Below are 57671 nucleotides of genomic sequence, written 5' to 3'. Positions count from 1 at the left end.
TAAGAAATTGTTTTACTTGTCGGTTTACGTCCCTGGGACAACATAATATCTGTAAAGCTTTCAATCCCACTCATTTTTTCTTGCACTTTTTTGCGAGCTACAAACGTTCCGGACCCAATTTTACGTTCTAAAATCCCTTCATCTACTAATGTTTGAACAGCTTGACGTAGTGTCATTCTACTAACATTAAATTGAGTAGCTAATTCACGTTCAGACGGAATTTTGGCTCCGATTTCCCACTTCCCAGCTTCAATCTCTTTTCTTATCTGGTTGTGAATTTGAATATAAACAGGTGTATTTGCTCCCATTTTTTCCACTCCTATTTTTGAATCAATTTAGCAGCTTCTTCATCAACAATCAAAACTACATTGTCATGTTTTTGTAAAATGCTTGAAGGAACGTCTTCTGTAATTTCACCATCAACTGTTGCTTTAATAGCTTCTGCCTTACTTTCGCCATAAGCCATCAAAATGATTTCTTTTGCTTCCATAATTGATTTAATTCCCATAGAATAAGCAAAACGTGGTACATCTTCGGCTTTATCAAAGAAACGTTTATTCGCTTCTATTGTTTCTTCTGTTAAAGCTACTTTATGCGTTGTCACATCAAAAGGCGTACCAGGTTCGTTAAAACCGATATGTGCATTCCCACCGATTCCTAAAATTTGGATATCAACTGGATGTTCTGCAATTATTTTATCATAACGTGCACATTCTACATCTGCATCTGCTAAACCATTTGGAACAAAGGTTTCTTTGAATGGTTTTTTATTAAATAATTTTTCATTCATAAAATAACGATAGCTTTGTGAATCATCGCCACTTAAGCCTACATATTCATCTAAATTAATTGATGTCATATCAGAAAAATCTAATTCACTTGAAACCATTTCTTGATATAAAGTCACTGGTGTACTTCCTGTAGCTAAGCCTAATACTTTAGCCCCTTTTTCCATCCCAGATTTAATTAATTCGAAAGCTTTTTTTCCGCCTTCTTCTTGATTCTTAACAACAATAATTTTCATGATAAAATTCCCCTTACTATAGTTAGTATATTCTTACACTCTTTATTTTAGCTTATTGATTAAGTTACCTTTTTATTTAATTAATTTACCTAAACTAATTGTATTTTCTAATTGTAATTCTTGATCAAATATAACCATATCTGCGTCTTTTCCGACTTCAATGGCACCTTTTTTAGTTAATCCAAACTCACGAGCTTGATTGACTGATGTCATTTTGACTACATCTGCAATTGAACAACCTGTAAAGGCCATCATATTGCGGAAAGCATCTTGATATTCAAGAACGCTACCAGCTAAATTGCCGGTTTCTAAACGTGCTTGTTTGTCTTTGACAATAACTTTTTGTCCACCTAGTTCACTTTCACCTTCAGGCATTCCTTTAGCGCGCATTGAATCTGTAATTAATTCAATTCGTTCTGGACCTTTCAACATAAAGGCTAATTTCACCATATCTGGATGGATATGATAGCCGTCAACAATCATCTCAGTATAGATATTTTCTTCTAAAAAGGCATGTCCGGTAACCCCTGGTTCACGATGATGTAAGCCTCTTTGTGCATTATATAAATGCGTAATATGAGAAGCTTTTGAATCCATTAATTGAGCTCTAGTTGCATTACTGTGGCCAATGGATGGCACAATGTTATGTTCAACACAGTATTCTTCAAAAGCTGAAGCATCACTATTTTCAGGTGCATAGGTAACTAAACGAATTCGATTTCCACTTAGTTTATTCCATTCGTCAAATACTTCAACATCCGGTACTTCAATGTATTCCTCAGGTTGAGCCCCCTTAAATACTTTTGAAACAAATGGACCTTCTAAATGGATACCTTGAATAACTGGATTACGCTCAGCAGCTTCTTTAATTGCTACCATCGCTTTTGCAATATTTTCATGAGATTGTGTCATAGTTGTCGCAAAATAAGAGGTAATCCCTTCTTTTTGCATGTCTTTAACCATTGCATCAATTTCATCTGCATTTCCATCCATTGCATCCCAGCCGTAGCCACCGTGGCTATGAATATCAATAAAACCTGGAACAATAATTTTACCATGAGCATCAATGATTTCTTCATGTGGCGCATCAATGAAATCCTTCATTTCTCCAACCGCAAGAACTTCCTTGTCAAATCGTACAAATCCGTCTTCAATCTTTTCTTCTCCTGTGTAAATTGTTGCGTGTTTTAATACTTTTGTACTCATTTTCTTCACCTCGTATTTGGTATAGTCCAATTATAACTGGTATAGACCACACAAGTCAATTCCTTTCTCTTAAAATAGAAAAAAGAAGTTTGTTGTTTACAAACAACAAACTTCTTCTCTTTTAATAAATCATTCGTTTATCTTAATTTTATCCGTTTCTTTCTGGATTCTGGATCTTGCGCCAGATTTTTATTTGCGGTTGAAAGCATTAATCGAATCCGATTTAATTGATTGACCACAGAAACACCAGGATCATAGTCAATTGCAGTGATATTCGCATTATTATATTGACGACGCAATTCTTTGATTGCACCTTTTCCTACAACATGGTTAGGTAAACAGCCAAAAGGTTGCATACACACAATATTATTGAGGCCTGCCTTTAATAACTCAATCATTTCACCAGTCAAAAACCATCCTTCTCCAGTCTGATTTCCAATTGAAAGAACTTTTTCTGCTCCTTCTGCTATGTCGTAAATGGAGTCAATTCCGTTAAATCGATCAGAAGCACGTAATAGTTTATCCATCGGTTTCTCACATAATTCAATTAGCTTAATCGCAACTTCTGAAACTAGCTTTGTTTTATATGGAACTCCCATATTTTCATACTTCCAAATTTGGTTATACAAACTGTAATTCATAAATCCAATAATATCCGGTACTACAACTTCTGCTCCTTCAGCTTCTAACAAGCGAACTAAATCATTATTTGCTGTCGGTGAATATTTAACTAATATTTCTCCAACAACCCCTACACGTGGTTTGATTTCATTTGTTAACGGTATTGTATCGAAATCTTTAATAATCCCTTTTATAGTTCGATTAAATTCCGTCATGGATCCATTTTTAACATTTCGTTTTACGGCAGATAACCATTTCTGGTGTAAATCATCAACGCTACCAGATTTCATTTCGTAAGGTCTAGTTCGGTAAACAACCCTTTCAAATAAATCTCCGTAAAGTGCAGCAACTAAAATTCGCTTTAACATTTTTAAATTATAAGTAAATCCTGGATTGCTTTCCACACCTTGATTTCCCATTGAAATAGAGACAACAGGTATTTTAGAAAATCCTGCATCTTTCAATGCTTTTCTTAGTAATGGAATGTAGTTTGTCGCACGACATCCACCACCCGTTTGCGTCATCATAACACTTACATTATCTAAATCGTAGTTGCCACTTTGCAAAGCCTTAATTAATTGTCCAATAGTAATAATCGCAGGATAGCAAGCATCATTATGAACAAATTTTAAACCTTCATCGATAGCTTTTTTATCTAATTCTGGTAACACAGCAACATTGTAACCTGATGCTTGTAATGCTATATCAAATAATCCATTCTGATGAATAGGACTCATCATTGGCATTAGTAAAGTATGCTTCTTTTTCATTTCTTTTGTAAAAATGATTCTTTCTTCACTAGAAATAGAACTTGTATCAATTGTTTTAAATTGCATTTTACTACGTTCTTTAACAGCTGCTTTAAGCGAGCGAATACGAATACGAATTGCTCCTAAGTTAGACCCTTCATCAATTTTCAAAACAGTATATATTTTACCAGCTTGTTCAAGTATTTCGGCAACTTGATCTGTTGTAACAGCATCTAATCCACAACCAAAAGAATTTAACTGAATCATTTCAAGTTGAGGAGATTTTTTCACAACGTTAGCTGCCGCATATAGTCTAGCATGATACACCCATTGATTTACGACCCGTAAATTCGCAACATCACCTAAATGGGAAATACTATCTTCTGTCAAAATATGAAATCCTTCTTGAGTAATAACATCTGCAACACCATGATTAATTTCAGGATCTATTTGATAGGGACGCCCTGCTAAAACAATCCCTTTTTCATTTTTTAGATTCAACATCAAAAGTGTTTCTTCGCCTTTATTACGGATATCTAATTTGAATTTTTCTAATTCTTGATAACCTAATTCAAGAGCTTCTGTCACTTCAGCTAGTGTTATGTCAGTTGATTCAAATGTTTTAAATAATACTTTTATCATTGATTCTTTATTAGCCAAGTTTAAATAAGGGTTATAATAATTTACTTTTCCTTCTCTAATTTCATCAACATTATTGCGGATTACATCTGGATAAGACTGTACAATGGGACAATTAAAATTATTTTCCGCTTGACTAAATTCCTTTTGTTCAAAAACAACTGCTGGATAAAAAATAGCTGATATATCTTTTTTAATTAAAGCCTCAATATGTCCGTGAGCCAATTTAGCTGGATAGCAAACGGTATCACTAGGAATAGTTTCCATTCCCTGCTCATACAATTTTTTATTTGAGCGTGGCGACAACTCCACACGAAAGCCTAGTTTAGTAAAAAAAGTATGCCATAAAGGATAGTTTTCATACATATTTAAAACACGAGGAATGCCTATCACACCACGCGTTGCTTCTTTTTTCCGCAATGATTTATAGCTAAATAAGCGTTTGTATTTATAATCAATTAAATTCACTTTCTTATCAGATTTATTCAGCTTAACTCTAGCCCCACGCTCACAGCGATTCCCTGTTGTAAATTGACGACCATCAGAAAAAAAAGTCACCGTCATCAAACAATTATTTTCGCATAATCCACAATGAGTAAATTCTTTTTTAGAATTAAATAGGTCTAATTCTTTCACGCCTAAAATTGTCGAGTTATTTCCTTCCTCATATGCTTCTAAGGCTAAAATAGCACAACCATAGGCTCCCATTAAACCAGCTATATTCGGACGAATAACTTCGCAACCACTGATAAGTTCAAACGAACGTAATACAGCTTCATTATAGAAAGTCCCACCTTGACAAACAATTCGTTTGCCTAAGTCTTCTGGACGCTTGATTTTAATTACTTTATATAAAGCATTTTTAATGACCGAATAGGATAATCCAGCTGAAATATCCCCCACAGTTGCCCCTTCTTTTTGAACTTGCTTAACTTTAGAATTCATAAAAACCGTACAGCGAGAACCTAAATCTACTGGTTGCTTAGCATGAACGGCTGCTTCAGCAAACTCAGCAACTGGAACATTTAATGATTTAGCAAAAGTCTCAATAAAAGAACCACATCCAGATGAACAAGCTTCATTTAGTTGAATTGAAGAAAGAACACCTTGCTTAATTGTCATAGCTTTCATATCTTGTCCACCAATATCTAAAATAAAGTCAACATCTGATTGAAAACGATTGGCAGCTTTGTAGTGAGCAACTGTCTCTACTTCACCAATGTCTATTTTCAACGCATGTTTAATTAGATGCTCACCATATCCGGTAATTGCTGTTTTACCAATAAAAACATCATCCGGCATTTGTTTATAGAGTGTTTTTAATATCTCTATTGTTTTTTCTAAAGGCTGTCCTTCATTATTACCATAAAATTTAAATAAAAGATCCCCAGCTAAATTTATTAAAGTAATTTTAGTTGTAGTGTAACCTGCATCAATACCTAAAAAAGCTACTCCCTTATGATCTGATAATTTTTTCTCATTAATATTAGCTTGGCTATGACGTGTTCTAAATTGCTCCAATTCAGCTTCATTTTTAAATAATGGAGGTAGGCTATCTGTTGGTTTTAAATTTTCAGGTTTAGCTGATTCAATTTTTTCAATTAGACAATTTAATGTTGTTAATTTTTTATCTTCCGAAAAATATGCAGCACCTCTGGCTACAAATAACTGTGGATCATCAGGAAAGATAACGTCTTCTTCTTTTAAATTTAAAGTTTCTATAAATCGATTTCTTAATTCGCTCATAAAAAATAATGGACCACCTAAAAAAGCCACTTTTCCACGAATTTTCCGGCCAGAAGCTAGCCCAGCAATCGTTTGATTGACAACTGCTTGGAAAATACTCGCAGAAATATCTTCTACTCTAGCTCCTTCATTAATTAACGGCTGAATATCTGTCTTAGCAAAAACACCACAGCGAGACGCAATTGGGTATATTGTTTGATAATTTTTAGCTAGTTCATTTACTCCTGCTGCATCAGTTTTTAGCAGGCTTGCCATTTGGTCAATAAAAGCACCTGTTCCCCCCGCACAACTTCCATTCATCCGTTGTTCCAAAGCACCATCAAAAAAAGTAATTTTTGCATCTTCTCCACCTAATTCAATGACGACATCTGTTTCTGGAATCAATTCTTCAACAGTTCTAGTGCAAGCAATTACTTCTTGAACAAATTCAATTTCAAGTAATTCGGCCAGTCCCATTCCACCTGAACCAGTAATCATTAGCCTTAATTGGCAATCCCCTAAGACTTGATAAGCATCTTTTAAAATACGGCAACTTGCTTCTTTAATCGCCGAGTAATGTCGCTCATATTTGGAAAATAAAACAGTATTTAGTTCATCGATAATTACCAATTTCACTGTAGTTGAACCAACATCAATTCCTCCACGAATTTCTTTTTTCATTATTTTCCCCTCCAAAATTTCTTAGTTATTCTCAATTGATTCTCAATGTTCATACTTTGTTCAAAAATTCACTATTATATTTTTACTAATCCATCAGATTGTTGAATAACCAACAACTTGTCTGATATCCTATATAATGTAGATAATATAAGTTTAATGGAAACAAGGTAATAAAATCAATCAGCAATTATAAACATTATGTGTGATAAACAACACAATCATTTATTTGTTGCTTATTTTCTAAAATTTTTAGAAAGAAGGAAAAAATATGCACTATTCAGCTAAAAAAACAGATTTACGCATCTTACGTAGCAAAAAAATGATTTTCGAGGCTTTTGTTAAATTGGTTAAATTAAAAGGTTATGAAGCCGTTACAATTCAAGACATTGCTACAGAAGCCATGATTAATCGAGCAACTTTTTATGCTCATTTTAAAGACAAAAATGATTTGTATGATGAAGTTTTTTCCTATGCTTTAGATACCTTTACTAAAATATTAGATTCTGAACTTTTAGAAAATGGCAACCAAATTCAAATAAACAAATTAGAACATATGATTACTGAAATTTTTTATGTAATTAGAGAAAATCGAACTTTTTATCTTATTTTAACTGAAGGTAATTCGGCTAACTCATTAAAAAAGAAAGTCCATACTCTGATAGAACAGCGATATGCTGAAATTTTTAATCAATTAAAAATTACTGAAAATGATGTCGAAGTTCCAATTGATTTTATCATTGACTATATGAGTTCTATTTTTATTAGTATGGTTCACTGGTGGCTAACTAGCGAAAGTGATTTTCCACCAGAACAAATGGCGCATCTCTTAATAAAATTAGTTGGGAATGGACATTTGACAGTTCTTGGGATTGAAGTTATAAAATGAATAAAAAAACTAGAAATAGAAACAACTTTTTGTTGCTCTATCTCTAGTCTTTTTTTATTTACTTGTTATGTGCAAACAAATTCGTTTGCAGGCTATATTTTTTTCCTGTCGTAATATCATATTGAATCATGTAATAATCAGCTAAAAGGGCTTGCGTTTCTTGACTTAATTCATTAACTGATTTTTTCATTTTTTCAGCATTTTTTTCAAGATACATTTCTTTTTCAAACGCAGGCAGGTTACTTTGAAGTTGGTTTAATAAAGCATAAAATCCAGTTATATCTGCGTTTGCTACTTCTAATAACTCAGGCGCAAAATAAATAGGACTAATCATTCCTAGCTCTTTATCCTTTTTATTTACATTTGAATAAATGAGCAATGGTGTTTCATGCATTTTATCCAACGAATTTTGATTGAAGATTACATCACCATAAACACTTGGCAAATGATCCCCCCAAAAAATGACAATAGTAGGTTCAGCTAACTGATCAATTTGCTTAATAAAATTATCCAACGCTTGATCACTATAAGATAAATCTTTCAAATAATTACTTGTTATTTGATCATTTTCTGTTCCACTTACCTCATATTCGGAACTTACATATTTTGATCCATAAGGCATATGATTTTGCATGGTCACTAAGTGAATAAAATTAGAATCTTTACTGGCTTCCAATGTCTCCAAAACCTCTTGATAAGCTGCTTTGTCACTAATATAAGGATTGCTTTCCATTTTCTCTGTATTCTTCATGGTATCTTCATTTATAAAATTTTGAAAACCTAAACTCTGATACACATTTTGACGTTTATACATACTCGTGTTATAAGGATGAATTGCCGTTGTTTGGTAATTTTGTTCATTTAAATAACTAACAATAGAAGGAAAATTTGGAACTTTAGCTAACAACTGAGTATAAGGAGTTGTTAATTGAGGATTCATCGGTTCCATGGAAAAACCTGTTAAAGCCTCAAATTCAATATTTGCAGTCCCACCTCCATAGCCTTGCGATAAAATACTACCACTACGATTATTCTCCATCAAATGGCGTGTTAACGGAATTGGATCTTTTGCTATTTCCATTCCATTAAGCGCTAAGGGATCAGAAAAACTTTCATTCATAATATAAATAATATTCGTGTTTTTTATTGGTCCACTACGATTTTGATTTATTTCTTCAGCAATTTCTTGATATTTCTGAGTTAATTCTGCAATTTTTTCTTTTGAATATCCTTTTGGTTCTGCCATTGCTTCCACTTTTAGGTTAAACAAAAAACCACCTATAAAGCCATTATTATAATAATTCATTTGTTGGCTATAAGGAATCCAATAAGCATTTGGGTCATATGCTTTTTTCAAAAGATTCCCTGGCTGATTAAAATTAGCAATATAAACAAGTAAAAAACTTGTAGTGATAAATAAAATAAATCGAATCAAATAGCTTTTGTGACGATTATATTTAATTATGAATCTAGTTTGTAGGCAAGTAAAAACGTAAGCCAAAGCCATGACAACTAAGACAATTAATAGGAAGCCTAGCACCACTTTGCTCTCAATCATACTCACCATAAAACTTAGTTCTTTAATCATACTCAATTCTGATGGGTACAAAGGTTCGCTTCGATTAATCATTTTTTGCCACGTGGCGACACCTAGTCCTAAACTAATTAAAAACGTTAACCCTACCGTTAAATAACGATTACCTAAAATAGCATATAACCATAAAGTGAAAATGAAAATAACACTACTTCCCAATAGAAATAAGATTGTGTGCCATTCGAAGATAAATTTATTAACTAAGTCCCAATCTAGGTTATTTTGAAAAAGCTGTAAAATAGCATTATTTATTAAAGCCGAACCGAGGAATAATAAAATCAGAATTGTCGCATCTACTTTGCTGGATAATAATTTCTTCTCTTTTTTTAATTCATGTACTTTAATTTTTTTAAAATAGATTTTTTTTGGTTTCATAAACACTCTTCTAACAATATCTAAGATAATTAAAAGAAAACACTAAAGTTTCTTATCTTATTCATTATACAGACTCGTATTTTGAATTGATAGATTTCTTTAGTGTTTTTAATTATTTTTTATCTTTTTCAGTTTCTTTGACAATGTAAATTGGTCTTTTTTTTGTTTCTAAATATGTTTTTCCTAAATATTTCCCTAAAATTCCTAAACAAAATAATTGCAATCCTCCAATGGCCAAAATAAAACAAACTAACGAAGGCCAACCTGATGTGGGATCATTTAAAAGTAATGTTCGAATAACAATGACAACCATTGCAATCATGGCTGCCAGAAAAGAAAAGAAGCCAACAAATGAAGCGAAAGCAAGTGGTAATTCAGAAAAAGCCACTATGCCATCTAAAGAATATTTAAATAAACTCCAAAAAGACCATGAGGTTTCACCTGCAACTCGCTCTTGATTTTTATATTCTAAATACTTAGTATCAAATCCTACCCAACTAAATATCCCCTTAGAAAAACGATTATATTCTTCCATAGATAAAATAGCATTGACCATCTGTCTTGTCATTAAACGATAATCTCGCGCTCCATCGACAATTTCTGTTTCAGAAATATTGTTAATAATACGATAAAATTGACGTGCAAAGAAAGAACGAATTGGAGGCTCACCGTCACGACTAACTCTTCTCGTACCAACGCAATCGTATTCTTCTTCACGAATAATTTGTAGCATTTCCGGCAACATTTCTGGTGGATCTTGCAAATCAACATCCATTACTGCGACATAATCCCCAGTGGCTTGTTGTAAACCTGCATACAATCCGGCTTCTTTACCAAAGTTGCGTGAAAATGAGATGAATTTAACGCGCTCTTTATCCTCTTTGGCTAAACTTCTTAAGACATTTAACGTATTATCATTGGACCCATCATTTACAAATATATATTCAATATCTGCATTTACTAAAAATTCACGTTCTTTTTCTAATGCTGCATAAAACAACGGTATCGATTCTTCTTCATTGAAACAAGGAACAACAATCGAAATTAATTCAGTTTTCATAGTTTCTTAAAACCTTCTTTCATATAGAGAGCTTTTCATGCCTGTTTATCATTAAAAATTAACAACTTGCTAAATACATAATTTATAACCACGATAACTACTTGTGTGATTAATTTAGCTATTAGTGCATCTATTCCTAACCCTGAAACCATAACGATCATCATAATCATATCAATAACTAATGACAACAACCTATACCAAAAAAACAATCCCATTTCTTTAAAAAAAGCTTGTTTATTTTTACCACTTGAAGCAAAAACAAAATATTTATTCGTCAGAAAAGCGAATAAAACAGAAAGAAACCAAGCAATTACATTACTCGTTCGATAATCTATTGTTAAGGTATCTTTAAAGATATAAAACACAAAAATATTAATTATAGTTGTTAATACACCAAAAATTAAATACATTAATACTTCACGATATTTAGTCGCTAACTCAATTATTTTTTTCATAAAACTCCTTCACCTGAAAAATTTAACATTATTTCCAAAAATCATCAAAAATAGTAATTGGTAAATGACGTTTATGCTGCGTTTTTAGGTACCATCCTTCAATCTTATCAGCTACTTCTGTTGGTACATCTTTTCCTTCTAGATAGTCATCTAAATCATCATACGTTACGCCTAAGGCCACTTCATCTGCCAAACCAGGTTTATTATCTTCTAAATCTGCAGTTGGCGTTTTTTCATATAAATGTGTAGGAGCTTGTAGAGCTTTCAAGAGTGCTCTACCTTGGCGTTTGTTTAATCTAAAGATTGGATTAATATCTGTTCCGCCATCTCCATATTTTGTATAAAATCCAGTAACTGACTCTGCAGAATGATCCGTTCCTAGAACAGTGCCTTGATACGCTCCTGCAATAGCATATTGAGCAATCATTCTTTCACGAGCTTTAATATTGCCTTTATCAAAATCACTAATCGGTACACCAATTTCTTCCAACGTCTGGCTATTTGCATCTGTTGCAGGTTTAATATTTACTCTTAGTACCTTATCTGCACCTATAAAGTTTATAGCATCCATCGCATCTTCTTCGTCAGCCTGTTCGCCATAAGGTAAACGTACAGCAATAAATTGATAGTCTGAATTGCTAGTTTCATTTCTTAGCTCGGTGATCGCTAATTGGGCTAATTTACCAGTTAAAGTTGAATCTTGTCCCCCACTAATGCCTAATACAACAGACTTTAAGAACGGATGCTTCAACATATAATTTTTTATAAAATCGATACTTTTTCTAATTTCATTATCCACATCTAATTCAGGTTGTACGTGCATTTCTGAAATGATTTTTTTTTGTAAACTTGACATGGGCTTCGCTCCTTTTTTATCATCAAAATCAATTATAACACAGAATTCCAGTTGTGTTTACTCTTAGATAATTGAAAAGGGAAACAAATAAAATTTGCTTCCCCTTATCTTACTTATTAAAATATGCTTCTTGTTCTTTTACTTGTTTCCTAGCCAATTCAATATTGGCCATTTTATGATCGTAACAAATTTTTGATAAATCAACTGGGTAAGGTTCTGGATTTAAATTACGTTTATACTCATCCCAAAGAGACTCTAAATTAGTCGTCGCATATTTCTTTACTTCAGCTAAATTTGGTAAGGCATAAACTAATTTCCCATTAATAAAAATATCTTTTAATAAAGGACGAGCATTGAAGTTAGTAACAGTTTTATTAATATACGTATGGACAGGATGGAACATATAAAGTTCTTCAGCCTTATCTGGTTCTTCATCCCATAAGGTAATATAATCGCCTTCTGACTTCCCATCTTCATTTGCCGTAATACGCCAAACTTGTTTTTTACCTGGTGTTGAAACTTTTTCAGCATTGCCAGATAATTTGATTGTATCAACCATTTTTCCATTCTCATCTTCAATTGAAACTAATTTATAAACGGCTCCCAATGCTGGTTGATCATAGGCAGTAATTAGTTTCGTTCCTACACCCCAAACATCAATTTTAGCACCTTGCATTTTTAAATTTAAAATTGTTTTTTCATCTAAATTATTTGATGCATATATTTTAACATCTTCGTAACCCGCAGCATCTAACTGTTGACGAACTCTTTTCGAAATATAAGCCATATCCCCACTATCTAAACGAACGCCTAAAAAATTGATTTTATTGCCAAATTCCTTGGCAACTCGAATAGCATTTGGAACACCTGATTTTAATGTATCGTACGTATCCACTAAAAATACACAATCTTTATGGGTTGTTGCATAAGCTTTAAAAGCATCATAATCATTGCGATACGTTTGAACTAAAGAATGTGCATGCGTTCCGCTTGCTGGAATACCAAAAATCTTCCCCGCTCGCACATTACTAGTTGCATCACATCCACCAATATAAGCTGCTCGTGTTCCCCATATCGCTGCATCCATTTCTTGAGCTCTTCTTGTACCGAATTCCAACAATGGATCTGTTCCAACAACTGATTTAATTCGAGCAGCTTTCGTCGCTATTAAAGTTTGATAATTAACAATATTTAATAAAGCCGTTTCAATTAATTGACAGTCTGCTAAAGGTCCCTCAACTTGGACTAATGGTTCATTACTAAATACGAGTTCGCCTTCTTCAACTGAACGAATAGTTGCTTTAAATTTAAAATTGGCTAAATAAGTCAAAAATGCTTCTGGGTATTCTTCTGCTTCTCTTAAGTAATCAATGTCAGATTCACTAAAAGTTAAGCGTTCTAAATAACCCACAATCCGTTCTAAACCAGCAAATATAGCATAGCCATTCTCAAATGGATTTACTCTAAAATAACATTCAAAAACTGCATGTTTATCAGCTTTTCCTAATTCCCAATAAGTTTTCATCATATTTATTTGATATAAGTCTGTGTGTAAAGACCAACTATCATCCGGATATATTTTGTTCATTCCCTTAGTTCTCCTAACTTGTAACTACATTTAATACTATCATACCTTATGTGCATGCTAAAAACTAGAAAAAAAGCACATTATTAAGAGTTATATTCTCATAATTTTGCGCTTTTTATTTCATAATTTATTTTTATATTTGTTTTTTCCGGTTAATCCATCATAAAAATAACTTGCGAAACGCCAGCCGTTTTCTTTAAAAAAACCACTTTTCAAAGAAAATAAAAAGAGATACGGATAAAATATGATCTTATTCTTAAACGTTGCATTACGTTGCATAAAAACAACTAAATTTCGATACATAAAATATTCAGAAAGACCAGATACTTTATTAATAGATGCTGAACCTTTGTGTATTACTTTAGCGTCTGCAACACAAACTACTTCATAACCTGCTTTTTTTATAGTCACACACCATTCATTTTCTTCATAAAAGAGAAAATAATTTTCTGGAATATAACCAACCTCTTTAATTAATTTAACATCTAAAAGCATACATGCACCACCAACATAATCACATGGGATTACTTTTCCAAATACCTTATCTTCTTTTTCACCATAATATAATCTGGTCACTTTACCTTTATTAAAATCAACAGTTGAACCAGCAGATTCTAAAATAGCCGGGTCTTCATACTCACATATTCGTGGTCCAACAACACCAACTTGACTATTGTTTTCTAAATAATCAACTAGTACTGTCAAAAAGTTTGGGTCAACAATAACGTCATTATTTAGAATACAAACATAATCTGCTCCATCTTCAATTGCATATTTAATTCCTTTATTATTGCCTGCTGCATAACCAGCATTGCTGCCAGTTTGAATCAATGTATAGTTAGGCAACTCTTTTTTTAAAATTTCTTCAGAGTCATCTGTAGATAGATTATCGACCAATACCACTTGGACATTCTGATAATTTAAATTTTCAATACTCTTAATACACTCAATTGTATCAGGGGCATTATTATAATTTAAAACAATAAAATAGACTGATTTTTTCATTTTATTTCCTCTCCAGTATATACATCTTTAGCTAGTATACTGTTTACTTTTTTTACTAACTTTTTTTTCAAAAATGGTATATTGCATATTACTTTAACAACTAAATAAGTATATTTCGAATTTTTACTAACACTCTTTTTCGTTAAACTCAATTTCTTTTTATTAAAATAATGTATAATTAACAAAGATATTTCATTTTTTTTAAGAGCCAAATTTAAATTTGAGGGTTTATATTCACCTTTTAGCCTTTGTTGCACATAGAGCTCATATTCTCTCATTAAATTTGATTGTGTCATCGTATTTTCTCCATGTATATAAACCGTACCACCGATATAATTATCATTAAAATATATTTTTGAACCTAACAATGTACGGACCCAAAAAAGCCAATCTTCACAATAATCTAACTCTTCAGGAAAAACTGATGCATCCGTTGCTCGAAATACTAAAGAATGAATTGGAAAAATATTATGTGCTAGTAACTCATCTTCATAATGGCTTTTAGGATATACAACTTTCAATTGTTGATTATCTGTGTTTCGATACTCAATTCCTGTAGAGTATGCTTGACTCGTTCTATCTTTTTCTAAATAATTTACGCTTACTTTTAATTTATCTTTCTCTAAAGAATCATCTGCATCTAAAAATTGAATGTAGGAACCTTTTGCTTTATTTAATCCAATATTTCTTGCTAATGCTCTGCCTTTGTCTTTCGTATAAATGTAATTTACTTGTTTATCAGAAAACTCTTGAACAAGTTTAGAAGTGTTATCATTCGAACAATTATCTATAATTAAAATTTCAAAATTCTTATAACTTTGTTCTAAACAAGAAGTTATAGCTCTTACTATTGTTTTTTCACCATTAAAGACCGGAATAATTATTGAAACTAATGGATTCAATGGACTTCCTCCCATACCTATTTTTAATTGTCTCTAAGCTACATTTTAACACAAAAATTGGAATGAGAACACTGTACAAAAGTTCTCATTCCAATCTTTACTATTATTTAAAATAGTTTACAATACCCTCGTAAACTCAATTTGCTAGATGATTTTGATAATTATTAGTTCCTAATTTTTGTGCCTTTGAAAAATTTGTAATAAAACCAAGTTTAGTCAAAATAGCATTTTCTTTAAATTTGTTATTTACATGAATTTTAATTTATTTAACTACTTCAGATACTATAACCCAAAATTTTACAACCTAGTTTTCAGATGAAATTAATGAGGTACCAACTGGAGTATCACTATAGGTTTTTAAACAGTAAAAAAGTAGTACTATTAAACCAAAAGCAATTAACATCTTAATTTTTTCAGATCCATTCCCCTATCTTAACTTCAGCTCTTTTTGATTCTTTTTTATTAGGAGCAATTGTTTCAAGTAAAAAATAAAAAATGGTAAGAAATAAATTATTCTGAAATATAAAAAATTGGAAAAACCTATTTCAAAGAACATAAATAATGTAAATAAAGCAATCCCCATTAACCAATTAAGATTTTTTACAAAAAAGTTTAAAAGCATACCATAAAAAGCTAACATACCAATAACTGAAGTTCTGAGCGCAAAGTGTATAATTCCGGAATCTATATAATAGGTATCTGGGACGGATACATAACCAGTTCCTTTAAAAGGGTACTGAATTATTTGTTGAAGACTTCCATACAGTACACCTTTGGGCCCAAATCTTACCATTAGACCATTTGTGCTATCTTCATTAAATAAATTTCTTTTCAAAATTTGTACAATGGACAATTCATTCCACGATAGGACTAAAAATGTAATTACCAAAGCTAACAAACCAAAAAATATATATTTATTTTCTGTATAAATATAGATTCCAATAATCATTATGGCAATTAGTAAGCAAACTAATGATGTAGTTGATTGTAATCTTACTAAAAAGAATAAAAAGAATAAACTAATAATAAAGTGTTCTTTTGCTCGCAATACATAAAAAGTTGCAAAGTTTAAAAGGAAAAATAAGAAATTAAACACTCCAGCTAATGAATGAACACCGAAAGTATTAACTGGTTTCCCCAACGAAATCATCCTCGGTACTAATTCCGGATAAAAACTAGAATAGTATGTTATTAGCCTACCAGTAACAGGTCCAATCTGCGCAATAATTGATATAGAAATTATGATGGATAGAATTGAAATACATAATAAAAAGATTTTTAAGTATTTCATTACTGATTCAGAATTCACATTAGTAAAATCTAATTGCAATACTAAGGTTAACGCAATAAAAAAGATAAAGTAGTATAAAAGCATTTCTTTAGGATTTGAATTTGGATTTGATATTTTTGTGAAATAAAGTGCCAAACCATTAAAGATAACACCCAGCGTAATCTGCTTGATATCAATTTTTTTCTGTTTAAACAATAATACAACTATCACTATTATCGCTATCGCTAAATAGATTATTTCAAGTTGCATCCAGTTTCCATCTGTAGGAATTGTTGGCAAATATAAACCGATAAAAAATAAGATGGATAGTATCAGACTTATAATCATTTACTTCCTCCTCTTGCAAAACTTATTATTTTGATTAGCGTAGAACGCATAAATATAAATATTGTTCCAATAAGTAAAATAAGACTGACTAAAAATCCACTATAAACATTTAGATGTCTAGAACAAAGATAAAAAATTATAAGAGAAGATGCAATAAATACGAGCTCTTTCAAAGTACTTCTTAAATAACTAAAATCTTTTTGAGAATAAAGATACCATAATATATATACAACTAGTGATCCTATTGTAACACTGACAAAACCATCCACAATTTGCATCATGATAGTATTTATAATTACAGAAATAACCAATACTCCAACTACTATTGTAAAATATTTTCGTTCATTCTTATTTGCTTTGTACAAGTTAACGTATAATGTATTAATCACGATACTAAAAGGAAATGACATAAAGGAAATCGCAATAACATCTAATGAAGGGACGTATTCAGGAATAAAAAGTTCTACAATAAATTTCAAAGGGAAATAAGCTGTCATAAAAATAATTCCAACCACTAATAAAATATTTTTGATCTCTTTAATCTGCTTTTCATTTCTATTTCCTACTAAGTAATTATAAAAAGTAATTGATACTGAAGAAATAACGACATTCACAATATTTAACATTGACACGGCAAATGAATAGAAAGCAAATGCACTTTTTTCGTAAAAAATACTAATAAACCATCTATCTAAGGCAGTTATGAAGTTTAAAGATAAATTTCCAAATAATACGAAAACCCCTACTTGAATATTTTCCTTCATTACAGCATAGTTCAAATGACCTTTTTTATTTTCAAAAAATTTTGATTTAAAAACAAAATAGTAATCAATTACAACATAACCAAGTATTGTTGATAAACAATAATATACTGGGTTTTGTGTTTTAAAAACTAGCATTAATATCAAATTAAGTACAAAAGGAATAGCTGCATACATCGTTGTAGTAACCGCAAATAAAGAAAATTCTCCTACAGCCTGAAAAAATTGTCGATAGAAGAAAAATAAATTAATGGGAATAACACTAATAGCTAACAAAATAAAAATAGTATTTTGAAAAAAAAGTGAAATAGATAGTGCTATAACAGCCAGTACGATTTGTAATAAAACGAAAGTTTTCCTTTCATCGAAAAAAACTTTTGTTGATATTTCACTAATTTTTTTTCCTCCATACTTTATATACATTCCATCAACAAAACCTAATTGCAGTATTCCTAGATAAGAAACATAAAAAGTAAAAGTTTTTAATTCAGCATAAGAATCTACTGTCAAAAAGTATGGAAGCAAAAATGCAGTTAATATGCTGATCAGCATATTAACTAGATTAGCTGAAAAAACCTTTGATATATTTTTAAGCATAATCGTCTTCTTTCCTCCATCCTTTTAATCTGTAGTGAAATTTTTACTTGTATTGTTGAAAAACAGTTGCTAACTCTTTAGCAATGACCTTAGAATCAAAATTATTTATGACAACATTTCTACCATTTCTACCTATTTCTTTTCTTTGAGTATCTGAATATTGATACATAGTTTCAAGTTGATCGAACCATTCGTCTGAAGTATTTGCACTTACTCCCATATTTCCTAATTTGAGTACTTGATTATTCATACCAACTGGTGAAACAATAACTGGAACACCACAAGCCATGTACAACAACATTTTATAGCTACATTTTCCTTTTTCGAATTCTGTATCAAATAAAGGCATAATTCCAACATCAAAATTTTGAATATCATAAACTTCATTTTCAGCTGTCCATTTGACAAATTCCACTTGTTTTGGATTAATCATAGTAAATTTCGGTGCCATATCTGTAACAATTCTAATTCTTGTATTTTTATGTTTTTCTAAAAAACTAGCAATTGCTTTTTCATGTTGATAAACATAACGCAACCCTACACTAGATCCAGACCAACCAATAATAAACAGCTCACTATTTCTTTTTTCACTCGGAATAAAGCGATCAGAATCAACTCCTGTAGGAATAATATGGATATTTTTATTAAATTCACCATATTTTTCTGCTAAAAATTCATTCCCACAAATTACTCCATCTGAAATTTGAGCCATTGTAGTTAATAACTTAGGATTTCCCATATAAATCGCATCATCTATATCAAATAATTTTGGACCTTTGGTGTATTTTTCAATTGTAGGGTACTTTGAAATAAATGTTTTTTGAAGCCAAGTTAAATCATAGTTTTTACTTTTCGGAACATCAATCATTCGCTCAGCAATTGTTTCAATTCCCCATAATGGTCGTAATAATTTATTTCTAGGAGGATATGCAGAAAATTTCGTATATTTTTCAGTTACATCAATATTTGCATCTTTAAGATATGGTAAATATTGCCTTACTCTAAATCTTGCACAAGGGTGTTCCTTACCTTGAGTATATGCTATTATTTTCATATATTAAACTCCTTGATTCTTTACAATATTATTATTTTCAAGCGAAATTAAAAGTAAAACTGGGTATAATCTAAAATATAAACTGACTGGATATCCAACTTCAAAAAGAATAAAACCTAGAACAATAAATAAAGATACAGGCTTCATTTTTTTAAATATGAGCACAGCTATTGAAATAATTAAGAAGATGCCACCTCTTAAATAAGTAACCATATAGCCAAAATCCGTGTAATATAAATGATTTACAGATAAAAAGCCGCTTCCTAAAAAAGGATGTTCTTTCAAATACAAAATATTATCAGAAAACAAGCCTGTTGTAAATCTAGATAATATGCCATTTGTTTTGCTTAATAACATTGGTAAAAGAAACTTCAACGTAACTCCACCAAATAGTACTATACTTACAGTGCCAATAATTATAATTCTTTTTAAATGTTTTTTACCAAATAGTTGAAAAATTTTAAATAAAGTAGACACTAACAATAACCCTAATAAAAAATAACTCGTACTTGATTGTAACATTATTAAAAAGAATCCAAAAAAAACAACCGGTATTATATTTCTTTTATCTTTACTAACAAATAGCCTTTTTAACCATACTTCAAGAAACATAAAATAAATAAAACCAGCAATTGAATGGCTACCAAAAAAAGTGACTGGTTTAAGTCTCCCAATCATGTTGGAAACCAAATCCTTATATGAAAATGAATAAAAACTAGTAAATATATTTGTAAAAAAAGCTATACGTAACATAGATATAAGTCCCACAATAATAATAATGTAAGAAACTACCTTAAATAATTTTGAGAAAAAAGGATCTTCAAAAATTCGTTCATTCATTAATGCATAGGCTATAATGACTAGATATTGACTTAATATTCCCCAAGAGATCATATCCACATTTTCTCTATTAAAAAAAATAGTACCTAATGTTGAGGAAAATACAATAATCGATATTATCGATGCTAATATAGCATCTGATAGTACGATTTTTTTATTTATTACAATAATAAAAAAAGCACATAAAATAAAAATTGTATTATAAACGACATTCAAAGGACTGATTACATTATGCAATATAGATGTAGGGAAAAAAATTCCTAATAAAACTATCATTGAAAACAAAATTCTATTTTTCTTTTGTATTTCCATAAAATCTCCTTTCATGATCACTTAAGCATCTTAAATAAAATTAAAATCAATGACACACTAAAAGTTAGTGCAAACAATGAAAATAAAATAATAATAAATCCTAAAGGCTTTCTCAAAACCTGATTCGCCTCATATAGAGTTTTATTATTTTCAGTTATATATAATCTATAATTTACTTTTCTAACTTCATCTCTAAAAGTATCTTTTAATGCTTTTGAAAAACGAATGGCTTCATTCTTATCTGATGATGCTACGTTAACATTCAGAGTAGCATTTGGTAAAACTGATACATTTAATTGTAACTCGCCTTTTTTACCTCTAGCCAGTATAGAAGAAGCTTTTTTATCAGTAGCTGCAATTTCATTTACTTCTTCAATAAATGAACTACTTAAAAGCAGTGTCCGATATTGAAAAACGTCATTCATTTTTACCTTATTATGCTTTAGCATAAATTGCATATTTACTTCAGTCACCATCAGAGGAGTTTTTTGTTTTTCTCGAATAAATAAAAAGCAACTTAGCAATAACAACATTAGTGATACTAGTAGAAAAAACTTCCATTTTTTTTGATAAATCTTAGTTATTTCTTCAAAAGATATCGTTTTATTCATTATTCCCCTCCAATTTATTTCTTTAGCTTAAGCATAAATAAAAGTCTGTTAATTTATTTGTTGTTTGAATTATATCATATCCCTCAGATTGAATTTCTGATTTAACTTCAATCATTTTTCGTTTATCTTCAGGTAATGCTTCTGTTAAAATTACTTTTGCCCATTCATCAGGACTATCATTCAAAGACATAAAATGAACTAGATTGGTTAATTTAGCTTCTGCTGAAATAGTATTTGAAGCAAATACAGATAAACTAGCAGTTTGAGCTTCAACCAAAGAGACAGGTAAGCCTTCAAACAAAGAAGGGAATACAAAACAATCCATTGCTTGTAATAAATGATTAACATCATCGCGTGCCCCTAAAAAGAGAACTGAAGACTCTAAATCTAGACTTTTCACTTTTTCTTTTATGCTATCTTCTAAATCACCCGTTCCAATTAGTAGTAATTTTGCTTTGTTATTTTTCTTTTTTATACTACTAAATATATCAATTAAAAATTTATGATTTTTAACTTCACTAAATCTTGCTACATGACCAATAACAAAAGATTGATCTACTTGAAGTTCTGTTCTCATCATTTTTCTAACTGATTGGTTAAATAAATACTTTTCAAGGTCAATGCCATTTTCTAATACAGTAAAATCTGCACCTTTAAATAACCATTCTCCCGCTTCTTTACCACAAGCAAAACGATAGTCAGCATACTTATTTATCTTTGATTGGAGCGCATTCTTAACCATTCCTTGAATTCCAATACCTGAAGACGTACTGTGACTGTGAGCAATTGTTATATAATTATTTTTTTGGCTTGTTTCAAAATAATTGATGCTGTACTTCGAATATGACAATGAATAATTTTATGGGGGAGCATTTTTAATAAATCATCCCATGCTTTTTGATAAGTGAAAATATTTTTAACATTGAATTTAGGGACACGATAGATATGTCCCCCTAAAGATGTTATTTCATGATCAAAGGCACCCTCCTCATTTGTGTGGACCACAAAATCAAATTGCACCTTTGTTCGATCTATTGTTCGATATAAATTCATCACAAAACTCTCTGCTCCACCACGATTCATAATGCCTAGAACATGTAATATTCTGATAGGAGGATTCATTTATAAATTCTCCTTATACCAATCAACTGCCAATTCTAACCCATCTGAAAAGCTATAATCAGGTTGGTAACCAAGCATATTTTTAGCCTTATCTATACAAGCATTCGAATGCTTAATGTCCCCAGCGCGTTCAGGCCCAAATGTAGGTGAAACATCTTTCTCTAATAATTCATTAATTTTATCAACTAACTCTTTTAAATTAACTTGAGAACCAAATGCAATATTAAATGCTTCACCACTTACTTCGCTGCTGGAAGCCATTGCTTTCAAATTGGCTTCAATTACATTTTCAATATAAGTAAAGTCTCGAGAATGCTCTCCATCTCCGTTGATAATTGGTGACTTATCTTCTAAAATATCAGAAACAAATTTTGGGATTACCGCAGCATATTGGCCATTTGGATCCTGACGTCGACCAAATACGTTAAAATAACGTAAGCCTACTGTTTCTAAATGATATAATTTAGAATATAACGAAGCATATTCCTCGTTCACTTTTTTGGTTAATGCATATGGTGATAATACATTACCTTCTTTTCCTTCTACTTTTGGTAATGTTGGTTCATCTCCATAAACAGATGAAGAAGACGCATAGACAAATTTTTTCACTTTGTTTTTAACGGCTGCTTCCATCATATTTAAAGTGCCTTTAATATTTTTTTCTTCGTAAACAACTGGAAGCTCTATACTTCTTGGCACACTTCCCCAAGCAGCTTGATTGGAAATATAATCAACATCTTTACAAGCACTCATACAAGTTTCAAGGTCACAAATACTGCCTTTAATAAATTCAAAATTTGGATTTGATAAAAAGGGAGCAATGTTTTCTTCTTTTCCAGTTGATAAATCATCTAAACATCTAACTTTGTATCCTAGTTTCAATAAAGCTTCACATAAATTGGAGCCTATAAATCCCGCTCCACCAGTAATTAGAAATAATGAATTTTTTGGAAACTCAACATTTGTATATCCCATTTTATAACCTCCAATAACTTACATTTTTATCAAGAAATTCTTCTTTATCTAGCATACCTTTAATATCTAAGATTATTTTTTTATCCTTTTTAAAGAACGACAACCATTTATCAGTTGTATACTCACTAAATTTAGTGTGATTAACTGCGATAATAATAGCATCTAATTTTTCCATTTCTTCAATAGTGGCAAGTTTTATTTTATATTCTTTTTCAACCTCTTCTTGGTCAGCTTCTGGATCATAAACTAAGGGGGTTACGCCATATTCTGACAATTCTGTATAGATATCAATAACTCTAGTATTTCTAGTATCTGGACAATTTTCTTTGAACGTGAAACCAAAAATACCAACACGTGAAGTTTTTACTAACGTATCCGCATTAATTAATTCTTTTACTGCGTTTTCAACAACATATTTTCCCATATCATCATTAATTCTTCTACCAGATAAAATTATTTTCGAATGATATCCTACTTCCTCAGCTTTGTACGTTAGATAGTAAGGATCAACACCAATGCAGTGTCCTCCAACTAACCCTGGTTCAAAATTCAAAAAATTCCATTTCGTTCCAGCAGCTTTTAGTACAGCCTTTGTATCAATATCTAAACGATTGAAAATCATAGACAATTCATTCATAAAAGCGATGTTTATATCTCTTTGTGAGTTTTCAATAACTTTCGCTGCCTCAGCAACTTTAATACTTTCAGCTTTATAAACGCCTACCTCAACAACTAATTCATATACACTTGCAATTGTTGAAAGAGATTCTTCGTCCATACCTGAAACAACTTTAATAATTGATTCCAATCTGTGAACTTTATCACCTGGATTTATTCTTTCAGGTGAGTAACCAACTTTAAAATCAATTCCGGCTTTTAGTCCAGAAACCTTTTCTAAAATTGGGATACATATATCTTCTGTCACACCTGGATAAACGGTAGATTCATATACAACAATTGAACCTTTTTCTAAGTTTCTTCCTAACAATTCACTTGCAGAAATGACTGGAGTAAGATCTGGTGTCTTATCTTTTTTTATAGGCGTAGGTACTGCAACAATATGAAAGCTCGCTCTCTTTAAATCTTCTTCATTTGAAGTGAACTCAACAGAAGTTCTTTTAATTACTTCATTACCCACTTCATTAGTTGGATCAATACCGCTTTTATAGATATCAATTTTCTCTTGATTTAAATCAAATCCTATCACTTTTGCTTTTTTTGCAAAAGCTACTGCTATTGGCATTCCCACATAACCTAAACCAATTAATGAAATATAGGCATTTCCAGTTTTAATATCATCAAAATTAATCATTTTTTGTTCCTCCAGTTAGTCCATCAATACATTTTGTATATGCGTCAACTATTATTTTACGATTGAATTCTTTTTCAATTTTTTTACGTCCTGCTTTGCCCATAAGTTCCTTAGTTTCTCTAGGTAAAGCTATAAATTTTTCAACACCTAATAGTAGAGACTCTTTATCTTTTGGCTCTACTAAATACCCATTGACGCCATCTTCAATGATTTCAATACATCCACTAATATTTGATGCAATTAACGGTCGTCCAATTGCTGCTGATTCCAACAAAGCATTAGACATCCCCTCGTGATAGCTGGGTAATACAACACAGGTAGAGTTTCTAATAAAATCATGAACATTTTCAGTATAACCATGGTAATGAATAATTCCAGCATCAATATATTCTTTTAGAATTGATTCATATCTATCTTCTTCAATATCACCAATAATATGAAATTCTACTTCGGGATATTTTTTATGAAGCATTTTTGAAGTATATAAAAATTCATCAACACCCTTTTCTTCCATCACCCTAGCAATAAATAAAAACTTATCATGTTTGGTATCGGCTACTTCGCAATACGTAAACTGTTCTAAATTGACACCCGAACCTGGGACAAGTATTTCCTTAGTCCCTACAATATTATTCTTTAAAAATATGCTTTTATTTTCTTGGTTTTGATAAAAAACAACCGCATTTTTCGCGCTTATTCTATACAATAATGTGACAATTTTTTCAACATATTTTCTTTTTGAAAGGCTGTTCCAATTCCAGTAATATTAATAATATATTTTTTCTTCAACAGTCTAGCAGTCATGCCGCCATATATATTAGGTTTTATGGCATATGTCATGACTAAATCAGGATTTATATCCTTCACTAACTTAACGTATCTAAGGAATAATTTTATATCTTTTACGATATTTCAGCCTCGGCGGTCTACATCAATTTCAATAAATTTGCATCCTAAAGAAACTAGCTTCTCAACACTGTCATCATTCCCTAGGGCAACGTATACTTCATATCCCTTGTTAATTAAGCCGACAATAATTTCTTTTCTTAGTTTGTACAAGTTAGTAGCATCATTAGCTAATATCAATACCTTTTTCATTTTTCTCCAATACCTTCATCCCTTGAATAGTTCAAGTTTTTTAATAATCTGTCAAAAAAACATCTACAATTACTACTTCGTTCCTTCAACCACATTATTATACCATAAATCGTTTTGATTACTTAGACTATTTTTCTAATTCTTTTAATAACAACTGTAAAGAATCTTGCCAAGTAGGAACTTCATACCCTAAACTTTTAGTTTTAGTTAAATTTAAAATAGAATATTTTGGTCTTTTAGCTTTTTGAGGATACTCGGATGACGTTACTCCTGTAAGCGATATATCTTCGTCCTTTAAAATTTCTTGTGCAAATTCATACCACGTACAACTGTCATCATTTGAAAAATGATAAATTCCATATTCAGCTTCTTCATTCACTAAAAATAACATAAAATCAGCTAAGTCTTTAGTCCAAGTAGGTCGACCATATTGATCATTAACAATAGTCAATTTACTGTGCGTTTGAGCTAATTTTTGCATAGTAAATACAAAATTAGCACCGAATTGTCCATATACCCATGATGTGCGTATAATATAATATTTCGAACAGTTTTTTTGAATTTCTAATTCTCCCTCATACTTTGCACGCCCATATTCATTTTTAGGATTGGGTTTATCGTCAACATTATACTCCTCTTTTTTTGTCCCATCAAAAACATAATCTGTACTTATATAAACAACAGTAGCTCCAACTTTTTCAGCTGCTTGAGCAACATTTTTTGTTCCTACTACATTGACTAATTGATTTTTCTCTTTCCCTTCATCCTCTGCTTTATCAACTGCTGTATATGCAGCACAATGATAAATCACATCAGGCTTCATTTCTTCAATAAACGTAGTAACTGAGTTTGCATTTGTGATATCTAAAACTTTTATATCTGCTGCCACATATGGGATATTTTTTTTTGTTAATAGATTTTGTAATTCCGTACCTAATTGTCCATTTGCACCAGTAATTAATATTTTTTTCATTTTATTTCCCATCCTTTAAATTTATTTTGGCACGAAAAATATCTATGCCTTTCTTTTTCAATACGTAGTACATTGCTACAGTCACAATAATTTCAATTAACGTGACATTAATCGCTGTTCCGACTTCTTTAAATGCTGGAACCAATACTATTGTAGTTATAATACTAAATAAGCTAGAATAAATATATATCCTAGAAAGCTCTTTCTGATACCCAAAATTAATTAATGTTAATATTCCAAAAATATTTGCCCATCCAATAATTAAAGGTAAAAAGGACATGATTTGAATTAACAAAATAGAATTATCATAACTATTTCCGGCAAGTAATGGAAGTAAATAAGGGGCACCAAATAGAAGTACTAAACAGCCAGCGCCGATTACGCACGTAATATATATACCGATTTTTCGAATTAAAATCAATGTTTCTTCTTTTGATTTTTCAATTAAATTACTGATATGTGGATAAACAGCTTGGATGATTGGAGAAATAACACTTGAACAAGCTTTAATAATTTTATCCGCTGCAGAAAAATATCCCACGACTGTATTAGAAGCTAAGAAACCTAAAATAACTGTATTACTAGTTGTATACAGACTGGAGAACATATTTGACAGAAAAATATCCCAGCCTTCCTTCATTTGACTGACAATTTGATGTACTTCAGGTAATTTCAATTTAACTTTATATTTAAAAAATACTATAAAAATTGAGATGACCCCTATTAATATAAACCCTAAAGAATTGAGAATTGCAACGTTTAAGTAATCTTCTGGTGTTTTTACAACTATAAAAATCCCGATTGTGAAAATTAATTTTGAAAAAATATTTAATAAAGAAATTACTTTCATTTCTTCAATCCCTTGGAAAAACCATGTAGGAAATAAAACACTTCCTACAACCATTCCAAATGTAAAGAGATATAATAAGGTGTCTTCTCTAAATTTTGGTACAGCAAGTATTAAAATAATTAATACAGCAAACGATAGCAGCAATAAAATTAATTTTGCGGCCATGACTGTACAAAATATTAAGGATACTTTTTCTTTATCGTCTCTCACTTTAGAAATATCTCTAGTTGCTATTAAATTAAATCCATAATCAGTAAATAAAATAAAATACTGCATGATCGCTTGCGCAAAGCTAATCAAACCAAAATGACTTACACCAACTACTCTAAGTAGATAAGGTAACGTAATTAGGGGTAAAATATAATTAAGAACTTGAACACTCGCTAAAGATAAAAAATTGTGTATAATTTTATTATTTTTTATTTTCTCCATTCTAAATATGACTCCTTTACTATTTAGTATAACGATATGGACCCCAATTATTTAATAATGCATCCTTTGTTCCTCTAAATATATTCAGTACTTTCAAAGATTTTTGATCTTCGATTAATATAATTTTCACAAATTCCATAATTGAGTTTACAAAGTCAATTTTTATCCATTTTTTTTCTTGAGAAAAATAGTTTCTATACACATCTAGACGATTTCTAGTAATATAATACCGTCTCACTGCATTATGATTTGTAGAAGTGAGTGTTTTCCCGAAAATTATCTTTTCTTTCACTTCACCTAAACTATGAATTAGTGGTGCGTCTAATGATTGAATAATTTTATACCCAGCTTTTCGTAAATGAAAACAAAATTCATGATCTACAAAATCAATAAAGTACGCTTCTTTAAAACGAATATTTTTGTCTTTAAGTAGACTAATATTCAACGCGTTACCTGAAGTCATGGCAGTCTCGACTTCTACATAAAATTCATTATCTGTCTCTTTAGCATTGTCATATACGATTGCATCGTCGGGATGTATATACGTGGGGCAAATTAGAACTGGTTGTATCTTTTCTTTTTTTTCATATAGTTCATTTGTTGAAATCATATTTCTAACAAAATTATCTGTTATTTGACTATCTTGATCAAATGTAAATAACCAATCAAAATCATGTTGAATTGCGTAGTCTAAACCGAGATTTAAAGCTTTTCCAATTCCGAGATTTTCTGAATTATAAACCACTTCAATTCCTTCTTGCTGCAACACAAATCGTGATGATTTTAAGGAATTGTCAACCACTAAAATAAAATCAATCTGTTGACTTAATTTTCTGATATTCTCATATGCTTGTTTATCTGGATTAAAGGTAACAACTACAGCCATAATCTTCATATTTTTACTTATCGTTCCTCTCCAAAATGTAATCTACACGAAAAGAGAGAAAACCTTAAATCTGAAGTTTTCTCTCTTAGTAAAGTACTTAGTTTAAATTAGCTCGTTCTTTCAAAGGACGCCACCAAGCTTCATTAGCTTGATACCAATCAATAGTCTCAACAATTCCTGTATCAAATGTATATTTTGGTTTCCAACCTAATTCAGTTTCTAATTTAGTTGGATCAATAGCGTATCGTTTATCATGTCCTAAACGGTCTTCTACGTATTTGATTAAGTCATTTGATAAACCTAGTTTTTCAATAATAATCTCAACGATTTGATTGTTCGTTCGTTCATTGTGACCACCTATATTATAAACCTCACCTTTACGTCCTTTATGCAAAACTAGGTCAATTGCTTGACAATGGTCCTGCACGTGTAACCAATCGCGAATATTTAAGCCATCACCATATATTGGTAGATCTTTGTTATCCATCCCATTAGTTATCATCAGAGGAATTAATTTTTCTGGAAAATGATAAGGACCATAGTTGTTTGAACAACGAGTGATGTTTACATTCATACCATATGTTTCAAAATATGAGCGGACTAATAAGTCTGCTCCAGTTTTACTAGCAGAGTATGGGCTGTTGGGTGCTAAAGGCGTCTCTTCAGTAAAATAGCCTTCTGCGCCTAATGATCCATATACTTCATCAGTTGAAACTTGCAAATATTTATTGATATTTAATTCTTTTGCTACATCTAATAATGCTAATGTTCCTTGAATATTCGTCTCCACGAAAATCTCAGGATTCAATATACTTCTATCTACGTGAGATTCTGCTGCAAAGTTAACAAATTGGTTGATATCGTAAGTTTTAACCAAATTGCGAACTAACTCACGGTTATTGATATTACCTTGGACAAAAACATGATTCGGATTTTCCATAACGTCATCTAAATTGTGTATATTTCCAGCATATGTCAATAAATCTAAGTTAATAATTTTATAATCAGGGTGATTTTCTAACATATAATGTACAAAATTACTTCCTATAAAACCTGCTCCACCAGTGACTAAAATATTCATATTTATTTTTCCTCCCAAACAAAGTTGTTATCTGCATCTTTTAATTGAGGATGCTTTGTATCTTTTTCGGACATAATAGGGTTATTCATTGGCCAAATAATACCAACATCTGGATCATCAAAAGCAATTCCTCGATCATTTTCTGGTGAATAAAGTTCGTCTACTTTATACTGCACATTTACATTTCCAGTAATTGTACAAAAACCATGTGCAAATCCCTTGGGAACTAGTAATTGACGGTGATTGTACTCGCTTAAAATATAGCCTTCCCATTGTCCATATGTTGGAGAGCCTTTACGCATGTCTACTAATACATCATATATAGCCCCTGTAGTCACTCGAACTAGCTTAGTTTGAGCTTTGGGATTTGTTTGATAGTGCATTCCACGAATAACACCTGGCTCTACTGATAATGAATGATTATCTTGAATAAATTTATTAGGAATTCCTGCTTCATTAAATTTATCTTCTGTATAACTTTCTGTGAAAAAACCTCGATGATCCCCATGTACTGGAGTCTCAATAATTTTTACATCTTGCAATTTTGTATCAATTACTTTCATTTGATTGCCTGCTTTCTAGATTTTAGTTTCTGCTAAACGTAGTAAATATTGACCATAACCATTCTTTTTAAGAGGTTGGGCTAATTCTAAAAGTTGATTTTTAGTAATATATCCCATTCTATATGAAATTTCTTCTAGGCATGCGACCATTAGATTTTGGCGCTTTTGAATAGTTTCAATAAAGGTAGCTGCTTCTAATAAAGACTCATGTGTACCTGTATCTAGCCATGCAAAACCTCGACCCATAAGTTCTACATCTAATTTACCAGCTTCTAAATAAGCTTTATTAACATCTGTGATTTCTAATTCACCACGTTCAGATGGTTTAATATTCTTAGCTATTTCAACAACCTGGTTGTCATAGAAGTACAAACCAGTTACTGCATAGTTACTTTTAGCGGCAGTCGGTTTTTCCTCAATCGAAATAGCGCGCATTTCTTCATCAAATTCAACTACACCAAAACGTTCTGGATCATTTACGTGATAACCAAAAACTGTGGCACCGTCAGTTTTTGCAGCTGCACGTTGCAACATTTTAGACATGCCACCACCATAATAAATATTGTCTCCTAAAATTAGACATACTGAATCATCACCAATAAAATCTTCGCCTAAAATAAAGGCTTGAGCTAAACCATCAGGACTTTCTTGCACTTTATATTCAATATTTAAACCTAATTCATTACCATTTCCTAGTAATTGCTCAAATCTGGGAGTGTCTGTCGGTGTTGAAATAATTAATATATCCTTGATACCAGCTAACATTAGTGTAGACATTGGGTAATAAATCATTGGTTTATCATAAATCGGCATTAATTGTTTGGATACAGCTTTTGTTAGTGGATATAATCGTGTTCCACTTCCTCCTGCTAAAATAATTCCTTTCATTTTTGCACATTCCTTTCATAGTTAAAATCATTATCGATATTTATATTGTAACACAGCTCGTAAGGTTCCTGTACGTCCAATTAACTGTTCTTTTAAACTCCTACTTTTTATCGCTGTAACATTACTTCCGTGCCTAACATACTTCATCAGAATATTGTCTATGCTAACAATCTTTTTCTTTTCAATCATTCCTACTAAAGCAATCCACTGATCATGCATTTCAATCGAATCTGGAAAAGGAAGTATTAAAGGCACCATTTCTTGGCTAAATGCCATCATGCATCCAGTGAAAGCATTCTTTTTAATATTTCCTAGTAGTGTTTGATCTAACTTATTTTTATTTCTTATATTCCATGAAGGTGATAACTCTTTAAGATTTCCATCTACAACTTGTGCATCATGAACAACTATATCAGCTTTTTGTTCTTTAAAGGCCTCTATCACCACTTGGACTTTATTCGGCAACCAAATATCATCTTGGTCACATAAGAATATATAATCTCCTGTAGCCAAAGAAATGGCTTTTTCAAAACTTTTTATAGGACCTAAATTACTAGTATTTATATGCAAAAATACTTGTTCAGAATACTTGGCTTTGATTAAGTCAATCGTCCTATCATTTGACCCATCATCAACAATAATAATCTCATCTTCACTTGTTACTTGTTCAATAATGGAATCTAGTTGTCTTTCAATAAATTCCTGTCCATTAAAGGTTGCTAAACAAACAGAAATCATTTTATTCCCTCCACCTTGTCAAATTTCGAAGAAAAACTAGCCTTAGAATTCATTGCATCGGCAATTACAAATAATAGAAAACCTAATCCAATAGGACTATTTAAAAATGGGTTAATATTTGTCAAGAGAACCATTGCCACCACACATGCCAATAATGATATCTGAGTATACAATAGTCTTTTTTCTTTTTTGTAAACTTTAAAATAGTAAATAAATGGTAATAAGCACAAGTTAAGCCAGAGTAATACACCAACCAAGCCTTGCTCTACCAATATATCAATAAAACTCATTTCAATACCATCAATTCTGTCACCAATTTTAGTTCCATAACCATTACCAATGATCATATTTTGTGGTTTCTCTAACACTATATCTTTAGATGCTTGCAACAAATATAATCTAGCATTTATACTTACATCATTTACTTTAGAATTTTTTTTATGTGTGCTGTTGGTTTGATTTGATGCTAAAGGCATATCATTGAAACGCGATAATGTCATATTTTGATACAACAGTGGCACGGATATTAAAATACAAAAATAAAGTATTAATTTTTTTCTATTTGGTTTGGAAACCATAGCTTTTAGCCGATTAAAAAAACCAATTATTGGAGTCAATAAAACCTTATAATCTAAAAGAGCTATAAAAAAGATTGCTACCATGTATCCAATTAATAAGCCTCTCGTTTCTGACCAAATAATAGAAACTATCGCCAATACTACATTAACCATGTCTAACTTAGTTTGCTTTCGATTCAACCATTGATTAGTTGATATAATTAAACCAAATAATAAGAAGAAGTGGCCTTTATAAAATACTCCACGACTAGGTCTAAAGAATAACTCATTTGGGAAAGCGTTGTTAATAGCTATATAAAATTCATTAAAATTATCTTTTAAGATGAATCTACCTGTAACGTCAATTCCGATAGTAAATATTGCTATAATTAAAGTGGCTATTTTCAAAAGATTAATGACCCAGCTTAATTTAAACCGCTCTTCTGAAATATAATAGGCTAATGGGAAATATAAGCCTAAAAAAGAAACCCGTAAAAAATCCATCATTATAATTGAAAAACTGTGTTGATTTAAAATACCAATTATTGAACTTACGACGAACCAAAATAATAATGCATATACACTATACGTCGCATACTTTTTGGATATAAACACATTAACATTTGAATTAAAAAAACTTTTTGTGTAAAAAATTCTTGTAACATATGTTGCAATCAAGGTCAAAAAAATCACTTGTCTAATAGATAGAGGCCCAAATTCTAATAGTCTGCCTCCACCGCCAATAAATAATTCAAGAAAAAAAACTGTCAATAACCCTTTTTCAAAACGATTCATATGATATTATTCACTCCCTAATAGGTTTTAAAATTAAATTATGTTCCATCCCCACTTATTGAAAAACTTCCTCATAGATTGCATAAATATTTTGAATAATTGCTTATTTTTATGAGCACCTTTTTCATAAAAATGAATTACTGTAGAAAAGGGAGTGTAAACCAATCGAGCTCCTAACTTTCCAATTGTTAGAGATAAATCAGAATCTTCGAAGTACATAAAGTAACGTTCATCAAAACCTTTGGCTTCTTCAAAAACTGTACTACGTAATAACATAAAACAGCCTGAACCAATTTTCACATCTGAATTATGCTTATCTGATAAGTCTTGACATTCATAAGTGGCCAATCTTTTATGAAACATTTTTTTTACGAAACTAAAGGGAATAAATCTTAGCGCAAAATCAAATACCGTTAGTCTGTTGCGGATTAAATATTGTTTCGTTCCATCTTCATTAAGAACCTTAGGAAAACATAATCCTATATCTTTTTCTTGGTCCATTAAATGAATCATTTTTAGTAAACTATTTTTTTCAACTAAAATATCTGGATTAAAAACTAAGAAATATTCGCTATCTTCAGCGAATTTTTTAAAATTGCTATTATGCCCATACCCAAAACCTTTATTTTCGTCGTTAAAATATAAAATTACTAAATCTTCATAGGATTTCAATTTTTTTTGATAATCCAATGAAGAATTATTATCGAATATGACAAAACGAAATCGCTCATCATTTTCAAATTCTTTTCTTAAGTTATCTAAGACTGTAAATATATGCTTACTATTGTATGTAACAATGCTTACAGTCGCTAAAGTCTTATTCATAAATACCACTTTCCTCTAACTATTCTCAAGTTATTTTTTTATCTATCAGTTTCTATTATTCATAGAAACTAACTATAATAATAAACATTCTCTTAGTTCTATTTACCATCATTATAACATAGTTGTCATTTTCTAAGTATTTAAGAATGTCTAAACTTTCTTAATTTATAACGAGTAAAATAGCGTCTTCGCAATCTCAATTCATTATTTGAATATTTGTTTTGCTGTATATAGGAAAATTCGTTTATTTTTAACAGAAATAGCTTGTTTCATCATTCTTAGAAACAAATGCTTCTTAAATTGAATTTTTTTATCGGGTAAATATTTGTTATAGTACCTCACTTCAGAATCTACTATACTTTTGTATCTACCAAGTGAAATTGTATTGTAATTCATAACAGATAAGTCATGATTTAACTTTGCATCTGACAAAAAAATCTTGCGATTTTTTTCATAGATAGTGTGGAACAACCAATGATCCAAATAGTCTAAAGGAAATTCTTTGTTAAATCCATTAATTTCATTTAAAAAAGAAACACGAATTACCGCACCCGAGTTAATAGCCATAACCTTTTTTTCCTGTAATCCTTTAGAAGGCATCGTATTCTTTAAAGGTCTTAATGAATCTAAAAATACAGGCGAAACAACTTTTTCATTTGAATATACAGTTGGCACTATAGCAACTATGTTCTCTTCTTGTTGATTATTGCTTAGCGCTGCAATTGTTCTTTTTAAATAATCTTCTGTTATTTCAGTATCTTGATCTAATAAAAGAAGCCAGTCATTTTTTTTATTACTAGCTATCTCCCAAGCTTTATTATAGGCTGTCACAATCCCAATATTTCGCTCATCATGAATATAGACTTGATTTTTAAAGATTTGAGGACAATCTTGTGGGGAATTACTATTATCATAAATAATTACTTGTGAGTCCATATTTTCACACTCAAAAAATAATTTGTTGTTTTTTAAAGACTCAATAGTTTTTGTTTTCTCAATTTCCATATTATAAATAACTATTACCGTCGTTAATTTCATATATGCACCTCTCTCAAACATAATGTGCTAACTATAGTCAGGGATATTTAGGGAACCATTTAACTAGAAAAGAACAGACTATATATGTATCTTTCACAATGCTTACTTTACCTTATTTTAACTACTATTTCAAATATATTTTTTATTATTTAACCTTACATATCTAAATTCATTTTATTAGTCACGCTTACATTTATCCATCTTTCCTACTTAACTTTTAAAGGAATTAAGCCTATTTTTTGTATTAAGCTCTTTTTTCTAAATTAGTTATAAGAATATATCCGACTTCAATAAAAAAAAGTAACTTGAGCACTCACTCTCAAGTTACCTTTTTCTGGTTTCACTATATCTAATTCGCTAAACTTTTGTTACTGAACTTGATAATCCATTAATTGATAAATCGTTTTTAATTCTTGTTTCAAACCATTTACCGAATTTGTCGGAACAGAATTAACTTCAATCATATAGCTAGAAGATAATGGAGTAATAAAAATTCTATCACTAGTTAACAACCAATAGTATTGATTTCTAACTTCTCTTATTACACTGTCTGCATCACCACGAGCAATTCCAGTAATTTCAACATTAAATGGTGTAGAAGCTACAATGCTATCATTAACATTTCTTCTAGTGCCATATATTTCATACTGTGGGAAAATAGTTCTAAAAATACGACATATTCCAACAGCTTGCTCGTACGTAACGTCCGTCATTTTTACAGACCAGTCATTGCCTTTTTTCATTCCAAATACTCTATCTGGTGTTATTAATCCCACATATCTTTTTTGAATTTCATCAAGCCATCTTTGTGCTGTAGGTAAATCTAAATCAATTATTTTAACACTATTCTTACTACTATGATTCCCTAAAGCTTGAACATCCCAGTCAGCCAAACCATTGTATTCGATAATTGAAATTAGCTTTGCAGCATATTCAGGATCTGTTGCATAGCCATCCTCTTGTAACAGTCTAGCAACAGTACGATAGTCAGTAACCCCTATCAAGTTAGAGTAACGAGGGTTTTCATGGAAGAAACTTCCGTGATCTTCCACACTTGCATCCCAGCTAGGGTATTTTCTAAACTCAGCATTTACTGTTATCCATTGGCCATTAATATATTCTAACGTGGGCATAACAACATATGACCCATTATATCTTCCCTTAATTCCAAATAAATTATTTGCATTAATTGCTAATGTTGATTTTCCCCATCCACTTTCCAAAACCGCTTGAGCAGCTGAAATTGACGGCAAAATTTTGTATCTGCTCCATCCGTCAATGGCACCTTTTTTTATATTATCTAAAAAAACATTAGTGCTTCTAGCCATCCTTTGATTGCCCATATCTGTATCATAAAATCCAGGGCCCATAGCTGAATTTTCTTTAATTGAAGGAGTAGTTTCTACATTTTTTTCTTCAATAACTTCCTTGTCTTCGCCATTATCAGAATTTGTATCAACCTTATTGTCTTCTGTTTCAGTTTGTTCTGAACTATCTTGGTTTTCGCTAGAAATTGTTGAAGAATCAATACTTTCCTCAGAATCAGTACTCACTTCAGGTTCAGAGCTATCCTCGAATTCTGAGCTTTTATCAGTCACTTCCGCAAGCACATTCAAAGGCATAGCAGTAGTTAACATAGTTGAAGCCAGCAAAAATGTCATTATTTTTTTTCTTTTTATTTTTTTCACAAATATTCTCCTTAATTTATATTTTCTCTAGTGTTCAATTATACAACATATTTTTTTTTTAGTAAGCTATCTAGGGGAAATATAAATTTTGTAAAAAAAAAGTAAATTTTCTGACACTTTTTTCTTACTAATTTTTTACGTTATCTCGCTCTACTTATCAACCTTGTAAATACTAGCCCTATCTAGGTAGAAAAATAAAACTTGTTTTGATTTAGATTCCTTATATAAGTTATGCCTTTAACTCCTTTTCCTCATTGTTTATTTGGTTAAAAATAAAAATAAGATTTGTCAATACTTTCTAGAAAAAAGTACTGACAAATCTATCTTTATTAATTGTTAGAATAAATTTTCTATCTTGTAGCTAAGTTATAAGCAATCAAAATCTTGTAATAATTCTGTTGAACAGTATTTTCATCTTGATGTGGATCATTTATAGTCGTAGTAAACAATTCAATATTCTCTATATAATTTTTTATCGACTTTTCATCAAACCCCTCTTTTTCAAGATCTGAAATGCTTGTACTTTTTAGTTGTTCTACCTGTTCAGCTAGATTATTCTGTACTATTAGTAATTTTTCTTTGTTTTTTTCTTTGTCTAAATCCATATTAACTATTTTTATTACATCACTAACAATTAGAATCACATTATAATTAACAGATTTATTATTCTTTATATTTTCTTCTTTATCTTTCCCTATCAGTTCTTCGCTAATTTTTACCATAGTTTGGTTAAATTTTTCTGATTTTTTGGAAACTGTTCCTGCAGTTTCTAAAAACTGCAACTCTAATTCTTTTCTTTTGCTAGAATTATCCTCTATAGAATCTTTTTTTAAATAATAAGAGTGAATCTTTTCAAGGATTTCTTTTTCATCTTCTAAAACATCAATTAATTGTCTAGCATTTTTATCAGCATCAAATTTTGGTGTTAAATCTATAGCTATTCTTGTTTGAGTTATTAATTTATCGTAATCAGTCAAAAAGTCTTCATCCAAAACTTGTAATTGATACTCTTTTTCTTCTGTCGTATCTTTATTAATTGTTTCAACAAGCTGATTATTTAGTCCAACTAATTCTACATTAGTAAATTTAAACAAATCCATATATCTATTATACTTTTCAATTATTGCTGTATTTTCAATTTGACTCTTATTAATAGTATTTTTTTTTCCACAACCAAATGCAAATACTACGATAAATAACAAACTCAGTCCAACAAACAACCTATTTATTTTTTTATTCATTTTTTTCCCCTTATATTTGAAATTAATCTCATTCAATTTCTATTGTGTACTATCCTATATTTACTAACATAAGTATATCACTAAAAATTAAATTTTGTAAAAATATTTTTACGGTCAGCTAATTCAAGATTTTAAAAAATCACTTAGCTTAATTATTTATTAAACAGATAGACTTATTTATGGTTAATCAGTCTTATTTTAGTACCCTTCTGGATGCTTCCCATGCCAATTCCAAGCAGATTCAATAATTTTATTGACGTCTGTATATTGAGGTTTCCATCCTAATACTTCACGAGCTTTATCACTAGCAGCAATTAATGTACTAGGATCTCCTGCACGACGTGAAACAACTGTAGCTGGAATTTCTTTCCCAGTCACTTCTCTAGCAGCTTCTAACATCTGCTTAACAGAAAAGCCCGTTGAGCTGCCTAAATTGAAGGTATTACTTGAATTTCCAGCCTGTAAGTATTCCAAGGCTAAAATATGTGCATCAATTAAATCCACCACATGAACGTAATCACGAATACAAGTACCGTCTGGTGTCTCATAATCTTCACCATAAATCGTAAATTTCTCTCTTTGACCAAGGGCAGTTTGCAAGATAATTGGCAATAAATGTGACTCTGGATTATGATCCTCTCCAATTGTTCCATCTAATTTTGCTCCGGCAACATTAAAATATCGTAACGCAACAAAGCGCATACCATAGGCTTTATCACACCATTTCAACATTTTTTCCATCATTAACTTTGTTTCACCATACGTACTTTCTGGATTTGTTGCTGCTGTCTCCTCAATTGGAATGACTTTTGGTTCTCCATAAGTTGCTGCCGATGAAGAAAATATAATGGATTTAACATTATATTTTTCCATCACTTCTAACACTACTTGTGTGCCATAAACGTTATTGTTAAAATAGTCTAAAGGTATCTCCATTGACTCCCCTACTAAAGAACTTGCGGCAAAATGAATGACACCTTCAATATTTTCTTTAGTGAAAACATCTTCCATAAAAGCTTTGTCACGAATATCTCCTTGATAAAAACGCGCTTTATCTGACAATGATTCTTTATGTCCTGTCTTCAAATTATCAACGACAGCTACATCATAGCCTTTCGTAATCAATTGGTCTACTGCATGTGAGCCTATATAACCAGCTCCACCTAATACTAATACTGTCATTTTTATTTCCTCCTCAAGCTATTAATCATTTTAGTGTTACTTAAGCATCAAGTTTAAGTATTTATTCTTTTAAGTCAAAATTAATTATACCTTACTATCAGATTCTTCTCACCTATTCATTCTAAATTTAACTTAATCTTAGTTTACTTTATCTAACTAAAAAGAATAGTCTTTTGACTATTCTCAAAAAACTTAATTTTTTATTTCCTTCATCTCCAAAATCTGAGGTGTTTTTTCTAGTTCAAAACGGGTAATCGTTTTTGATTGTTGCGCTTCTTCTTTAAATTTAAGTGTTTGAATTTGTCTATTTTCATAATTATGAAAGTAGATGATTTTTTCGGCTAGATCATATACGACTGTATAATGGGTTGTTTGAGAAGTCGCATTTCCTTTAGATTGAACAACACCTTTAGGGATATCAAAGCTATTAAATAAATGGAAAAGATGTCCTACAGCCTCTTCTTTCGTGACCTTTGCTGATAAAAATTTTAAAGCTGTTGCTCGAACAAATCTTGATTGCGGTGTATAATCTCCTGGAATTCCTAATAAACCAGAACCTTTTCCAGGAGAAAATACTGACTCGTTACCAAGTTGGATTCCTTCTACTGTCTGACTTGAAAGTTGAACATAATTTTGTAAATTAATTAAATGCCAATCAAAAGGAGGATTGTTAGTAAAAATACCGATTGGATTGTCAAAAATTTTAAAACCATTTTCAATAGAAGGCTCTACTACGATTGAATTCCCTTTGGTATCTTGAAAAACATAATGCTGTGGTAAGGATAACTCTCCTTCCGCCACTCCAATTTCACTATTAATTCTTGTTTTAATTTCTTCTAAAGTAGCACAATTCGATAGTGCCCATAGGACAACTTCTTGGCCACGCAATGCTTTTTTTCCTTGATCTTTGATACTTTTTTCACTTGAATAGTTATTGTAATGGGCAAAATAAAAACTTCCTCCAGCAATACCAGCTTGATTGACTCCATCAATCATAGTCGACATACCTTTCACACCAATTCCCATAACTGCATACTTTGTCTCAAACGCTGTTAATGTATCCTCTATTAAATAGTCTTTAGGGATAATTACTCCTTGGTACGGTAAATCTAAATCAAATTCTTGTGTTCTTCCCCAAAAAATAGTCTGTTCAACTGTTTTTAATGAAATACCTGTACACATCAAAATTCCTCCGTCTCAATTTAGCTTTCTTTTATTTTATCAAGTTGCTTCCATCTTTTTTAGCTATTATCTTATACTACTATAATAACCAATCAGTAGATTATTATCAAACCTTCGTATATTTAGCTAGTAATAAACCTGCATAGTCAGAATTGTCTCTGAAGCTAGAAGCGAAATCTTGTTTAAAGTCATTTAACTCTATCGTTTCATAGCCATCAAGTGAGACTGTTACCGTTCCTTATTCAAAGACTTGTGGTTTCATATCTGCATTAGGAAGGATTTTCAAGATAGCAAACAGAAAACCGACTAAATCAATAGGATTAACAATAAAAAGGAGGATTTCTCATGATGAGAAATCCTCCTTTTTTGTATTTAACTTACATCATGCCGCCCATCATTGATGGGTCCATTCCAGCGCCGCCACCCATTGGTGCTTCTGGAGCTGGTTTGTCAGCAACAACTGCTTCTGTTGTTAATAATAGAGCTGCAACACTAGCTGCATTTTGCAATGCGCTACGTGTTACTTTAGTTGGATCAACAATCCCAGCTTCGATCATATTTACCCATTCACCGTTAGCTGCATTGAAACCAATTCCCGCTTCAACATGTTTTAATTTATCAACAATGACTGAACCTTCAAGTCCAGCATTTTCAGCGATTTGGCGTAATGGTTCTTCTAGTGAACGTAATACAATTCTAATTCCTGTTGCGATGTCGCCTTCTGCTTCTAATTCAGAAACTTTCTTTTGAACGTTAATTAAGGCTGTTCCACCACCGGCAACGATTCCTTCTTCAACTGCTGCACGAGTGGCATTTAACGCATCTTCAATACGTAATTTGCGTTCTCTTAATTCTGTTTCGGTAGCTGCTCCAACTTTAACTACTGCTACTCCGCCAGAAAGTTTTGCTAAACGTTCTTGTAATTTTTCTTTATCAAAATCAGATGTAGTATCTGCTGCTTGAGCTTTGATTAAGGCAACACGGTGTTCAATGTTTTCTTTGGCTCCTGCACCTTCAACAATCGTTGTTGCATCTTTTGTCACTACGGCTTTACCAGCGTGACCTAATTGTTCGATTGTTGTATCTTTTAATTCTAGACCTAAATCATCTGTAATAACTGTTCCACCTGTTAAAATCGCAATGTCTTCTAGCATAGCTTTACGACGATCGCCAAATCCTGGTGCTTTAACAGCTACAACATTGAATGTTCCACGAATTTTATTTAGTACTAATGTAGGCAATGCTTCTCCGTCAACATCATCAGCAATAATTAATAATGGACGACCTTGTTGGATAATTTGTTCAAGCATTGGTAAAACATCTTGGATATTTGAAATTTTCTTGTCTGTAATCAAGATATACGGGTTTTCTAGAACTGCTTCCATTTTATCGTTGTCTGTTACCATATATTGAGATAGGTAACCACGGTCAAATTGCATACCTTCAACAACGTCTAATTCAGTTTCAATTCCTTTTGATTCTTCAATCGTAATCACACCATCATTGCCAACTTTTTCCATTGCGTCAGCAATCAATTGACCAATGCGCTCGTCATCAGATGAAATTGCTGCTACTTGTGCAATCGCTTCTTTTGAATTAACGACTTTTGAAATAGCGTGTAATTCTTCAACCGCTGTTTTAGTTGCTAATTCAATCCCACGACGAATTCCAACTGGGTTTGCTCCTGCTGTTACGTTTTTTAAGCCTTCACGTACAATTGCTTGTGTTAAAACAGTTGCAGTTGTCGTTCCGTCTCCTGCGATATCATTCGTTTTAGAAGCAACTTCTGAAACTAATTTTGCGCCCATATTTTCAAAGTGATCTTCTAGTTCAATCTCTTTTGCAATTGTTACACCATCATTTGTGATAAGTGGTGAACCAAATGATTTTTCTAGGACAACGTTACGTCCTTTAGGTCCTAAAGTTACTTTGACTGTATTCGCTAAAATATCTACTCCGCGTAACATTGCGCTACGTGCATCTTCTGCAAATTTAATGTCTTTTGCCATTTTTCCTTCACCTCATAATTTTTTTAGTTTTTTTATTGGAGTTTAGTCAACGATTGCGACTAAATCATGTTCTTTTACGACTAAATATTCTTTGCCATCATACTTAACTTCAGCACCAGCATATTTTTCAAATAAAACGGTATCGCCTACTTTAACAGCGATATCAACTTTCGTACCATTTTCTAGCACACGGCCTTCGCCAATAGCGATGACTGTTCCAGTTTGAGGTTTTTCCTGTGCTGAACTCGTTAGCACAATGCCACCGATAGTTTTCTCTTGTTCTTTAGCAACTTCAATTATAACTCGATCTCCTAATGGTTTTAACACGTAAAATCCCTCCAGTTTTTCTTTTTATAATTTTTCTTTTTTAGCACTCTTTATACGCGAGTGCTAAACTACTCTTTTACTATAATCAAGTTCAGCAAAAAATGCAAGTCATTTACTCGATTTTTTTTTAAATAAATAGATAAAATTTTAAACTTTTTGCTAAAAATCATTAGAGAGTAAACTTGACTTACTTTCATTAAAAAAAACAAATTTTAAAACACGTGATTTCATAATATGCTATACTAATAAAATTGATTGCTATAAAGGAAGAAACAAAATTCACTAAGCAGTTAAAATTTTGACTAAAGAGGATTATACTATTGAAATTAACCATTAAACATACATCCATTGCGATACTATTCACGTATCTTCTCGCTCAACTTCTACCGGTTTTATTGGCACAAATTGCGCCTAAACAGCTGAAAATTGAATTCGTAGTCTATGGAACGTTATTATTTTTTGCTTTAGGTACTCTTATAATGATACAATTGAATCGAAAATCAACTATTCGGAACAGCATTACTTTGCAAAAATCACTTTCGCTTAAACAGGCTATTACTTGGGGAATTATCGGTGTTTTTGCCGCAATAATTATGCAAAAATTAGCACAATTTATTGAAGTTCATTTATTTCAGCAAACTATTGCTTCACAAAATTCAGCTGAAATTTTTGCGATTATCAACAAGTATCCTTTATTTTTATTGACGACTGTTTTATTTGGTCCTATTATGGAAGAGTTTGTTTTTCGTAAAGTTATTTTTGGTTTTTTCTTTGATTTAAGTGGAGCTGTTGGCGCTGCTGTAATTAGCTCCCTATTATTCGCTTTTGTGCATATGGATGGTCATTTTTTAGTTTATTCAACAATGGGCTTGGTCTTTTGCTTTTTATATACGAAAACCAAAAATATCGCCACACCTATTATTGCCCATGTATTAATGAATACAATTGCAGTGATTTTAAGTCTAATTTAATTCTATTTAGAAGTTTCTCTTAACTTTGGGTTTTAACAGAAAGGAATTTTTAGTTCAATGAGTAAAAACGGGTTTTTCATTCAAATTATTTTCAATTATATTTTAGCCGCTGTATTCATTTGGTTTGCTGTTGATTTTGTCTCAACTTCTGGCTGGGGATTTTTTACAATCCTTTGTGTTTTAATTGCCACTAATGATTTTGTTCGTGCGACAAAAATGCTCCAAATTTATCTACAAATTAGTAAAAGCAACAAACCTAAATAGGTTTGCTGCTTTTTTTATTTATTTATTATTCTTCTTCTGTCATATCATCAGCTGTATAATGATCTAAGAAATAAATTAAAGTTTGTAGTTCATTCGTCAAATCAACATTTTGTACGCGAATATCATCTGGTACAGAAATTCTTAATGGTGTAAAGTTCATAATTCCCTTAACATTTGCATCCACTAATTGGTTGACTGTTTCTTGAGCCACAGGAGCTGGGACAGTTAAAATCACGACTTCAATTTGTTGTAATTTTAATTGTTCCACCATTTCACTCATAGGATAAACAGGAACACCACTAGCAATTGTTCCAACTAATTTTTCATCGATATCAAAGGCTGCACTAATTCTAGTGTTATTACTTTGGTGGAAATTATAGTTTAATAATGCATGGCCTAAGTTTCCCACTCCAATTAAAGCAACATTTGTTAAACGATCTTGGTTCAAGGTTTTACTAAAGAAGTTCAATAGATCTTCAACATCATAACCATAACCTCTTTTTCCAAGAGCACCGAAATAGGAGAAATCACGACGAATTGTTGCGCTATCAACTTTAACAGCATCGCTTAACTCTGTTGAAGAGACACGATCTTTCCCTGCATCATTCAAGAAACGTAAGTAACGGTAATAAATAGGCAAACGTTTTGCTGTTGCCTTAGGTATTTTTTGAGTAGACATTTTTTTTCCTCCATTAATCATTTGTATTTATTTGCTGAAACTAGTTTGTGTTTAGTTCACAATATCCACTACAAATTACGAAGCTTCACAATCGCATAATAAGTAATGAACAAATTTATTATAGCATGCTTTCATTATATTACCAGTTATCTGCTTGGGAATAACTGAATTCACATGTCACAATCTATTCATTAAATTCACAAGGCTTTGCTTGTGAATCACTTTTTGTAGCAAACTTCTCTTTAAAATCTCTGGATTTCAATTTTATCCGTCTGCAATCTATGCTACACTAGGGATGAAGCTGTTATAAGAAAGGATACTACTATGATTTTATTACAAACTCAACAAGTAGCACGTCATTTTGGTGCTGACGTGCTCTTTGAAAATATTCAATTAGAAATTCAAGATACTTCGCGAATTGCTTTAGTTGGTCGAAACGGTGCGGGGAAAACAACTTTATTAAAAATGATTGTCGGACTTGAAGATCCAGATGCTGGTAAGATTGCTAAAGGCAAAGCTGTGACTGTTGGTTATTTAGCGCAACATACTGGTTTAGATTCTGATAAAACTATTTGGGACGAAATGCTGACTGTTTTTGAACCTGTGCTCCAAATGGAAAAACGCATGCATCTATTAGAAGAAAAATTAGGTGAACCTGAGTTACTAGCGAATTCTGAAGCCTACCAAAAAGTCTTAGATGATTATGATCAATTGCAACATGATTTTAGTTCAGCCAATGGATTTGGTTTTGAAGCTGAAATTCGCTCTGTTTTACATGGTTTTCGTTTTTTTGAACAGGATTACACAAAAAGTATTACACAACTTTCTGGTGGTCAAAAAACGCGTCTGGCATTAGCTCGATTGTTATTGGAAAAAAGAGATTTACTAGTCTTGGATGAACCGACGAACCATTTAGATATTGCCACTTTAAATTGGCTAGAAGATTATTTGCAAACTTATAAAGGTGCACTATTGATTGTGTCTCATGATCGCTATTTTTTAGACAAAGTTGTGAATGAAGTCTATGAACTTAGTCGACAAAAAATGACTCACTATAAAGGCAATTATACAAAATATTTAGATCAAAAAGCTGCAAATTTAGAACGAGAATGGAAAGAGTTTGAAAAACAACAAACTGAAATTGCGAAATTAGAAGATTTTGTCGCCCGAAATTTAGTCCGAGCAACGACAACAAAACGGGCTCAAAGTCGGCGTAAGCAATTAGAAAAGATGGACCGTTTAGATAAGCCTAAAGGGGATGAAAAGTCAGCTCGCTTCAAATTTCAACCAGCTAAGGAAAGCGGAAATGTTGTTTTAACGGTTAATGATGCAGCTGTTGGATATGACAATAAAATTATTTCAGCACCGATTCAATTAGATATTCGTAAACTAGACGCAGTCGCTTTAGTGGGTCCCAATGGGATTGGGAAATCAACTTTGCTTAAATCTTTAGTAGATGATATTCCGTTAATTCAAGGCGAAAAACGCTTTGGGGCCAATGTTGAAGTGGGCTATTATGACCAAGAACAAGCAAATTTAAACTCGACTAAAACTGTTTTAGCTGAACTATGGGATGCTCATCCCTTAACTCCAGAAAAAGATATTCGCAGCATTTTAGGTAGCTTCTTATTTTCTGGTGAAGATGTTGAAAAATCAGTAACTAGTTTAAGTGGTGGTGAAAAAGCTCGTCTAGCATTGGCTAAGCTTTCAATGGAGAAAGATAATTTTCTGATTTTAGATGAGCCTACAAACCATTTAGACATTGATAGTAAAGAAGTTTTAGAGGATGCTTTAATTGAGTTTCCTGGGACGCTACTATTTGTTTCCCATGATCGCTATTTTATCAACCGAATTGCGACGACTGTTGTAGAGTTATCGGAAACTGGAAGTAAACTTTATTTAGGTGATTATGATTATTATTTAGAGAAGAAGGCTGAGGAAGAAGAATTACGTCTTTTGGCAGAAGAGGAACAATTGAAAAACATCTCTCAAGTAGCGCCTACTGAACTAAATGCTGGAACAAAAAAACATTATCAAATTGGCAAAGAAGAACAAAAGTTGATTCGTCAATTAACGAGACGAATTGAAGCCTTAGAAACTGAAATGGCTGAGTTAGAATCGACTATTCAAGACTTAGAGAATCAATTAACCTTACCTGAAGTATTTGGAAATCATGTTAAAGTTCAAGAAATTAATCAGATTTTACAAGAATTGAAAGTAAAAAATGAAACATCTATGAATGAGTGGGAAGAACAGAGCTTAGCTTTAGAAAAACTTGGCGATGTTTAACAGAAAAAAGGACTGAGAATCAATTATTCTCAGTCCTTTTTCATTTAATTAGAGTTAAATATCCAGTTCATTTTTAAGAATTGTCGATACACGTTCAATTTCATCTTGGGGAATCATTTCGTATGAAACCTCATTTAACATCTCACCTTCACCCACCAATTGGACTTGCTCAATTGTATCAGCTGCGGAACGATAGTTTTTTTGAATCTCAAACATCTCATCAATGGAGAGATTTGTTTTCATGTTGTCTTCAATAACCGTTAATACGTCTTTATATTTCATTAAACTTGAAAGGGTCGCACCCTCTTTAATGATATTTTCTAATACTTCTCTTTGACGTGCTTGTCGGCCATAATCCCCCTTAGGATCATCATAGCGCATTCTTGTATAGGCTAGGGCTTCTTCTCCATTTAAATGTGCTGGGCCTTTTTTAAAGGCGATGCCGTCTAATTCAAAGGCTAACGGCGAGTTCACGTCAACGCCTCCTATTGCATCAATAATTTTTTCGGCAGCTCCCATATCAATACTAATATAGTAATCAATCGGAATGTCTAATAAATTTTGCAGCGTATTTAAGGCTGTTTCAATTCCTCCAAAAGCATAAGCATGGGCAATTTTGTCTTTTTTATTAAAGCCACTGATTTCCGTATACGTATCACGAGGGACACTTAAAATTTTGGTTTGTTTTGTTTTAGGATTTACAGTTAAAACAGTCACAGAATCCGAACGACCTTGGTCAACTCGTCCAAAATCGCCTGTATCAATCCCTAATAAGGCAATCGAAAAGGGATCTTCTCGGCTAACTTTAACTTTTTCTTCGCGTTTTTTTTCTGTTGAGACCTCATTATGAATTTTATCCGTTACATTTGTCACATCACTATACATTTTATAAGCAAATGCGCCCATCCCACCAAGTACTCCCACGATTAAAACTCCGATAATCACAATAATTTTATTTGTCTTCTTCATTTTTTTACCTCCGCTTTTTTGTCTCCTATTGAGGATATAAAGAAAATACTAAATTAGAGTGGCTATTGTCATTTTTTACCGTTTAAATGTTATTTTTAATAAAAATACAGAAAAAAAGACAGAGCTAGTTTTAGCTCCATCTTTTTCGATTAAACCATTTCAAATGATAATCCTGGTTGGGCATTTAATTGATAATCAGCAAACTCACCTTTTTGATAAGAAACATAAGCTGCTGCTCCAATCATTCCGGCATTATCGCCACATAATGAGAGTGGTGGGATAATAAGTTCCACATCTGGTAACTCCTTGGCCATCATGTCAACAAGTCCTTCTCGTAAACCTCTGTTGGCAGCTACTCCACCAGCTAAAACCAACTGCTTAATGTCTAACTCTTTCGCTGCTCGTAAGGTTTTAGTGAGTAAGACATCGACAACACTAGCTTGAAAACTTGCCGCTAAATCATTTTTATTTAGTAGCTCAGCTTTTTGCTCAGCATTGTGAACCGTGTTGATAAAAGCACTTTTTAGTCCGCTAAAACTAAAATCATAATTATCTTCACGAATCATGCCGCGCGGAAAATGAAAGGTATCTTCACCTAAGTGCGCCATTTCATCAATTCTTTTTCCACCTGGATAGGTAAGTCCTAAAACACGACCCACTTTATCGTAGGCTTCACCTGCCGCATCGTCACGAGTTTCACCAATAATTTGATACTCCCCGTCAGCAGACATATAAACTAATTCAGTATGCCCACCACTAACTACTAAGGCTAATAGTGGAAAGACTAGTGGCTGAATTAAACGATTAGCGTAAATATGTCCAGCCATATGGTTGACTGGAATCAGTGGTAGATTGTGGGCGTAGGCAATTGCTTTAGCCGCATTCACCCCAATTAATAAGGCACCGACTAAACCAGGACCTTCAGTGACGGCAACTGCTGTCAAATCTGAGTAATCAACATCAGCTTCGACCATTGCCTCTTCAATACATTGGGTAATCTGCTCAACATGGTGACGGCTAGCAATTTCCGGTACAACTCCACCAAATCGCATGTGGCTCTTAATTTGGGAAGCAATAATATTTGATAATAAAATGTGACCATTTTCAACGACAGCCGCACTTGTCTCATCACAGCTCGTTTCTATGGCTAAGATTAAATTTCTTTTTATTGGCATTTGCCTCACTCTTCCTTAATTTCTAAATTCATAATAACTGCATCTTCAACAGGGTAATCGTAATAGTCTTGTCGAATATTAATCAGTTTAAAACCCACTTTTTTATAGACATGAATGGCTACTTGATTGCTTTTCCTCACTTCTAAATGAATGACTCTAGCTTGGTGCAATTTTTTTATCCATTGGACTAAAAATGCTTGGCTTAAGCCTTGCCCTTGAACTTTTGGATGCACAGCGATATTGGTTAATTCGACCTCATCAAATAATTGACGATAACCAATAAAACCAAGCAATTCAGTGCCTAAGCAAATGATTTCGTACTGCACATAAGGTTGTTTTAAATCTTTTTTAAATGTCTCTGTGCTCCAAGGAGAACCATGGGGATAGCTTACTTCTGCTAAATTAAATAAATCTTTAGCAGTGTAGCTCGTTTCTTCAATGGATGAAAAACGATAGTCAATCTCTATTTGTTTTTTTTTGTATTTTTCATTCTCCACTTTTTTTATGTCCTTTTAAAACCAAACTCATTTCAAGAGCATCTTCATGATCCTCTGAATAGTAGGCTTTTTTTATTTTGCCATCTTTAAATCCTAATTTGCGATACAATTCTTGTGCCCCTGTATTTGACATACGTACTTCAAGGCTAAATAATTGATTATGATCTGCTTCCGCTAAATGACGCATCTGTTCCATTAAAAAACTAGCTAATCCATAGCGACGGTAATTAGGAATTATCGCAATATTCGTCACATGAGCTTCACCTTCGACAAACCACGAACCAATAAACCCGATTGCAACATCATAAACGCGCAAAACTAAGTAAAGAGCATTTCGATTATTTTTCATTTCATGCTCAAACGCTTTTTGATTCCAAGGTGTTTCACCATGATAGCTTAAGCGCTCAATTTCTAATAGATCAGGAATATCTTCAGCTGTTCCAATAGATAAAACAGCCACCTCTTCTTCATTTAAAGGAAAATCAGTTTGTTGTAATTCAACCCGCTCCGTTAGTCGAGTCCAACGTTTGCGTTGATTTTCAGCCTCTTCTTCGTCTGCGCTGGCTGTTAACCAATTTCTAAATTTTTTCAACATAGCTTTCCTCCAACTGATTAGGATGGGCAGCACGCCAATTTTCTTCTGCTTCTGCTAATTTTAAATAGTCAGGCACAAAGGTATGACTATCAACAGGTTCTGCCTTCTCAGCTAGTAAACCTAAAACACCTGCTCGTGGCAATTGATTTTGAGCAGCTACTTCACTAGCACAATCACCTAATGCGTCTTTGATGGTTTCTTCATGAATCGCCCAATCCGTTCCGACAAATTCAAAAGTCCCCTCTTTAGTTTTTAAAAACTTGACCCAGTCAGCAAGTGCTATATGAGTATCAGGTTCAACTTGTTGCAATTGTTCTGCCTCTTGGTCCCAACGATATAAACCCGTATAGACATTCCCACGTCTAGCATCCATCATGGGTACGATATAGTGATTAGCCCCTTGGCAATTGCCAGCTAAAACTTCTAAACTAGAGATTCCTACAAGTTCTTTTTTTAATGTCCAGGCTAAAGTCTTCGCAATCGTCACCCCAATACGTAAACCGGTGTATGAACCAGGACCTTTCGCTACAGCAATTCGATGTAGTTCAGCTGGTGTCCATTCAACAGCTTCCATTAAATCTGTAATAGCGGGCATTAACCGTTGGCTATGATTCCCTTTTATATTTGTTGTGAATTCTCCAACAATTCGTTGATTTTCGATCGCCGCAACACTCATGACTTGATTGGACGTATCGATTGCTAAAATTTTCATAATTTAGCTCCTTTAATTCATTCTGTCTTTTTCTATTCTAGCATAAATCGTTTTAAAGATTAAGCGCATGGATTAAAATCCTTACTTTAATTCATTTTTCCAGCATTTTTTACTTAATTAAATAACAAAAAGGGCTATTGGTTGATTTTATTTACGAAATCATTTATTCTTTAATTAGCACTAGTAGTTCATATTTTTGATATACTTTCTCGCATCTTTGGAACAATTTTTCTCGTCCCAGATTAGTCCACCCGTAAGTAACCTATTTTCAAATTAACTAAAAAATTTAGGAGGAATACACTATGACTGATTTTAAAGATAAAGCAAAAGGATTGAAAGATGAAGTAGCCGGCGAAGCGAAAGAATTATTTGGTAAAGTAACAAATAATCTTGAAAAAGAAGCTGAAGGCAAAGCGCAAAAATTAAAAGGTAAAGTTGAGAAAAAAGTTGGAGACGTAAAGAAATAGTCCCAAACCATTAATGACATTATATAAGAAGCTAGGTAAGCGGAATTAACTCCACATACCTAGCTCTTTTTTTCTATAATAATTTATTTAGTTAAATTAAAAGACCAAGAAATCCCAAATTTATCAGTTAGTTGTCCAAAACTATCTGACCAAAATGTTTTTTGTAAAGGCATTACTTTTGTTGCCCCTTCTAATAAACCATTAAAGTAGGCTGTTAATTTTTCTGAGTCTTTTGTTTCTAAAACTAATGTCACATTGTTTCCTGGAATGAAATCCATTCCCATGAAATCAGGTACATCAGAAAACATAACTGTATCACCCTCAATTTCTAAACTAGCATTCATGACTAAACCTTTTGTTTTTTCATCTAGTTCATGAGTGGACTCATCTGGTTGTTGCCCATATGTCATTAAATCTGTACATTTTGAACCAAACACCTTTTCATAAAAATGAATAACTTCCTTTGTGTTGTCCTTAAAGTTCAAATAAATCCCAATTGTCATGAGGCTCCCTCTTTCTTCTTACGTTTTATTTTACTAGTTAGTTACCTAGTAATTTTTTCTTTTGTGAATCAAATTCTTTTTTTGTGAGAATCCCTCGCCTATCAATTCATTTCTTTAGTTCGCTCTTAATTGATTGACTAAATTCCCATCAATAAGACTATTTTTTATAGCTTTATTTTACCTTATTTTGATTAAATCCCCAAAGAATATCCCTTACTTTACAGTTATCGTTATGATTATTATTTTCCTATGTAACAAAACAGAGTAAAAATAAGTCTAGATACACTTATTTTTACTCTAACTTGCGTACTCAATTTTTTAAATACAGGGCTTCTGAAAAATATTCAAGTTGTCGAATTTCTTTAATTTCTGAAAAAGTCGCGTGAATTTTTTCTCGAATTAATTTATCTTCCGATTCTGGTGGGACGATAATCATCGTGCTTTGGACTTCACTTTCATCTAGATGGCTTGTATAAACAACAACATATAAATCAACATCATCCCAATGCTGTTCGATCTTCATACTCTATCACCAACTAACGCTATTTTTGAGCCTAACTTGGTACATTCTTCCAGCTTATTTATTTTTACAACTTCCTTGACTTGATTAAACTTTTTATAAATTAGTTGCTCAACATCTTCGTGGTTGTAATCAACTGGACAAACAATATTTTTTTCAATCTGTCTAATAAATTCTGATTCTACTATAAAGCGAATATTATAGATGATATATTTTTCTAATTCAACTACTGGTTTCTTCATCCATCCATTCTCCTTTACTTTTTCAATTCGTAACAAGAGGAATTCTCAGTTCCTTATCTTGCTCAATTTCGGCTATTCTTCTAGCTAAAGCTTCCCACTCTTTTTCTGTTGGCTGCAAATTCCAATAAAATACTAAATCATTTTCGGTATTATTTACCATACAATCACTGACAATAATATCCAAATCTTTGGCATTAGAATCTTTAATGGCAATATTATTTGCTAAAGACTGAACTTTTTTAGTTAACAGTAATTCTTCTATAGCACCACCACTAGATAAAATTTTTATATTTATTTGTGGTCGGTAGCTACTTTCTTCAATTAAGGTGCTAAATAAAAATAAAACTCTTTGGTAGAGGTATCTATTTTCGCTATATTTCTTCCCATAATTCTTCATTACTTCCGGATAAAATAAGGCAAACTCTTTTTCGTATTGTTTTATGATGCCTGATTCAAATAGATTCCTTGACTCGTACTCTCTCAAACTGCCCTGATAGATACTCTCACAAACAAATAATTTATAGATTGAAAAATAAACGTCTACGTAATTTGTATGAGTATTCAAACTAAATTTTTGACTAAATTTAGTAGTTAATTCTCTTACCATTTTATGAATTTGAAAATTTTTGTTATCTTTTTCTAAATCAGCTAATAATTGCTGCTTATAAAAGGTTGATTCTGTTGTTAAAGTATATGCGAAATAGAGATACACAGCTTCCGAATGAAGAGTCGTTTTTTCAATTACTCCGATTGTTTTAGCCACTATTTGTTGAAATTCTTGCATATCTTTAAACATCACTTGATTCAATTTAACTCGATTTTCTATTAATAATTGATCATTGCTAGCACGGATTTTAATAATAGCTACCCAATACAAAAATTGTTCTTTTTCAATTTCTGTCATGCTCTTAAATAGAAAAGTATCTAGTTGTTCAATCTCTCTAATGAGCTCTTGACGATCAATAGTATCAAATGGCCACTCTACACCTCGATAATTCTCCCAGAAAAATTGAAAATATAAAAATCGTATATTGATTTCATTGCCTTCAATTGACAATGTACTTAAATCTAACTCTAAACCGTAATTCATTAAATACGTTTTAAAGATACGCTTATTTTTATATAAATGACTGGCGCTATAGAAATAATCGATTTCTTTTTTTTCTTTAATAGTTTTTCTAAAGACAGCTTTCCTCATTAGATAGAAATAAATAGACTCTCTTTTAAAATCTAAGTAAATCAAATCCATATTGACCGAGCTTTTTTTTATGAATCGATATAAGTTTCCTACTTTTTCAAGCTTAACTGCATAACTAGAATTTTTTAAATCTTCTATTAACGACTCCAATTCTTTCTGAACAGTTTTTAAACTTAAATCAAGAAAATTGGCTAGATCAACTGTTTTAAGATAATCATTTGAAGCATCTAATACTTTCAATAGTTGGATTTTACGATAAATGATTTTATCTGTTTCTGCTAGCATTTTCTCACCTGACTTATTTCATTTTTATCGTTGCTTAACTCCAAAGAAAACGACTCCTGAAAATTCTGAGAACACTTCCTCAATGTAGGCCATTTCCGTTGTTTTTTTCCCTTTACCATTTGGAAAAGGTTCAGATGGTAAGGGCATATTTTCATCAATGTAAACTTGATTTAGATGGACATTTTTTTTCTTTTTATTTTTGTGTAAATCATCTAAATCGGTTATTTTTATAGCTTTTGATCCATCAGGAATTCCTTCTAAATCACTTTCTGGATGAATTAATTCAATTTCGCTAGGTTCGCTCCTCTTTTCTTCTACTGCTTTTTTTTGACGATCCACGGAATCAATTGGTTCCACTGATTCTTCAGGATTTAAGGGATTTAAAGGCCCCACTGCGCCACTAATAGTCGGGTGTTTTTCCTGCTCAGATTGACTCTCAATAAGTTGACTGCTTTCATTAACAGGATCCGCAAAAGCCGGGGGAGATAGTTCTGTTGAATATAAAATAGTCATAGAAAAAATCCCACTATATAAAATACAATTTTTCAAAAAACGAAATTTACTTTGTCTCCATTTCACTTTATCACCTTCTCCGCTTTTTCATTTTTGATTCGAACTAAAAATTCTCCAACATTTGCCCAATCTTTAGCTGTTGGTGGCATATTCCAAACTAAACTTGGCAACTTAATATTTTTATAAATATAATCTGAAATGAATAAGTCTGTCTTTTCATGAACATAAGATGTCACTTCTATATTAAAAAAATTAAAGCTTTTTAAATTTGTTTCAATAATATTTGTGTAGTAGTTCCCTAATGAGAAATCTAAACAAACATAAATAGTTTCCATAAAAAATTTTGAAGGAAAAATTTGGACAATTAAAAATAAGTATTGGTGGAAAACAAAATTTTCATTAGAGGTTAATAATTTATACTCTTTCTTATCAGGTAACCTCCCAATAAACTCTACACAAAATTTAAATGCATCTGCATAGGTTTCTTCAAGGAACTCCATATTTAATAAATCTCCAAAAACTGGTTGAACTTTTTTAAAGTAATAAAGTTTAAAATGCAATACACTCAATTCCTGAATCAAAAGATCATGCTGCGCTTTCTCAACTTTATTCTTAAACTGATCTTCAAACTCATGAACAAATAAGGGTGTTAGATTATCTTGAACTTCCACAATATCTTCTAATGGGCTATACTCTGTCCTTCTAACACCTGATTCACCCACTAGAAAAGCCACAATTGATTCTGATTCACTGATTAAGGCCTCTCTTTTTAAAAGACGATATTCCTTTTCTAGGAACTCGTAAACCATTTGAAATAAAGGATGTTCATGATTAAATGTATATCTGGTACGCTCAATTCTAGCATTGGATGTTAAATAATTTTTCATATTGATTCTTTTTAAACTGATACTTAAAAAGAAGTTTATTTTTGTTTTAAGTGTCTCTTGAATCGAATGATCAAGATGATTTTCAAATAATCGAATAAATTGTTGGGTTAATTTTTCATACTTTGCCTCAAAAGGGAAATTTAATTGATTAAATCTAGGGTAATAGAGATGATAAAAAAACATCCTAATTTTTATTTCGTCTCCAATTAGCTCATACTTAGAAGATAAACGTACTTGATAGTTTGCTAGCTCTTTTTTGACTTCTTGAATTTTTTTATGCACAGCTGAATAACTCACAAAATTAAATTCACCAAAATCGGTCATACTAACAAATTTACCATTTAAAATATCCACTAAAATGTTATAGCTTAGCGAATTTTTTATATAAATGATATACAACATACTGATTGATGCATCTGAATCTTTTTTTAATGTAATCGTTTTGTGTGTTCGAGAAATAGTAAGACTAAAATGTGGTGTTAAATCATTTAACTCAATATCTTTACTCAGATTTTCTGCCGTTCTCAACAAAACAAATTCTGAAATTTCCAGTTCGTGCATAATTGCTGAAAATGAAGCTGTTTGTTGTGTACATTCTTCAATAAATCTGAATAAGGAAACTTTTTTCCCATCTTCTCTATTTAATAAATTTCTCAAAATGCCCACCCCTAAAATTTTAATGTTCTAATTGTCTATAGTGTTTTCTTATAAAAAATAGTAAACAACCTAAAAACAAAAGAATCAGTATCCCTATTAAAATAACAGAAATACTTCTTTTTTCATGCTTTTGTGTTAAGCTTACCACTTCTTGATACTCTTGAACATTTTTAGACATTATTTCTGTATTATTTTTGGGTTCATGGGTATTCACATTTTTTTGATTCAAATTATTTTTTTCAACTAATGTAGCAACTACTACAAAACGTTGATTTGTCGCCGATGACACATCGCATGTAATTAATGTCAATCGATTATCTCCAACATCTGCTAAAACACTCATATCAGTTTCAGAAACGATTTTAGTCGTTTGAACTTGATATGTATACAATATTTCTTGGTCGTTTAATTGAATAATCGCTCCTTCTTTGATTTTTAGCAAAGGTCCAAATAACAAACTCTTATCTTGCATATGGTGTCCAATCAAGGTATAATTTCCCATTCCCATGACTTGATTTTCTTGCATAGTTCCTGCCCCAATTAACAAATTATCATTTGTTGTGCCTTTTAAGATAGGCAGGTTCATGGACAAGCTTTTAATTGTCAATTGTCCAATGACTTGGTCTGAATAATCTGTATTCATAGCAGCTAGAACATCGACTAAGCTTGGTGGCACCACAGCAGCATAATCAAATTCACCTAGTGTTGACTGGTTTTCTTGTATCTTACTACTAGTGATTGTCTCTCTTGTATAATCATAAGAGTAGTTGGAAATTAAAGCACTTTTAATCCATGGCCCACTTACTAAAGTTAGACCTGCAATTAATAATAAGATACTGCTGATGACGAGAATAATTTCTTGCCATCGCGTTCTTTTCTTCTTCACTTCAATTTTCAACTCCTATTATTTCGGTTTACTTTGAGCTTTTCTTTTACGACGTTTACGATTTGCTGCTTTTCTTCTAGCTTCAGCTTCTTTTTTCTTTTTGCGTCGGTACATAATAATGAAAATAAGCACGATTGCTAATAAGATTAGACCTACTCCAATTAAAATATAAAGCCAAGTGTTATCTTCTTCAATTGTCACATCTTGTGCATTGAATTTTTTAGCGGTATCTGCATCTATTTCAAAATCTTTTTCAAACTCCCATTTTTCACCTTTTGATTCTGCTATTAATTTGACTGTATACTTGCCAGCTTCCATTTTCTTTCCACTTAAAGCAATTGGATAATCAAAATTAGAATTGGGTGCCATTTGCATATTTTCTTTTTTTGAAGAAAATAGAACATCTTTGCTGCCTTGACGTGTCACTTGAGCCGATACTTT

The 57671-nt window shown here is 31.7% G+C and carries 58 protein-coding genes (2 of these 58 cut by a window edge); 5 read left to right on the top strand and 53 right to left on the bottom strand.

From position 1 onward, the window contains the following. From BR77_RS15040 to BR77_RS15025, 4 genes are all read right to left on the bottom strand, one after another. On the bottom strand, positions 1 to 308 hold the 5' portion of the coding sequence (locus BR77_RS15040) for a GntR family transcriptional regulator (RefSeq protein WP_035065557.1). It extends 406 nt beyond the left edge of the window; 308 of the gene's 714 nt are visible here — the first part of the coding sequence; it begins with the start codon at positions 306 to 308; its stop codon lies beyond the left edge, outside the window. Between the two features lie 11 nt (positions 309 to 319). After that, positions 320 to 1024 (bottom strand): glucosamine-6-phosphate deaminase, encoded by a 705-nt coding sequence (locus BR77_RS15035; protein ID WP_010051543.1) that lies wholly within the window; start codon positions 1022 to 1024, stop codon positions 320 to 322. A 72-nt stretch (positions 1025 to 1096) separates the two neighbouring features. After that, on the bottom strand, positions 1097 to 2230 hold the full coding sequence (nagA, locus tag BR77_RS15030) for an N-acetylglucosamine-6-phosphate deacetylase (RefSeq protein WP_010051540.1): 1134 nt from the start codon (positions 2228 to 2230) through the stop codon (positions 1097 to 1099). A gap of 137 nt (positions 2231 to 2367) precedes the next feature. Beyond that, complete coding sequence (locus BR77_RS15025) at positions 2368 to 6645, bottom strand: 2-hydroxyacyl-CoA dehydratase (RefSeq protein WP_035065553.1); 4278 nt, start codon at positions 6643 to 6645, stop codon at positions 2368 to 2370. 268 nt (positions 6646 to 6913) lie between these two features. Here BR77_RS15025 and BR77_RS15020 point away from each other — a divergent pair, with 268 nt between their 5' ends. Continuing rightward, entirely contained in the window at positions 6914 to 7531 is a 618-nt protein-coding gene (locus BR77_RS15020; protein ID WP_035065550.1) for a TetR/AcrR family transcriptional regulator, read from the top strand. Between the two features lie 58 nt (positions 7532 to 7589). Here BR77_RS15020 and BR77_RS15015 read toward each other — a convergent pair whose 3' ends face one another. From BR77_RS15015 to groES, 35 genes are all read right to left on the bottom strand, one after another. Continuing rightward, positions 7590 to 9500, bottom strand: a complete 1911-nt coding sequence (locus tag BR77_RS15015) for an LTA synthase family protein (protein WP_035065547.1) — start codon at positions 9498 to 9500, stop codon at positions 7590 to 7592. A 112-nt stretch (positions 9501 to 9612) separates the two neighbouring features. Beyond that, positions 9613 to 10560 (bottom strand): glycosyltransferase family 2 protein, encoded by a 948-nt coding sequence (locus BR77_RS15010; RefSeq protein WP_010051535.1) that lies wholly within the window; start codon positions 10558 to 10560, stop codon positions 9613 to 9615. Between the two features lie 35 nt (positions 10561 to 10595). Then, positions 10596 to 11015 (bottom strand): GtrA family protein, encoded by a 420-nt coding sequence (locus BR77_RS15005; protein ID WP_010051534.1) that lies wholly within the window; start codon positions 11013 to 11015, stop codon positions 10596 to 10598. A 28-nt stretch (positions 11016 to 11043) separates the two neighbouring features. Next, positions 11044 to 11871: an ammonia-dependent NAD(+) synthetase gene (nadE, locus tag BR77_RS15000; protein ID WP_035065544.1), complete on the bottom strand. Its 828-nt coding sequence runs from the start codon at positions 11869 to 11871 to the stop codon at positions 11044 to 11046. A gap of 109 nt (positions 11872 to 11980) precedes the next feature. Then, the gene (locus BR77_RS14995; RefSeq protein WP_035065541.1) at positions 11981 to 13459 is read right to left on the bottom strand and encodes a nicotinate phosphoribosyltransferase; all 1479 of its coding nucleotides are present in this window, start codon (positions 13457 to 13459) and stop codon (positions 11981 to 11983) included. A gap of 120 nt (positions 13460 to 13579) precedes the next feature. Then, on the bottom strand, positions 13580 to 14464 hold the full coding sequence (locus BR77_RS14990) for a glycosyltransferase family 2 protein (protein WP_035065538.1): 885 nt from the start codon (positions 14462 to 14464) through the stop codon (positions 13580 to 13582). Next, a complete protein-coding gene (locus tag BR77_RS14985) occupies positions 14461 to 15366 on the bottom strand; it encodes a glycosyltransferase family 2 protein (protein WP_051926754.1) in 906 nt (301 codons plus the stop codon). The genes BR77_RS14990 and BR77_RS14985 overlap by 4 nt, the downstream gene beginning before the upstream one ends. Before the next feature lie 427 nt (positions 15367 to 15793). Continuing rightward, positions 15794 to 16984: a hypothetical protein gene (locus BR77_RS14980; RefSeq protein ID WP_035065535.1), complete on the bottom strand. Its 1191-nt coding sequence runs from the start codon at positions 16982 to 16984 to the stop codon at positions 15794 to 15796. Further along, on the bottom strand, positions 16981 to 18342 hold the full coding sequence (locus BR77_RS14975) for an MATE family efflux transporter (protein WP_051926752.1): 1362 nt from the start codon (positions 18340 to 18342) through the stop codon (positions 16981 to 16983). Before BR77_RS14975 ends, BR77_RS14980 begins: the two co-directional genes overlap by 4 nt. Before the next feature lie 43 nt (positions 18343 to 18385). Further along, on the bottom strand, positions 18386 to 19396 hold the full coding sequence (locus tag BR77_RS14970; protein WP_035065533.1) for a glycosyltransferase family 4 protein: 1011 nt from the start codon (positions 19394 to 19396) through the stop codon (positions 18386 to 18388). A 3-nt stretch (positions 19397 to 19399) separates the two neighbouring features. Further along, the gene (locus BR77_RS14965) at positions 19400 to 20548 is read right to left on the bottom strand and encodes a hypothetical protein (RefSeq protein WP_035065530.1); all 1149 of its coding nucleotides are present in this window, start codon (positions 20546 to 20548) and stop codon (positions 19400 to 19402) included. 17 nt (positions 20549 to 20565) lie between these two features. Then, entirely contained in the window at positions 20566 to 21159 is a 594-nt protein-coding gene (locus BR77_RS14960) for a hypothetical protein (RefSeq protein ID WP_035065527.1), read from the bottom strand. Between the two features lie 22 nt (positions 21160 to 21181). After that, a complete protein-coding gene (locus BR77_RS14955; RefSeq protein ID WP_185751416.1) occupies positions 21182 to 22009 on the bottom strand; it encodes a glycosyltransferase in 828 nt (275 codons plus the stop codon). Beyond that, on the bottom strand, positions 21949 to 22281 hold the full coding sequence (locus BR77_RS18390; protein WP_051926749.1) for a glycosyltransferase family protein: 333 nt from the start codon (positions 22279 to 22281) through the stop codon (positions 21949 to 21951). Before BR77_RS18390 ends, BR77_RS14955 begins: the two co-directional genes overlap by 61 nt. Next, on the bottom strand, positions 22282 to 23256 hold the full coding sequence (locus BR77_RS14950; RefSeq protein ID WP_035065524.1) for an SDR family oxidoreductase: 975 nt from the start codon (positions 23254 to 23256) through the stop codon (positions 22282 to 22284). Position 23257: 1 nt separating this feature from the next. Then, positions 23258 to 24568 (bottom strand): nucleotide sugar dehydrogenase, encoded by a 1311-nt coding sequence (locus tag BR77_RS14945; protein WP_051926747.1) that lies wholly within the window; start codon positions 24566 to 24568, stop codon positions 23258 to 23260. Continuing rightward, complete coding sequence (locus BR77_RS18385; protein ID WP_051926746.1) at positions 24561 to 25274, bottom strand: glycosyltransferase; 714 nt, start codon at positions 25272 to 25274, stop codon at positions 24561 to 24563. Before BR77_RS18385 ends, BR77_RS14945 begins: the two co-directional genes overlap by 8 nt. After that, the gene (locus tag BR77_RS19715) at positions 25262 to 25465 is read right to left on the bottom strand and encodes a glycosyltransferase (protein WP_422678742.1); all 204 of its coding nucleotides are present in this window, start codon (positions 25463 to 25465) and stop codon (positions 25262 to 25264) included. The genes BR77_RS18385 and BR77_RS19715 overlap by 13 nt, the downstream gene beginning before the upstream one ends. Positions 25466 to 25480: 15 nt before the next feature. Continuing rightward, positions 25481 to 25666, bottom strand: coding sequence for a glycosyltransferase (locus BR77_RS19710; RefSeq protein WP_051926744.1), 186 nt, complete (start codon positions 25664 to 25666; stop codon positions 25481 to 25483). Positions 25667 to 25793: 127 nt separating this feature from the next. Then, positions 25794 to 26639, bottom strand: a complete 846-nt coding sequence (gene rfbD / locus BR77_RS14935) for a dTDP-4-dehydrorhamnose reductase (RefSeq protein WP_035065521.1) — start codon at positions 26637 to 26639, stop codon at positions 25794 to 25796. 1 nt (position 26640) lies between these two features. After that, positions 26641 to 27921, bottom strand: coding sequence for a flippase (locus tag BR77_RS14930; protein WP_035065518.1), 1281 nt, complete (start codon positions 27919 to 27921; stop codon positions 26641 to 26643). A gap of 19 nt (positions 27922 to 27940) precedes the next feature. Further along, positions 27941 to 28816, bottom strand: a complete 876-nt coding sequence (locus BR77_RS14925; RefSeq protein ID WP_035065515.1) for a glycosyltransferase family 2 protein — start codon at positions 28814 to 28816, stop codon at positions 27941 to 27943. A gap of 88 nt (positions 28817 to 28904) precedes the next feature. Next, positions 28905 to 29888, bottom strand: coding sequence for a dTDP-glucose 4,6-dehydratase (gene rfbB / locus BR77_RS14920; protein WP_035065513.1), 984 nt, complete (start codon positions 29886 to 29888; stop codon positions 28905 to 28907). A gap of 2 nt (positions 29889 to 29890) precedes the next feature. Beyond that, the gene (gene rfbC, locus BR77_RS14915) at positions 29891 to 30451 is read right to left on the bottom strand and encodes a dTDP-4-dehydrorhamnose 3,5-epimerase (RefSeq protein WP_035065510.1); all 561 of its coding nucleotides are present in this window, start codon (positions 30449 to 30451) and stop codon (positions 29891 to 29893) included. A gap of 15 nt (positions 30452 to 30466) precedes the next feature. Further along, on the bottom strand, positions 30467 to 31339 hold the full coding sequence (gene rfbA / locus BR77_RS14910) for a glucose-1-phosphate thymidylyltransferase RfbA (protein WP_035065507.1): 873 nt from the start codon (positions 31337 to 31339) through the stop codon (positions 30467 to 30469). A gap of 30 nt (positions 31340 to 31369) precedes the next feature. After that, entirely contained in the window at positions 31370 to 32077 is a 708-nt protein-coding gene (locus BR77_RS14905) for a glycosyltransferase family 2 protein (RefSeq protein ID WP_035065504.1), read from the bottom strand. After that, entirely contained in the window at positions 32074 to 33429 is a 1356-nt protein-coding gene (locus BR77_RS14900; protein WP_035065501.1) for an O-antigen ligase family protein, read from the bottom strand. The genes BR77_RS14905 and BR77_RS14900 overlap by 4 nt, the downstream gene beginning before the upstream one ends. 33 nt (positions 33430 to 33462) lie before the next feature. Beyond that, complete coding sequence (locus BR77_RS14895) at positions 33463 to 34254, bottom strand: glycosyltransferase family 2 protein (RefSeq protein WP_035065498.1); 792 nt, start codon at positions 34252 to 34254, stop codon at positions 33463 to 33465. A 204-nt stretch (positions 34255 to 34458) separates the two neighbouring features. After that, on the bottom strand, positions 34459 to 35292 hold the full coding sequence (locus tag BR77_RS14890) for a glycosyltransferase (protein ID WP_051926742.1): 834 nt from the start codon (positions 35290 to 35292) through the stop codon (positions 34459 to 34461). A 368-nt stretch (positions 35293 to 35660) separates the two neighbouring features. Further along, complete coding sequence (locus tag BR77_RS18375; RefSeq protein WP_051926741.1) at positions 35661 to 36980, bottom strand: glycoside hydrolase family 73 protein; 1320 nt, start codon at positions 36978 to 36980, stop codon at positions 35661 to 35663. A 350-nt stretch (positions 36981 to 37330) separates the two neighbouring features. Further along, positions 37331 to 38221 (bottom strand): YiiG family protein, encoded by an 891-nt coding sequence (locus BR77_RS14880; protein ID WP_035065495.1) that lies wholly within the window; start codon positions 38219 to 38221, stop codon positions 37331 to 37333. Between the two features lie 198 nt (positions 38222 to 38419). Then, entirely contained in the window at positions 38420 to 39403 is a 984-nt protein-coding gene (gene galE / locus BR77_RS14875; protein WP_035065492.1) for a UDP-glucose 4-epimerase GalE, read from the bottom strand. Between the two features lie 192 nt (positions 39404 to 39595). Beyond that, complete coding sequence (locus BR77_RS14870) at positions 39596 to 40585, bottom strand: linear amide C-N hydrolase (RefSeq protein ID WP_035065488.1); 990 nt, start codon at positions 40583 to 40585, stop codon at positions 39596 to 39598. Between the two features lie 377 nt (positions 40586 to 40962). Continuing rightward, on the bottom strand, positions 40963 to 42594 hold the full coding sequence (groL, locus tag BR77_RS14865) for a chaperonin GroEL (RefSeq protein WP_010051496.1): 1632 nt from the start codon (positions 42592 to 42594) through the stop codon (positions 40963 to 40965). Between the two features lie 42 nt (positions 42595 to 42636). Further along, positions 42637 to 42921 (bottom strand): co-chaperone GroES, encoded by a 285-nt coding sequence (gene groES / locus BR77_RS14860; protein ID WP_010051495.1) that lies wholly within the window; start codon positions 42919 to 42921, stop codon positions 42637 to 42639. Between the two features lie 320 nt (positions 42922 to 43241). Between groES and BR77_RS14855 the strand changes: the two genes are divergently transcribed. Beyond that, positions 43242 to 43892 carry a CPBP family intramembrane glutamic endopeptidase gene (locus BR77_RS14855; RefSeq protein WP_035065484.1) on the top strand — a complete coding sequence of 217 codons (651 nt, stop codon included), beginning with the start codon at positions 43242 to 43244 and terminating at the stop codon, positions 43890 to 43892. A gap of 57 nt (positions 43893 to 43949) precedes the next feature. After that, complete coding sequence (locus BR77_RS14850) at positions 43950 to 44156, top strand: YdiK family protein (RefSeq protein WP_015077243.1); 207 nt, start codon at positions 43950 to 43952, stop codon at positions 44154 to 44156. A 25-nt stretch (positions 44157 to 44181) separates the two neighbouring features. On the opposite strand, the gene BR77_RS14845 is transcribed toward BR77_RS14850, so the two are convergent. Further along, positions 44182 to 44835 carry a redox-sensing transcriptional repressor Rex gene (locus BR77_RS14845; protein WP_010051491.1) on the bottom strand — a complete coding sequence of 218 codons (654 nt, stop codon included), beginning with the start codon at positions 44833 to 44835 and terminating at the stop codon, positions 44182 to 44184. A gap of 324 nt (positions 44836 to 45159) precedes the next feature. On the opposite strand from BR77_RS14845, the gene abc-f reads away from it, so the two are divergent. Then, the gene (gene abc-f, locus BR77_RS14840; RefSeq protein WP_035065481.1) at positions 45160 to 47124 is read left to right on the top strand and encodes a ribosomal protection-like ABC-F family protein; all 1965 of its coding nucleotides are present in this window, start codon (positions 45160 to 45162) and stop codon (positions 47122 to 47124) included. A 54-nt stretch (positions 47125 to 47178) separates the two neighbouring features. Here abc-f and BR77_RS14835 read toward each other — a convergent pair whose 3' ends face one another. From BR77_RS14835 to tsaB, 5 genes are all read right to left on the bottom strand, one after another. Further along, positions 47179 to 48093 carry an LCP family glycopolymer transferase gene (locus BR77_RS14835; protein WP_010051485.1) on the bottom strand — a complete coding sequence of 305 codons (915 nt, stop codon included), beginning with the start codon at positions 48091 to 48093 and terminating at the stop codon, positions 47179 to 47181. Positions 48094 to 48242: 149 nt separating this feature from the next. Further along, entirely contained in the window at positions 48243 to 49262 is a 1020-nt protein-coding gene (gene tsaD, locus BR77_RS14830) for a tRNA (adenosine(37)-N6)-threonylcarbamoyltransferase complex transferase subunit TsaD (protein ID WP_185751424.1), read from the bottom strand. Between the two features lie 11 nt (positions 49263 to 49273). Then, on the bottom strand, positions 49274 to 49765 hold the full coding sequence (gene rimI / locus BR77_RS14825; protein ID WP_035065478.1) for a ribosomal protein S18-alanine N-acetyltransferase: 492 nt from the start codon (positions 49763 to 49765) through the stop codon (positions 49274 to 49276). Continuing rightward, the gene (gene rimI / locus BR77_RS14820) at positions 49755 to 50360 is read right to left on the bottom strand and encodes a ribosomal protein S18-alanine N-acetyltransferase (RefSeq protein ID WP_010051482.1); all 606 of its coding nucleotides are present in this window, start codon (positions 50358 to 50360) and stop codon (positions 49755 to 49757) included. The genes rimI (BR77_RS14825) and rimI (BR77_RS14820) overlap by 11 nt, the downstream gene beginning before the upstream one ends. Next, positions 50344 to 51072, bottom strand: a complete 729-nt coding sequence (gene tsaB / locus BR77_RS14815; protein WP_035065475.1) for a tRNA (adenosine(37)-N6)-threonylcarbamoyltransferase complex dimerization subunit type 1 TsaB — start codon at positions 51070 to 51072, stop codon at positions 50344 to 50346. Before tsaB ends, rimI (BR77_RS14820) begins: the two co-directional genes overlap by 17 nt. Before the next feature lie 302 nt (positions 51073 to 51374). On the opposite strand from tsaB, the gene BR77_RS14810 reads away from it, so the two are divergent. After that, on the top strand, positions 51375 to 51539 hold the full coding sequence (locus BR77_RS14810; protein ID WP_010051480.1) for a CsbD family protein: 165 nt from the start codon (positions 51375 to 51377) through the stop codon (positions 51537 to 51539). Between the two features lie 83 nt (positions 51540 to 51622). Here the strand turns inward: BR77_RS14810 and BR77_RS14805 are convergent, their stop codons facing one another. The 8 genes from BR77_RS14805 to BR77_RS14770 form a co-directional block, all read right to left on the bottom strand. Beyond that, entirely contained in the window at positions 51623 to 52042 is a 420-nt protein-coding gene (locus BR77_RS14805) for a VOC family protein (RefSeq protein ID WP_010051479.1), read from the bottom strand. A gap of 310 nt (positions 52043 to 52352) precedes the next feature. Further along, positions 52353 to 52565: a hypothetical protein gene (locus BR77_RS14800; protein WP_015077249.1), complete on the bottom strand. Its 213-nt coding sequence runs from the start codon at positions 52563 to 52565 to the stop codon at positions 52353 to 52355. Further along, entirely contained in the window at positions 52562 to 52804 is a 243-nt protein-coding gene (locus tag BR77_RS14795) for a hypothetical protein (RefSeq protein WP_035065472.1), read from the bottom strand. The genes BR77_RS14800 and BR77_RS14795 overlap by 4 nt, the downstream gene beginning before the upstream one ends. 22 nt (positions 52805 to 52826) lie before the next feature. Further along, positions 52827 to 54287: an AcpB/EbpR/MafR family transcriptional regulator gene (locus tag BR77_RS14790; protein ID WP_010051470.1), complete on the bottom strand. Its 1461-nt coding sequence runs from the start codon at positions 54285 to 54287 to the stop codon at positions 52827 to 52829. A 24-nt stretch (positions 54288 to 54311) separates the two neighbouring features. Further along, positions 54312 to 54836 (bottom strand): hypothetical protein, encoded by a 525-nt coding sequence (locus BR77_RS14785; protein ID WP_202882716.1) that lies wholly within the window; start codon positions 54834 to 54836, stop codon positions 54312 to 54314. A 26-nt stretch (positions 54837 to 54862) separates the two neighbouring features. Further along, positions 54863 to 56353, bottom strand: a complete 1491-nt coding sequence (locus BR77_RS14780) for a helix-turn-helix domain-containing protein (protein WP_257613348.1) — start codon at positions 56351 to 56353, stop codon at positions 54863 to 54865. A gap of 10 nt (positions 56354 to 56363) precedes the next feature. After that, positions 56364 to 57230 (bottom strand): class A sortase, encoded by an 867-nt coding sequence (locus BR77_RS14775; RefSeq protein WP_015077255.1) that lies wholly within the window; start codon positions 57228 to 57230, stop codon positions 56364 to 56366. A gap of 18 nt (positions 57231 to 57248) precedes the next feature. Further along, a protein-coding gene (locus BR77_RS14770) for a WxLIP family cell surface protein (RefSeq protein ID WP_035065463.1) crosses the window boundary here: on the bottom strand, positions 57249 to 57671 show its end. The gene runs 666 nt beyond the window's last position; the window shows 423 of its 1089 coding nt (coding positions 667-1089); its start codon lies off the right edge, out of view; the stop codon is at positions 57249 to 57251.

Origin of the sequence: Carnobacterium maltaromaticum DSM 20342, assembly GCF_000744945.1 — a bacterium.
GTDB classification, from domain to species: Bacteria; Bacillota; Bacilli; order Lactobacillales; family Carnobacteriaceae; genus Carnobacterium; species Carnobacterium maltaromaticum.
Note: the sequence above shows the minus strand (reverse complement) of the source record. Positions and strands in the feature narration are given on the sequence as shown.

Bases quoted from the DNA above. Each gene is read 5' to 3' on its own strand.
- BR77_RS18390 (WP_051926749.1), bottom strand. From the start codon at position 22,281: ATGAATCCTCCTATCAGAATATTACATGTTCTAGGCATTATGAATCGT.
- rfbA (WP_035065507.1), bottom strand. From the start codon at position 31,339: ATGAAAGGAATTATTTTAGCAGGAGGAAGTGGAACACGATTATATCCA.
- BR77_RS19710 (WP_051926744.1), bottom strand. From the start codon at position 25,666: ATGAAAAAGGTATTGATATTAGCTAATGATGCTACTAACTTGTACAAA.
- BR77_RS14880 (WP_035065495.1), bottom strand. From the start codon at position 38,221: ATGAATAAAAAAATAAATAGGTTGTTTGTTGGACTGAGTTTGTTATTT.
- tsaB (WP_035065475.1), bottom strand. From the start codon at position 51,072: ATGAAAATTTTAGCAATCGATACGTCCAATCAAGTCATGAGTGTTGCG.
- BR77_RS14950 (WP_035065524.1), bottom strand. From the start codon at position 23,256: ATGGGATATACAAATGTTGAGTTTCCAAAAAATTCATTATTTCTAATT.
- BR77_RS14965 (WP_035065530.1), bottom strand. From the start codon at position 20,548: ATGGAAATACAAAAGAAAAATAGAATTTTGTTTTCAATGATAGTTTTA.
- BR77_RS14930 (WP_035065518.1), bottom strand. From the start codon at position 27,921: ATGGAGAAAATAAAAAATAATAAAATTATACACAATTTTTTATCTTTA.
- BR77_RS14795 (WP_035065472.1), bottom strand. From the start codon at position 52,804: ATGAAGAAACCAGTAGTTGAATTAGAAAAATATATCATCTATAATATT.
- BR77_RS14960 (WP_035065527.1), bottom strand. From the start codon at position 21,159: ATGAATAAAACGATATCTTTTGAAGAAATAACTAAGATTTATCAAAAA.
- BR77_RS15005 (WP_010051534.1), bottom strand. From the start codon at position 11,015: ATGAAAAAAATAATTGAGTTAGCGACTAAATATCGTGAAGTATTAATG.
- BR77_RS14800 (WP_015077249.1), bottom strand. From the start codon at position 52,565: ATGAAGATCGAACAGCATTGGGATGATGTTGATTTATATGTTGTTGTT.
- BR77_RS14900 (WP_035065501.1), bottom strand. From the start codon at position 33,429: ATGAATCGTTTTGAAAAAGGGTTATTGACAGTTTTTTTTCTTGAATTA.
- BR77_RS14905 (WP_035065504.1), bottom strand. From the start codon at position 32,077: ATGATTTCTGTTTGTTTAGCAACCTTTAATGGACAGGAATTTATTGAA.
- BR77_RS15025 (WP_035065553.1), bottom strand. From the start codon at position 6,645: ATGAAAAAAGAAATTCGTGGAGGAATTGATGTTGGTTCAACTACAGTG.
- BR77_RS14810 (WP_010051480.1), top strand. From the start codon at position 51,375: ATGACTGATTTTAAAGATAAAGCAAAAGGATTGAAAGATGAAGTAGCC.
- BR77_RS14990 (WP_035065538.1), bottom strand. From the start codon at position 14,464: ATGAAAAAATCAGTCTATTTTATTGTTTTAAATTATAATAATGCCCCT.
- BR77_RS14845 (WP_010051491.1), bottom strand. From the start codon at position 44,835: ATGTCTACTCAAAAAATACCTAAGGCAACAGCAAAACGTTTGCCTATT.
- BR77_RS14890 (WP_051926742.1), bottom strand. From the start codon at position 35,292: ATGAAATTAACGACGGTAATAGTTATTTATAATATGGAAATTGAGAAA.
- BR77_RS15010 (WP_010051535.1), bottom strand. From the start codon at position 10,560: ATGAAAACTGAATTAATTTCGATTGTTGTTCCTTGTTTCAATGAAGAA.
- BR77_RS14970 (WP_035065533.1), bottom strand. From the start codon at position 19,396: ATGAAAATAATAGCATATACTCAAGGTAAGGAACACCCTTGTGCAAGA.
- BR77_RS14895 (WP_035065498.1), bottom strand. From the start codon at position 34,254: ATGAATAAGACTTTAGCGACTGTAAGCATTGTTACATACAATAGTAAG.
- BR77_RS15035 (WP_010051543.1), bottom strand. From the start codon at position 1,024: ATGAAAATTATTGTTGTTAAGAATCAAGAAGAAGGCGGAAAAAAAGCT.
- abc-f (WP_035065481.1), top strand. From the start codon at position 45,160: ATGATTTTATTACAAACTCAACAAGTAGCACGTCATTTTGGTGCTGAC.
- BR77_RS14850 (WP_015077243.1), top strand. From the start codon at position 43,950: ATGAGTAAAAACGGGTTTTTCATTCAAATTATTTTCAATTATATTTTA.
- BR77_RS14870 (WP_035065488.1), bottom strand. From the start codon at position 40,585: ATGTGTACAGGTATTTCATTAAAAACAGTTGAACAGACTATTTTTTGG.
- rfbB (WP_035065513.1), bottom strand. From the start codon at position 29,888: ATGAATATTTTAGTCACTGGTGGAGCAGGTTTTATAGGAAGTAATTTT.
- BR77_RS14995 (WP_035065541.1), bottom strand. From the start codon at position 13,459: ATGAACAAAATATATCCGGATGATAGTTGGTCTTTACACACAGACTTA.
- BR77_RS14975 (WP_051926752.1), bottom strand. From the start codon at position 18,342: ATGCTTAAAAATATATCAAAGGTTTTTTCAGCTAATCTAGTTAATATG.
- BR77_RS14835 (WP_010051485.1), bottom strand. From the start codon at position 48,093: ATGAAGAAGACAAATAAAATTATTGTGATTATCGGAGTTTTAATCGTG.
- BR77_RS14980 (WP_035065535.1), bottom strand. From the start codon at position 16,984: ATGATTATAAGTCTGATACTATCCATCTTATTTTTTATCGGTTTATAT.
- rfbD (WP_035065521.1), bottom strand. From the start codon at position 26,639: ATGAAAAAAATATTAATTACTGGTGCAAATGGACAATTAGGTACGGAA.
- BR77_RS14945 (WP_051926747.1), bottom strand. From the start codon at position 24,568: ATGATTAATTTTGATGATATTAAAACTGGAAATGCCTATATTTCATTA.
- BR77_RS14925 (WP_035065515.1), bottom strand. From the start codon at position 28,816: ATGAAGATTATGGCTGTAGTTGTTACCTTTAATCCAGATAAACAAGCA.
- rfbC (WP_035065510.1), bottom strand. From the start codon at position 30,451: ATGAAAGTAATTGATACAAAATTGCAAGATGTAAAAATTATTGAGACT.
- rimI (WP_010051482.1), bottom strand. From the start codon at position 50,360: ATGTTGAAAAAATTTAGAAATTGGTTAACAGCCAGCGCAGACGAAGAA.
- groL (WP_010051496.1), bottom strand. From the start codon at position 42,594: ATGGCAAAAGACATTAAATTTGCAGAAGATGCACGTAGCGCAATGTTA.
- nadE (WP_035065544.1), bottom strand. From the start codon at position 11,871: ATGTCAAGTTTACAAAAAAAAATCATTTCAGAAATGCACGTACAACCT.
- galE (WP_035065492.1), bottom strand. From the start codon at position 39,403: ATGACAGTATTAGTATTAGGTGGAGCTGGTTATATAGGCTCACATGCA.
- BR77_RS15020 (WP_035065550.1), top strand. From the start codon at position 6,914: ATGCACTATTCAGCTAAAAAAACAGATTTACGCATCTTACGTAGCAAA.
- nagA (WP_010051540.1), bottom strand. From the start codon at position 2,230: ATGAGTACAAAAGTATTAAAACACGCAACAATTTACACAGGAGAAGAA.
- BR77_RS14805 (WP_010051479.1), bottom strand. From the start codon at position 52,042: ATGACAATTGGGATTTATTTGAACTTTAAGGACAACACAAAGGAAGTT.
- BR77_RS15015 (WP_035065547.1), bottom strand. From the start codon at position 9,500: ATGAAACCAAAAAAAATCTATTTTAAAAAAATTAAAGTACATGAATTA.
- BR77_RS14790 (WP_010051470.1), bottom strand. From the start codon at position 54,287: ATGCTAGCAGAAACAGATAAAATCATTTATCGTAAAATCCAACTATTG.